The organism is Nonomuraea sp. NPDC051941 (genome assembly GCF_044593615.1).
On sequence record NZ_JBIUCF010000005.1, the window covers coordinates 168,661 to 225,378 of the forward strand.

At 72.0% G+C, this 56,718-nt stretch carries 46 protein-coding genes (2 of these 46 cut by a window edge); 24 read left to right on the forward strand and 22 right to left on the reverse strand.

Annotated features, from left to right (window positions below; genetic code table 11):
- On the reverse strand, positions 1–1,060 hold the 5' portion of the coding sequence (locus ACIHFD_RS11845) for a hypothetical protein (protein ID WP_397366787.1). 866 nt of this gene lie to the left of the window's left edge; the window shows 1,060 of its 1,926 coding nt (coding positions 1–1,060); its start codon is at positions 1,058–1,060; the stop codon falls past the left edge of the window.
- Between the two features lie 68 nt (positions 1,061–1,128).
- On the opposite strand from ACIHFD_RS11845, the gene ACIHFD_RS11850 reads away from it, so the two are divergent.
- On the forward strand, positions 1,129–1,590 hold the full coding sequence (locus tag ACIHFD_RS11850) for an RrF2 family transcriptional regulator (RefSeq protein ID WP_397366788.1): 462 nt from the start codon (positions 1,129–1,131) through the stop codon (positions 1,588–1,590).
- A 44-nt stretch (positions 1,591–1,634) separates the two neighbouring features.
- Positions 1,635–2,801 (forward strand): globin domain-containing protein, encoded by a 1,167-nt coding sequence (locus tag ACIHFD_RS11855; RefSeq protein ID WP_397366789.1) that lies wholly within the window; start codon positions 1,635–1,637, stop codon positions 2,799–2,801.
- On the opposite strand, the gene ACIHFD_RS11860 is transcribed toward ACIHFD_RS11855, so the two are convergent.
- Positions 2,759–3,463, reverse strand: coding sequence for an ATP-binding cassette domain-containing protein (locus ACIHFD_RS11860; RefSeq protein WP_397366790.1), 705 nt, complete (start codon positions 3,461–3,463; stop codon positions 2,759–2,761). The two genes, ACIHFD_RS11855 and ACIHFD_RS11860, sit on opposite strands and share 43 nt — an antisense overlap.
- Before the next feature lie 47 nt (positions 3,464–3,510).
- The gene (locus ACIHFD_RS11865; RefSeq protein ID WP_397366792.1) at positions 3,511–4,053 is read right to left on the reverse strand and encodes an LGFP repeat-containing protein; all 543 of its coding nucleotides are present in this window, start codon (positions 4,051–4,053) and stop codon (positions 3,511–3,513) included.
- A 186-nt stretch (positions 4,054–4,239) separates the two neighbouring features.
- Here ACIHFD_RS11865 and ACIHFD_RS11870 point away from each other — a divergent pair, with 186 nt between their 5' ends.
- Entirely contained in the window at positions 4,240–5,514 is a 1,275-nt protein-coding gene (locus tag ACIHFD_RS11870; RefSeq protein WP_397366793.1) for an FAD-dependent monooxygenase, read from the forward strand.
- A 78-nt stretch (positions 5,515–5,592) separates the two neighbouring features.
- Here the strand turns inward: ACIHFD_RS11870 and ACIHFD_RS11875 are convergent, their stop codons facing one another.
- From ACIHFD_RS11875 to ACIHFD_RS11885, 3 genes are read right to left on the reverse strand one after another with little or no spacing between them, the layout of a single operon-like run.
- Positions 5,593–7,062 (reverse strand): SLC13 family permease, encoded by a 1,470-nt coding sequence (locus ACIHFD_RS11875; protein WP_397366794.1) that lies wholly within the window; start codon positions 7,060–7,062, stop codon positions 5,593–5,595.
- A 25-nt stretch (positions 7,063–7,087) separates the two neighbouring features.
- Positions 7,088–9,871: an FAD-binding and (Fe-S)-binding domain-containing protein gene (locus tag ACIHFD_RS11880; protein WP_397366795.1), complete on the reverse strand. Its 2,784-nt coding sequence runs from the start codon at positions 9,869–9,871 to the stop codon at positions 7,088–7,090.
- Positions 9,868–11,010, reverse strand: a complete 1,143-nt coding sequence (locus ACIHFD_RS11885) for a pyridoxal-phosphate-dependent aminotransferase family protein (protein WP_397366796.1) — start codon at positions 11,008–11,010, stop codon at positions 9,868–9,870. The genes ACIHFD_RS11880 and ACIHFD_RS11885 overlap by 4 nt, the downstream gene beginning before the upstream one ends.
- Positions 11,011–11,099: 89 nt before the next feature.
- Between ACIHFD_RS11885 and ACIHFD_RS11890 the strand changes: the two genes are divergently transcribed.
- From ACIHFD_RS11890 to ACIHFD_RS11925, 8 genes are all read left to right on the forward strand, one after another.
- The gene (locus tag ACIHFD_RS11890; protein WP_363974526.1) at positions 11,100–11,810 is read left to right on the forward strand and encodes an IclR family transcriptional regulator; all 711 of its coding nucleotides are present in this window, start codon (positions 11,100–11,102) and stop codon (positions 11,808–11,810) included.
- A 212-nt stretch (positions 11,811–12,022) separates the two neighbouring features.
- Positions 12,023–14,365, forward strand: a complete 2,343-nt coding sequence (locus ACIHFD_RS11895) for a glycoside hydrolase family 3 N-terminal domain-containing protein (RefSeq protein ID WP_397366797.1) — start codon at positions 12,023–12,025, stop codon at positions 14,363–14,365.
- Positions 14,362–15,345 carry an ABC transporter permease gene (locus ACIHFD_RS11900; RefSeq protein WP_397366798.1) on the forward strand — a complete coding sequence of 328 codons (984 nt, stop codon included), beginning with the start codon at positions 14,362–14,364 and terminating at the stop codon, positions 15,343–15,345. Before ACIHFD_RS11895 ends, ACIHFD_RS11900 begins: the two co-directional genes overlap by 4 nt.
- The gene (locus ACIHFD_RS11905) at positions 15,342–16,217 is read left to right on the forward strand and encodes a carbohydrate ABC transporter permease (protein WP_355195813.1); all 876 of its coding nucleotides are present in this window, start codon (positions 15,342–15,344) and stop codon (positions 16,215–16,217) included. Before ACIHFD_RS11900 ends, ACIHFD_RS11905 begins: the two co-directional genes overlap by 4 nt.
- Positions 16,218–16,244: 27 nt before the next feature.
- A complete protein-coding gene (locus ACIHFD_RS11910; protein WP_397366799.1) occupies positions 16,245–17,882 on the forward strand; it encodes an extracellular solute-binding protein in 1,638 nt (545 codons plus the stop codon).
- Positions 17,882–19,393 (forward strand): hypothetical protein, encoded by a 1,512-nt coding sequence (locus ACIHFD_RS11915; RefSeq protein ID WP_397366800.1) that lies wholly within the window; start codon positions 17,882–17,884, stop codon positions 19,391–19,393. Before ACIHFD_RS11910 ends, ACIHFD_RS11915 begins: the two co-directional genes overlap by 1 nt.
- Positions 19,390–20,076, forward strand: a complete 687-nt coding sequence (locus ACIHFD_RS11920; protein ID WP_397366801.1) for a hypothetical protein — start codon at positions 19,390–19,392, stop codon at positions 20,074–20,076. The genes ACIHFD_RS11915 and ACIHFD_RS11920 overlap by 4 nt, the downstream gene beginning before the upstream one ends.
- 87 nt (positions 20,077–20,163) lie before the next feature.
- The gene (locus ACIHFD_RS11925; RefSeq protein ID WP_397366802.1) at positions 20,164–22,707 is read left to right on the forward strand and encodes a hypothetical protein; all 2,544 of its coding nucleotides are present in this window, start codon (positions 20,164–20,166) and stop codon (positions 22,705–22,707) included.
- On the opposite strand, the gene ACIHFD_RS11930 is transcribed toward ACIHFD_RS11925, so the two are convergent.
- The 7 genes from ACIHFD_RS11930 to ACIHFD_RS11960 form a co-directional block, all read right to left on the reverse strand.
- Positions 22,669–24,606 (reverse strand): alpha-glucuronidase, encoded by a 1,938-nt coding sequence (locus ACIHFD_RS11930; protein ID WP_397366803.1) that lies wholly within the window; start codon positions 24,604–24,606, stop codon positions 22,669–22,671. The two genes, ACIHFD_RS11925 and ACIHFD_RS11930, sit on opposite strands and share 39 nt — an antisense overlap.
- 77 nt (positions 24,607–24,683) lie before the next feature.
- A complete protein-coding gene (locus ACIHFD_RS11935) occupies positions 24,684–25,412 on the reverse strand; it encodes a DUF6882 domain-containing protein (RefSeq protein ID WP_397366804.1) in 729 nt (242 codons plus the stop codon).
- Positions 25,413–25,481: 69 nt separating this feature from the next.
- Positions 25,482–28,160 (reverse strand): sugar-binding protein, encoded by a 2,679-nt coding sequence (locus ACIHFD_RS11940; protein WP_397366805.1) that lies wholly within the window; start codon positions 28,158–28,160, stop codon positions 25,482–25,484.
- Positions 28,161–28,176: 16 nt separating this feature from the next.
- The gene (locus ACIHFD_RS11945; RefSeq protein ID WP_350727799.1) at positions 28,177–28,977 is read right to left on the reverse strand and encodes a carbohydrate ABC transporter permease; all 801 of its coding nucleotides are present in this window, start codon (positions 28,975–28,977) and stop codon (positions 28,177–28,179) included.
- Positions 28,974–29,858: a sugar ABC transporter permease gene (locus tag ACIHFD_RS11950; protein ID WP_364249397.1), complete on the reverse strand. Its 885-nt coding sequence runs from the start codon at positions 29,856–29,858 to the stop codon at positions 28,974–28,976. The genes ACIHFD_RS11945 and ACIHFD_RS11950 overlap by 4 nt, the downstream gene beginning before the upstream one ends.
- A gap of 8 nt (positions 29,859–29,866) precedes the next feature.
- On the reverse strand, positions 29,867–31,231 hold the full coding sequence (locus ACIHFD_RS11955) for an extracellular solute-binding protein (RefSeq protein WP_397366806.1): 1,365 nt from the start codon (positions 31,229–31,231) through the stop codon (positions 29,867–29,869).
- Between the two features lie 4 nt (positions 31,232–31,235).
- Complete coding sequence (locus tag ACIHFD_RS11960; RefSeq protein WP_350727802.1) at positions 31,236–32,432, reverse strand: carbohydrate kinase family protein; 1,197 nt, start codon at positions 32,430–32,432, stop codon at positions 31,236–31,238.
- Between the two features lie 135 nt (positions 32,433–32,567).
- Between ACIHFD_RS11960 and ACIHFD_RS11965 the strand changes: the two genes are divergently transcribed.
- Together ACIHFD_RS11965 and ACIHFD_RS11970 are read left to right on the forward strand one after the other, a co-directional pair.
- Positions 32,568–33,356, forward strand: a complete 789-nt coding sequence (locus tag ACIHFD_RS11965; protein ID WP_350727803.1) for a DeoR/GlpR family DNA-binding transcription regulator — start codon at positions 32,568–32,570, stop codon at positions 33,354–33,356.
- Positions 33,357–33,366: 10 nt separating this feature from the next.
- Entirely contained in the window at positions 33,367–34,737 is a 1,371-nt protein-coding gene (locus ACIHFD_RS11970; RefSeq protein WP_350727804.1) for a 6-phospho-beta-glucosidase, read from the forward strand.
- Between the two features lie 52 nt (positions 34,738–34,789).
- Here the strand turns inward: ACIHFD_RS11970 and ACIHFD_RS11975 are convergent, their stop codons facing one another.
- Positions 34,790–36,118, reverse strand: a complete 1,329-nt coding sequence (locus tag ACIHFD_RS11975; RefSeq protein ID WP_397366807.1) for an amidase — start codon at positions 36,116–36,118, stop codon at positions 34,790–34,792.
- Between the two features lie 102 nt (positions 36,119–36,220).
- Here ACIHFD_RS11975 and ACIHFD_RS11980 point away from each other — a divergent pair, with 102 nt between their 5' ends.
- Positions 36,221–37,486, forward strand: coding sequence for a hypothetical protein (locus ACIHFD_RS11980; protein ID WP_397366808.1), 1,266 nt, complete (start codon positions 36,221–36,223; stop codon positions 37,484–37,486).
- A 192-nt stretch (positions 37,487–37,678) separates the two neighbouring features.
- On the opposite strand, the gene ACIHFD_RS11985 is transcribed toward ACIHFD_RS11980, so the two are convergent.
- The 6 genes from ACIHFD_RS11985 to ACIHFD_RS12010 all read right to left on the reverse strand — a co-directional run bounded on the left by ACIHFD_RS11985 (position 37,679) and on the right by ACIHFD_RS12010 (position 42,372).
- A complete protein-coding gene (locus tag ACIHFD_RS11985) occupies positions 37,679–38,488 on the reverse strand; it encodes an amino acid ABC transporter permease (protein WP_350727807.1) in 810 nt (269 codons plus the stop codon).
- Complete coding sequence (locus tag ACIHFD_RS11990) at positions 38,485–39,153, reverse strand: amino acid ABC transporter permease (RefSeq protein ID WP_350727808.1); 669 nt, start codon at positions 39,151–39,153, stop codon at positions 38,485–38,487. Before ACIHFD_RS11990 ends, ACIHFD_RS11985 begins: the two co-directional genes overlap by 4 nt.
- A 3-nt stretch (positions 39,154–39,156) precedes the next feature.
- On the reverse strand, positions 39,157–39,993 hold the full coding sequence (locus tag ACIHFD_RS11995; RefSeq protein ID WP_350727809.1) for a glutamate ABC transporter substrate-binding protein: 837 nt from the start codon (positions 39,991–39,993) through the stop codon (positions 39,157–39,159).
- Positions 39,994–40,004: 11 nt separating this feature from the next.
- Positions 40,005–40,748, reverse strand: coding sequence for an amino acid ABC transporter ATP-binding protein (locus tag ACIHFD_RS12000; protein WP_350727810.1), 744 nt, complete (start codon positions 40,746–40,748; stop codon positions 40,005–40,007).
- Between the two features lie 107 nt (positions 40,749–40,855).
- Positions 40,856–41,689, reverse strand: coding sequence for a glutamate ABC transporter substrate-binding protein (locus ACIHFD_RS12005; protein WP_397366809.1), 834 nt, complete (start codon positions 41,687–41,689; stop codon positions 40,856–40,858).
- A complete protein-coding gene (locus ACIHFD_RS12010) occupies positions 41,686–42,372 on the reverse strand; it encodes a response regulator (RefSeq protein ID WP_350727812.1) in 687 nt (228 codons plus the stop codon). The genes ACIHFD_RS12005 and ACIHFD_RS12010 overlap by 4 nt, the downstream gene beginning before the upstream one ends.
- A gap of 162 nt (positions 42,373–42,534) precedes the next feature.
- On the opposite strand from ACIHFD_RS12010, the gene ACIHFD_RS12015 reads away from it, so the two are divergent.
- Positions 42,535–45,354 (forward strand): response regulator, encoded by a 2,820-nt coding sequence (locus tag ACIHFD_RS12015; protein WP_397366810.1) that lies wholly within the window; start codon positions 42,535–42,537, stop codon positions 45,352–45,354.
- A gap of 49 nt (positions 45,355–45,403) precedes the next feature.
- On the opposite strand, the gene ACIHFD_RS12020 is transcribed toward ACIHFD_RS12015, so the two are convergent.
- Positions 45,404–45,769 (reverse strand): hypothetical protein, encoded by a 366-nt coding sequence (locus ACIHFD_RS12020; RefSeq protein WP_397366811.1) that lies wholly within the window; start codon positions 45,767–45,769, stop codon positions 45,404–45,406.
- A 7-nt stretch (positions 45,770–45,776) separates the two neighbouring features.
- Between ACIHFD_RS12020 and ACIHFD_RS12025 the strand changes: the two genes are divergently transcribed.
- From ACIHFD_RS12025 to ACIHFD_RS12060, 8 genes are all read left to right on the forward strand, one after another.
- Positions 45,777–46,199 (forward strand): hypothetical protein, encoded by a 423-nt coding sequence (locus tag ACIHFD_RS12025; protein ID WP_397366812.1) that lies wholly within the window; start codon positions 45,777–45,779, stop codon positions 46,197–46,199.
- On the forward strand, positions 46,199–47,077 hold the full coding sequence (locus ACIHFD_RS12030) for a hypothetical protein (RefSeq protein ID WP_397366813.1): 879 nt from the start codon (positions 46,199–46,201) through the stop codon (positions 47,075–47,077). Before ACIHFD_RS12025 ends, ACIHFD_RS12030 begins: the two co-directional genes overlap by 1 nt.
- Positions 47,078–47,094: 17 nt before the next feature.
- Entirely contained in the window at positions 47,095–47,403 is a 309-nt protein-coding gene (locus ACIHFD_RS12035; protein ID WP_185074069.1) for a YbaB/EbfC family nucleoid-associated protein, read from the forward strand.
- A gap of 56 nt (positions 47,404–47,459) precedes the next feature.
- Positions 47,460–50,501, forward strand: a complete 3,042-nt coding sequence (locus tag ACIHFD_RS12040) for a BTAD domain-containing putative transcriptional regulator (protein WP_397366965.1) — start codon at positions 47,460–47,462, stop codon at positions 50,499–50,501.
- 373 nt (positions 50,502–50,874) lie between these two features.
- The gene (locus ACIHFD_RS12045; RefSeq protein ID WP_397366815.1) at positions 50,875–51,780 is read left to right on the forward strand and encodes an ATP-binding cassette domain-containing protein; all 906 of its coding nucleotides are present in this window, start codon (positions 50,875–50,877) and stop codon (positions 51,778–51,780) included.
- On the forward strand, positions 51,777–52,568 hold the full coding sequence (locus ACIHFD_RS12050; RefSeq protein WP_397366816.1) for an ABC transporter permease: 792 nt from the start codon (positions 51,777–51,779) through the stop codon (positions 52,566–52,568). The genes ACIHFD_RS12045 and ACIHFD_RS12050 overlap by 4 nt, the downstream gene beginning before the upstream one ends.
- Positions 52,569–52,633: 65 nt before the next feature.
- Positions 52,634–53,950: a sensor histidine kinase gene (locus ACIHFD_RS12055; RefSeq protein ID WP_397366818.1), complete on the forward strand. Its 1,317-nt coding sequence runs from the start codon at positions 52,634–52,636 to the stop codon at positions 53,948–53,950.
- Positions 53,941–54,585, forward strand: coding sequence for a response regulator (locus ACIHFD_RS12060; protein ID WP_397366820.1), 645 nt, complete (start codon positions 53,941–53,943; stop codon positions 54,583–54,585). The genes ACIHFD_RS12055 and ACIHFD_RS12060 overlap by 10 nt, the downstream gene beginning before the upstream one ends.
- A 22-nt stretch (positions 54,586–54,607) precedes the next feature.
- On the opposite strand, the gene ACIHFD_RS12065 is transcribed toward ACIHFD_RS12060, so the two are convergent.
- Positions 54,608–55,327: a sulfotransferase family protein gene (locus ACIHFD_RS12065; protein WP_397366822.1), complete on the reverse strand. Its 720-nt coding sequence runs from the start codon at positions 55,325–55,327 to the stop codon at positions 54,608–54,610.
- Between the two features lie 501 nt (positions 55,328–55,828).
- On the opposite strand from ACIHFD_RS12065, the gene ACIHFD_RS12070 reads away from it, so the two are divergent.
- A protein-coding gene (locus ACIHFD_RS12070; protein WP_397366823.1) for a hypothetical protein crosses the window boundary here: on the forward strand, positions 55,829–56,718 show its 5' portion. The gene runs 442 nt beyond the window's last position; the window shows 890 of its 1,332 coding nt (coding positions 1–890); the start codon lies at positions 55,829–55,831; its stop codon lies beyond the right edge, outside the window.

A 56,718-nucleotide genomic window follows, 5' to 3' on the forward strand; every position in this document is an offset into this window, starting at 1 on the left:
CGGCGGCCCACGTGTCGTTGTCCCCGAGCAGCCGCCCGCCGTCGCGGGACCAGCGCACCCGGCGGAAGGAGAAGTAGTCGTCCTTGAGGCGCTCCTTCGCCTCCTCCGGCAGCGGTTCGGTCAGCATGGCCGGCTCGGGGCCCGTGTTGTGGTGGCGGTAGTCGTTGTAGAAGACCTTGCCCTCGTCCAGCGCCGCGACGCAGCCCATCATCTCGTGCTCGCTGCTCATCGAGACGTAGGCCCGGCGGCCGTCGGGGGCCAGGGTGAAGATCGCCGCGGCGTCGTACCCGTCCGTGACGTCCGCGCTCCCGTACGGACTGGTACGCGCGCCGAACGGGTCCCACACTCCGACGTTGTTCGTGCAGAACGCCAGCGCGACCCGGGTGCCGTCCGCCGACCACTGCACGGTGTCGCGGCGGCCGGGCCAGCCGACGCCGTACATGATGTCGATCGTGTTGACGAGGCGCCCCGTGGCCATCTCCCACACCTGCAGGGGACCGGTGCCGTCGTAGTTGTCCTTCGTGAGGCCCCGGCCCGTGGCGAGGTAGCGGCCGCACGGGCTGAGCGCGTAGTCCTGAAAGCCGCCCCCGAACATGGTGTACGGGTGCCGCAGCCGCGCCCCCCGCTCGCGCAGGCGCTCGGTGGCCAGCAGGTGCGCGCCGGTGACGCCGTGCCGCTCTTCCACCCCGGCCAGCAGGTCACGCAGCGGGAGCAGGTCCCGCTCCGGCTCGAACGCCGACCAGTCGGCGTCCTCCAGCAGTTCGAGCAGGGCCGCGGGATCGTCCCGCGCCGCTTCCAGATCGGGGAACTCCCCGGACCCCGTACGCGGGGCCGGCGCCAGCAGTTCCGTCACCGGCAACACCGGCACGCCCAGCCGCTCCGCCGCGCGGACGCGCTCGTTCGGGTAACCGCCGTCGTACCCGTCGAACACGACGTCCACCGAACGCGACACCTCGTCCACGACGCTCGCCCCGGCCGCCTCGAGCCGCGCCTTCAGCTTCGCGACGGACTCGGTACGGAAGCTGCCCGCCACCACGACGGTTCTGCCTCGAAGATCCATAGCTGGCGAGGATAGACGAAGCCGAGCAGGCTGCCGTACCACTGCGGGACAGCGCCTACGGTGGGTGCATGCGCCTGACCGCCTTCACCGACATCTCCCTGCGCATCGTGATGCGGCTGGCCGTGGCGGATCCGGACGACCTGCTGACCACGCGGGCCGCCGCCGACCTGCTCGCCGTCCCCTACACCCACGCCGCCAAGGCCGTCGCGAGGCTGAGCGAGCTGGGTGTGGTGGAGGCCAGGCGCGGCCGGGGCGGCGGGTTGCAGCTCACCGCGGCCGGGCGCGAGGCGACGGTCGGGGGCCTGGTCCGCGCCCTCGAAGCCGCGGGTGACGTGGTGGGGTGCGAGGACGACCCGCCGTGCCCGTTGCGGGCGGCCTGCCGGCTGCGGTCCGCGCTGCGCCAGGCCCAGGAGGCCTTCTACGCCTCGCTCGACACGATCACGGTCGCGTCCCTGGTGGACGCGCCGACCGGGCCGCTTTTGCTGTCGTTGGCGCCCCCCGGAAAGGGGACCGACCCCGCCATTGCATAATATGAATCCCAGATACCAATTTATGGTCCTTTCTGGGAGGTCTCATGCTGTCCGCTGAGAGCGCGGCGATCGTCGGCGAAACCCTGCCCGTCGTGAAGGCGCGGCTCGAGACGATCACGGCCAGGTTCTACGAGTCCATGTTCGCCGACCGCCCCGAACTGCTCGACGGGCTGTTCAACCGCGGCAACCAGCGCAACGGCGAGCAGCGGCAGGCCCTGGCGGGCGCCTTCGCGGCGTTCGCGGCCGCGCTGGTCGCGAACCCGGACGAGCGCCCCGACGCGCTGCTGGCGCGCATCGCGCACAAGCACGCGGCGGTGGGGGTGACCGACGACCAGTACGTGATCGTCCAGAAGTACCTGTTCGGCGCGATCGCCGAGGTGCTCGGCGACGCCGTCACGCCCGCGGTCGCGGCGGCCTGGGACGAGGTGTACTGGCTGATGGCCGGCGCGCTCATCGCCATCGAGGCCCGCCTGTACGCCGACGCGGGTGCCCGGCACGGCGACACCTGGCGGCAGTGGCAGGTGGTCGAGCGGCGCGAGGAGACCGCGGACGCCATGTCGCTGGTGCTGCGGCCGGTCGGCGACGCGCCGGCCCCGCCCGCCCGGCCCGGCCAGTACGTCAGCGTACGGGTACGGATGCCCGACGGCGTCCGCCAGCTCCGCCAGTACACGCTCTCGGGGAACGGCGCGGACGGCCTGCGCCGCATCACGGTCAAGCGGGTCGGCGACGGCGAGGTGTCCAGCCTCCTGCACGCCACCGCCAAGGAGGGGGACGAACTGACCCTGTCCGCGCCGTTCGGCGACGTGGCGCTCGACGGCGGCGAAGCACCGCTCGTGCTCGTCTCGGCGGGCATCGGCTGCACCCCGATCACCGCGATGCTGGAGCACCTGGCGCTCACCGGCGACACCCGCCGGGTCCTGGTGCTGCACGCCGACCGCTCCCCGGCCGCCCACGCCCTGCGCTCGGACATGGAACGCCTGGCCGACGCCCTGCCCGGCGGGGAGCGGATCTTCTGGTACGAGGAAGGCCACCCCCGTACCGGGAGGATGTCCCTGGACGAGGTGGACATCCCGGCGGGCGCGGTCGTCTACATGTGCGGGCCTGTGCCGTTCATGCGGACGGCACGCGGCGAGCTCATCACGGCCGGGGTCGCCCCGCGCGACATCCACTACGAGGTGTTCGGCCCGGACCTGTGGCTCGGCGCGGCCTGAAAGCGGCTCTCGGGGCGGAGCTCAATGGCCGACGCTCTGGTAGTGGTCGAGCTGGTGTAGATCCCTTTGATCACGCTCTCCAGGTCGGGTTCCTCGATCGACAGGTCGCGGATGGTGTGTTCGGCGGAGATCGAGGCGATCATGCCCGGCAGGTCGTCGTGGATCTCGAAGACGTAGCGCCCCTCGGCGTCCCGCGGCACGCCACGCACCTCCTCCGGCCCGGACTCGAGCAGCACCACCAGCCGCCGGGGCTGGTTCACCAGCGCGTCGATGGCACCGTCGAACAGCACCCGGCCGTGGTCGATGAGGATGATCCGCTTGCACAACGCCTCGACGTCGGCCAGATCGTGCGTGGTCAGGATGACGGTGGTGCGGCCGGCGCGGTTGGTCTCCACGATGAACTCGCGTACGGCCTCCTTGGCCACCACGTCCAGCCCGACGGTCGGCTCGTCGAGATAGAGCAGCGGAGGTTCGTACAGCACGGCCGCGGCCAGGTCGCCCCGCATCCGCTGGCCCAGGCTGAGCTGGCGCACCGGGGTGTCGAGGAACTCGTCGAGCCCGAGCAGGTCGCGCACCTTCTTCAGCGACGTCTCGAAGCGCGCGGCGGGAAGGTGCGTGGCCAGCGGAATACCTTGGTTAATCCCTCGACCCGGATCATGCACGAATACTTTCTTCGGGGCGCACACGCTGCAACTTGTTTTCACGGCCCCTAGCTGGAGGTGGCCGAGACCCAGATGGTCCACCCCTGGCGGCAGGTGTCGGAGGGCAACTTGTTGTCGCAGCCCATGAGGCTGAAACTGACCCGCTTCCCCGCACCGGGGTAGACCACGAGACGGCCGCGCGTACGCGGCTGGTCCTTCAGTTTCAGCTCGCCCTTCAGCCCGCCGCTGAGCGTTACCCGGTAGTAGTCGTAGTTGAAGGGCGTGCTCGGCCCCCAGCGGAAGACCAGCCCGTTCCTGCCGTTGATCCTGGCGGAGTAGGCCGCGACGATCATTTTCGGGCCCTGGTCCGGAGACCAGGCGATCTGGCCGTCGTCGAAGTTCTGCCTGCGACCGTTGCGGTTCGGCACGCCTCGCTCCTCGTCGGTGGGGCAGCCGATGATGGCGTTCTCCCCGCCGAGCGAGCTCCAGTAGTCGCCGATCAGCCCGTACGGCTGGATCTGGCACGAGCGCGCGGAGGCCGGCTGGGCCACGAAGGCCGACCCGGCCACGACCATCACAGCGGTCGCCGCGATGCGAAGTGTCTTGTTCATGTCTTCCTGCCCTTCGGGAACGATCTCTGCCTCGAAAGTAGGCAGGACCGGGCAAGACGGCATGAGTAGGGCCTACTCATTTGCCGAGGGGAGCTCGCACCGGTGGGTACGACTGTGTACTTCACCGATTCGACCGGACCGCCCGCGGCGGCATCGTGAGGGCATCGAATCCGATGGGAGAACCCCATGAACGAGACCGACGTCATCGTGGTCGGCGCCGGGCCGACCGGGCTCATGCTGGCCTGCGAGCTGGCCCTCGCCGGAGTCCGCTGCCGCCTCCTCGAACGGCGTACCGAACAGCCCAACATCACCAGGGCGTTCGCCGTCCACGCGCGCACCCTCGAACTCCTCGACGCCCGCGACCTCGCCGGCGACCTCCTGGCGCGCGGGTTGCGGGTGCACGAGGTCCAGCCCGCGCCCGGCGCCACGCTCGACCTGCGCTCGCTGGAGACCAGGTTCCCGATGATCCTCATCGTGCCGCAGAGCGGCACCGAGCACGTGCTGGAGGCCCGCGCCCGCGAGCTCGGCGTCGAGATCGTGCGCGGGGCCGAGGTGACCGGGATCCGGCAGGACGCCCGGCGGGTGGAGCTGGACCTCGCCGACGGCCGCACGGAGTCGGCGGCGTACGTCGTCGGCTGCGACGGCGCCCACAGCGCCGTACGCCGCCTGATCGGGGTCGACTTCGCCGGTCGGCAGTACGAGACCCACATCCTGCTCGCCGACGTACGGCTCACCGCCCCGCCCGGGCAGGCCCTGTTCGCCACGGGGAACGACGCGGGCGTGGTGATCATGGTCCCGTTCGGCGACGGCTGGTTCCGGGCCATCGCCTGGGACCGGTTGCGCGAGCAGATCGCGCTGACCGTGCCGCTGCCGATGGAGGAGATGCGCGACGCCTTCCATCGCATCGCCGGCACCGACTTCGGGATGAGCGAGCAGCGGTGGAGCTCCCGCTTCAGGAGCGAGCGCAGGCAGGCCCGGCACTACCGCGTCGGCCGGGTGTTCCTCGCGGGCGACGCCGCCCACGTGCACTCTCGCTTCGGGCCGACCCGCCGCATCCTGGCCGGGCGGCTGACCGGCCTCGGCATCGCCTATCCCGCCGCGACCCGGGGCGCCCACCCGTGGACCGGGCGGCGGATGCCGGACCTCGCGTGCGAGGGCGGCAGGCTGTACGAGCTGCTTCGCGACGGCTGTTTCCGGCTGGTGGACATGACCGCGTCCGGCGCCGTCGCCGAGGCGGTCGCGAGCGCGGCGCCCGAGGTCCAGGTCACGCGGTACGCGGGCCCCGCGCGGCCGGGCCGGCCGGCGGTGATCCTGGTCCGCCCGGACGGGTACGTCGCCTGGGCGAGTAGCGGGCACCCCGACCTGCCCGCCCGCGCGGCGGCCGAGGCGGCCCGCTGGAGCGGCCCTCACCCGGCCGACGAGCTGAACGCCGCCTGGATCGAGCGCTACCGACAGGAGTGAGCGCTACCGACAGGAGTGAGTGGCCCGCAACCCGAAGAGGCCCGCGCTCCCCGGGTTGCGGGGCTTGTCCCGACGGCGTCAGCCGAGCCAGCCCGGCGCCACCAGGACGGCCCAGGCCGCCAGGGGGCCCACCACGACGATCGCCGCGCCGTACGCCAGGAGCTTGCGGTAGAAGGCGTCCCGCTCCATGCCCCTGACGTTGGCCACCAGCAGCGCCCCCGTCGTCGAGAACGGGCTGACGTCCACGATGGCCGACGACACCGACAGCGCCGCGATCATCGCGACCGGGCCCAGCGTGCCCTGGTTGAGCAGCGGCACGGCCAGCGGGACCAGCGCGCCCAGGATGCCCACCGTCGAGGCGAACGCCGACACCACGCCTCCGACGTAGCAGATGAGCAGCGCGACCAGCAGCGGGATGCCGATCGCCGCCACCGCCGAGCCCACGTAGTCGACGGTGCCGATCTCCTGGAGCACGCCCACGTACGTGACGACGCCGCAGATCAGCAGCACGGTCGGCCAGGCCACCCGCTCGACGGCGCCCTTGTTCGTCCTGGGGGAGGTGAGGGACAGGACGACGGCGACGGTGACGGCGGTCAGGCCGACGTCCAGCTTGAACACCAGCACCGCCAGGCAGAGGGCGACGATGCCGGTCAGGGTCAGCGCCTGGTGCGGGGTGAGGCGCAGGCCACCGGACCCCGCGTCAGAGGCGTCGGGGACCGGTTCCGGAGCCGCGGCATCGTCGGCGGTCTCCACGGAGACGGACGTGGCCGCGGCTCCGGGGGCGGACCCGCCGGACGACGAACCGGCGGCGGACGCGCCGGACGACGGGCCGGTAGCGGCCCCACCCGAAGAGGCGGCGGCCGAAGAGGCGGCGGGCGAGGAGGTGGCGGACGTAGAGGCGGTGGGCGAAGGGGCGGGCGCATCGGGGGAGACGGCGCCGCGGTTGACGAGGTGACGGCCGCCGAAGATGAAGAACACGACCGCCGCCGCGCCCGCGTTGAACGCGAAGCTCGACAGGAACAGCACCAGGTCGTCGACGGGCAGCTTCGCGTCCCTGGCCACCCCGTTCACGATCCCGCCCAGCACGCTGATCGGCGAGAACGCGCCCGCCTGCGTGCCGTGCGCCACCATGAGCCCGATCAGCATCGGATGGATCCGGTAGTCGGCCGCGAACCCGAAAGCGATGGGCGCCAGGATCGCCGCCACCGCCGGGGCCGGCGCGCCCACGGCCGTCAGCAGCGCCGAGATGGCGAACACCACGATCGGGATGGCGGCCAGCCGGCCGCGTACCAGGTGCACGGCGGCCCGTACGAGCCAGTCGACCGTGCCGTTGTTGGTGGCGATCGCGAACAGCAGCGTCACCCCGACCAGGATCACGAACAGGCTGCCGGGGAAGGCCCCCAGGATGTCGTCCGTGCTCATCCCGGCGGCCAGCGTGCCGACGAGGAAGGCGCCGACCAGGGCCAGCGCGCCCAGGTTCACGGGGAAGACGGTCGCGATGACGAACATGACGATGAGGGCGAGAATGGACAGGAGCTCTGCGGACACTGCGTACTCCGATCTCCCCCGAGCGTTAAGGCAGGTCGACCACCTGGTGAAGGAGCTCGACCGGATGGCGGGCAGCGCGTCCCGCGCCGTGGGCGATCTGCTGGCGGCACGAGACCCCCGTGGCCGCCAGCAGGGTGTCGGGCGAGGATGCGGCGATCGCCGGGAAGAGCCGGAGGCCGCCGATCTTCATGGACAGGTCGTAGTGCTCGCTCTCGAATCCGAACGATCCGGCCATGCCGCAGCAGCCGGCGTCGATCTCTTCCACCTCCGCTCCCGGGATCCTGGACAGCAGCTCGCGCGTGGCCGCGGTGCCGACGACGGCCTTCTCGTGGCAGTGGCCGTGCAGGAGGATCCGGCGCCCGCTCAGCCCGCCGTTCAGCGGCAGCGAGCCGTCGTCGACGGCCTCCGCCAGCAACTCGGGGATGAGCCTGGCCCGCGCCGCCACCGCCGCCACCCGGGGGTCGCCGGGGAGCAGTGCGGCGTACTCGTCCTTGAGCGTGAGCAGGCAGGACGGCTCCAGCCCGACGATCGGCGCGTCCGAGCCGGAGAGCCGGCCGACCATGGCCTCGGCCATCGCGCGGGCCCGGTCCAGCAGCCCCTTGGAGATGCTGGATCGGCCGCAGCAGCCCTCCGACTCCAGGCGTACCCGATAGCCGGCGCGCTCCAGCAGCTCGACGGCGGCCCGCCCGATGCCGGGCTCGCTGAAGGAGGTGAAGGAGTCCGCGAGCAGGATCACCTCCCGCCGCCCGGAACGCCGTCCGGAAGAGGGCGGCCGGCGGGCGAACCAGCGGAGCAGGTTGTCGCGGCGGAAGCGGGGCAGCGGCCGCCGCGTGCTCAGCCCGAGCGGCCCGCGCAGGGGGGCGGCCAGCCAGTTCGACAGGGGCGCGGTGGCCGAGCCGAGCCGGTTGAGCGTCCGGATCGCCCCGAACAGCCGTGACCGCGGCGGCACGCCGTGGGTCTCCTGGTACTGGTGCAGGAACTCGCTCTTCATCGCCGCCAGGTCCACGCCCAGCGGGCACTCCGACTGGCAGGCCTTGCACTCCAGGCAGAGGTCGAGGATCCCGTGCAGCCTCTCGTCGCCGAGGGCCTGCCGGGGGTCGTCCGAGGACAGGGCCTTGACCAGGGCGTTGGCGCGGCCGCGGGTGGAGTGCTCCTCCTCGCGGGTGGCCATGTACGACGGGCACATGACGCCCGTGTCGTCCTTGCGGCAGACCCCGACGTTCATGCACCGGTCGGCGGCGGCGTGCATGCCGTCCGCGAACGACAGGGTGGTGCGCAGCGGGCGCGGCGCGGGCATCGCGGGATCGCGAAGGTGCTCCGTCATCGGGGGCGCGTCCACGATCTTGCCGGGGTTCAGCAGCCCGCGCGGGTCGAAGGCGTGCTTGATGCGCCGCATCGCCTCGTAGACCGCGTCGCCGAACAGCCGCCGGTTGAACTCGGAGCGCGCCAGCCCGTCGCCGTGCTCGCTGGAGTTGACGCCGCCGTGCCGGGCGGCCAGCTCGGCGATCTCCTCGGCGACCGCGCGCATGGTGCCGATCTCGTCGGGCACGCGCAGGTCGACGAAGGGGCGGATGTGCAGGCAGCCGACCGAGCAGTGGCCGTAGAACCCCGCGGAGAGCCCGTGCCGGGAGAGGATCTCCGCGAACTCCTCGACGTACGGCAGCAGCCGCTCCGGCGGCACGGCCGTGTCCTCCACGAACGCCAGCGGCCTGCGGCTGCCCACGCTGGAGGCCATCAGCAGCCCGAGCCCCGCCTTGCGGACCTTGAGCACGGCCGCCTGCTGCCCGGCCGCGACGGCCCGCAGGGTGTGGTAGCCGTGGCCGTTCGCCTTCCAGGTGGCGGCGAGCTTGTCCACGCGGTCGGCCACCTCGGCCGGGCTGTCGCCGAAGAACTCGACGAACAGCAGCGCCTCGGGGTCGCCGGACAGGATGTCGCCGAGCCCGGCGTAGTCCACGCGCCGCCTGGACAGGTCGAGGATGGCCTTGTCGATGAGCTCGACCGAGGCGGCCTCGAAGGAGAGCGCGTCCGCGGTGGCGGCGATGGCGGACGGCGTGGAGGCGAAGTGGCCGACGGCGATGGCCTTGGCCCGGGGCCGGTCCACCAGCCCGACCGTGGCCTCGGTTACCACGGCCAACGTGCCCTCGGAGCCGACGACCAGCTTGGTGAGGTCGGGCAGATCACGGGCGGCCAGGTCCAGGCGGTAGCCGCCCGAGTGCCGCCAGAAGCGCGGGAACCCGGACAGGTCCACCCCCTGCAGCGCCTCGGCGACGGCCGCGCCCAGGCGGGCGTCGGAGCGCAGGTCGGGCGTGCTGGCGTCGGCGAGCACCACCCGCAGCGACTCGACGTGGTCCACGGTGGACCCGTAGAGCACGGAGTGGCTGCCCGCCGAGTTGTTGCCGATCATGCCGCCGATCGTGGCCCGGTTGCTGGTCGAGGTGTCGGGCCCGAACATCAGCCCGTGTTTGCGGGCCGCCCGGTTGAGCTGGTCCTGCACGACGCCCGGCTGCACGCGGGCGCTCCTGCCGTCGATCTCCAGGATGCGGTTCATGTGGCGGGAGAAGTCGACGATCACCGCCGCGCCGACCGTCTGCCCGGCCAGGCTGGTGCCCGCCCCGCGCGGCAGCACCGGCACCCCCAGCTCGCCGCACGCCGCGACCAGCGCCTGGACGTCGCCGGCGTGCCGGGGGAAGGCGACGGCGAGCGGCTCGATGGCGTACATGCTGGCGTCGGAGGCGTACAGATGCCTGGTGTACGGATCGTCCCTGACGTCTCCTTCGAGCAGCCGGGACAGGGTCCGGGCCAGGGTCATTCGGCCCCCTCCAGGTACGCCAGCGCGGCGCGCGTCCCGCCTTCCTTGATCGGCACTCCGGCCGCGCTCAGCCCCATCTCGACGCCGCTCAGCGTGCCGGCCAGCGTCAGGTCGTTGAAGTGGCCGAGGTGGCCGATCCGGAAGACGCGCCCCGCGAGCCGCCCGAGCCCGGTGCCGAGCGACATGTCGTACCGATCGAGGATGAGCTTCCTGACCGCGTCGGCGTCGTGCCCGTCCGGCATCAGCACCGCGGTGAGCGAGCTCGAGTGCTCCCGCTCGTCGGCGCAGAGCACCTCGAGCCCCCACGCCCGTACGGCGCGTCGCGTCGCCTCGGCGTGCCGGTCGTGGCGGCGGAAGACCTCCGCCAGCCCTTCCTCCTCCAGCAGCATGACGAGCGCCTCGCGCAGCCCGTAGAGCAGGTTGGTCGGCGGCGTGTACGGGTAGAAGCCGCCGCGGTTGGCCGCGATGATCGGCTCCCAGTCCCAGTACGAGCGGGGCAGCCGCCCCCGGTGGGCCAGCGCCTTCGGGCTGACCGCGTTGAGCCCGATGCCGGGCGGCAGCATGAGCCCCTTCTGCGAGCAGCCGACGGTCACGTCCACGCCCCATTCGTCGTGGCGGTAGTCCATCGAGCCCAGCGACGAGATCGTGTCCACCAGCAGCAGCGGCGAATGCCCGGTCCGGTCGACGGCCGCGCGGATCTCCGGGATCCGGCTGCGCACGCCGGTCGAGGTCTCGTTGTGCACGACCATGACGGCGGCGTGCTCGGCGGTGAGGCGGCCGGCGATCGCGTCGGGGTCGGCGCCGTGCCGCCAGTCGCCGGGCACGAGGTCCACGACCAGCCCCAGCCGGGCGGCCATCTCGCACCAGAGCGCGGAGAAGTGCCCGGTCTCGTACGCCAGCACCCTGTCCCCGGGCGAGAGCGTGTTGACCAGCGCCGCCTCCCACGCGCCCGTCCCCGACGACGGGTAGACGATCACGTGGTGGCGGGTCCGGAAGACCGCCTTCAGCCGCTCCAGGACCTCGCCGGCCAGGCGGGCGAAGGCGGGGCCGCGGTGATCGACGGTGGGCTGGGCGATGGCGCGCAGCACCCGGTCGGGAACGTTGGTCGGTCCTGGGATCTGCAGGAAATGACGCCCCACGTCTTGATCTCCTTGCGTGCCGTGTCACGGCACGGTGTGCCGTGTTGCGGTTCACTAACATTAAAATCGGTCCGCAGAGGAGTCAATGGATGCAGAACGTGATCAACGCCCTCCGGGTGCTCGAAGAGGTCGCCGCCCGCCAGCCCGCCGGAGTCGGGGAGCTGGCCCGGGTGCTCGGGCTGCCCAAGAGCACGGTGCAGCGCTCGCTGAGGACGCTGCACGAGGCCGGGTGGATCAGGCCCGCCGCGGGCGAGATCACGCGCTGGCAGGTGACGAGCAAGGCGTTCCAGGTCGGCCGCAGGACGGAGCTGGGTCTGCGGGACGCGGCGATGCCGGTCATGGAGCAGTTGCGGCAGCGCACCGGGGAGACGATCCACCTGATGGTGCCGGAGGGCGACGCGGTCGTCCTGATCGAGCGGCTGGAGACCGACAAGCCGCTGCGCATCGTGCTGCCGCTCGGCATCAGGCTCCCGCTGCACGCCTCGGCCAACGGCAAGGCCGTGCTCGCGCACAGGTCCGCCCCGCTGCCGGAGCTCGCGTCGTACACGGACACGACGATCGTCGACCCCGAGGCGCTGGGCGCAGAGCTGGCGGCGGTCCGGGCGCGGGGTTACGCGGACAATCGCGGTGAGTGGCGCTCCGACATCGCGGCCGTCGCCGCCGCCGTGCTGGGCCCGGACGGCCCGGTCGCCAGCCTCAGCATCTCCACCCCCGCCAGCCGCATGCCGGAGGAACTGCGCGGGGAGTACGGCAAGTTGGTCACCCAGGCGGCCCGCACTCTGACGGAGTCCCTGACCTGAGCGTGGCTGAACGGCAACTTGTCATCTGAGCATCCGGAAACTTTCTGGAAATGCGGGCGTCGAATGCTGGCCTGACGCTGCGGTGATCAGCACGAATATAACAGTTTGCACCCTCTTGACACGCCGAAACCTGGACCCATAAGTTGCCGCAATATTAACGGGAATTCCTCGAAAGTTTCGGCAGCAGGCCGGCTAAGAGCCGAAAGGGTGGCATGAGGGGCCAGGTACCAATCGACAAGTGGCGGGACACGCGGCTGACTGCCGCCGAGCGGGCCGAGGTGCTCATCCCGCTCATGACGCTGGAGGAGAAGATCGCCCAGCTCGTGGGCGTCTGGGTCGGCGCCGACGCGTCGGGGGGAGGCGTCGCCCCGCACCAGGCCGACATGGCGGGCGTGGAGTGGAGCGACGTCATCGCCCACGGGCTGGGCCAGCTGACCCGCCCGTTCGGCACGGCGCCGGTCGATCCCGTCGCCGGCGCGCGCTCGCTGGCCGCCTCGCAGGCCCAGATCGTGGCCGCCAGCAGGTTCGGGATCCCGGCCCAGGTCCACGAGGAGTGCCTGACCGGCTTCGCCGCCTGGCGGGCGACGGTGTACCCGGCGCCCCTGAGCTGGGGCGCCTCCTTCGACCCCGAGCTGATCGAGGAGGTGGCCGGGCGGATCGGCCGGTCCATGCGGGCCGCCGGCGTCCACCAGGGCCTGGCCCCGGTCCTCGACGTCACCCGCGACTACCGCTGGGGTCGCACCGAGGAGACGATCGGCGAGGACCCCTATCTGGTCGGGACGGTCGGCGCGGCCTACGTGCGCGGGCTTGAGGGTGCGGGCCTCGTCGCCACCCTGAAGCACTTCGCCGGCTACTCCGCCTCCCGGGGCGGCCGCAACCTCGCCCCCGCCCACATGGGAGGCAGGGAACTGGCGGACGTGATCCTGCCGCCGTTCGAGATGGCCCTGCGCCTGGGCGGCGCCCGGTCGGTGATGAACTCCTACGCCGAGATCGACGGCGTCCCCGTCGCGGCCGACGAGGAGCTGCTGACCGGGCTGCTGCGCGAGGAGTGGGGGTTCGCGGGCACGGTGGTCGCCGACTACTTCTCCATCCGGTTCCTGCACAAGCTGCACGGCGTCGCGGCGGAGGCCGCGGACGCGGCCGGGCTCGCGCTGCGGGCCGGGATCGACGTCGAACTGCCCACGGTGGACACCTTCGGCCCCCCGCTGATCGAGGCCGTGAAGTCGGGACAGGTGGACGAGGCGCTCATCGACCGCGCGCTGGCCCGGGTGCTGGCGCAGAAGGCCGAGCTGGGGCTGCTCGACGAGGACTGGCGGCCGCTGCCCGGCGACGCCGCCGACGTGCGGCTCGACGACGAGGAGAGCCAGGAGCTCGCCCTGCGCCTGGCGCGCGAGTCGATCGTGCTGGTGCGCAACACCGGCGGCGTCCTGCCGCTCACGCCGGGCCGGCGGGTGGCGCTCGTGGGGCCGGTGGCCGACGACCCGATGGCGATGCTCGGCTGCTACGCCTTCCCCGCGCACGTGGGCCCGCACCCCGAGCACGGGCTCGGGCTCGACCTCCCGTCGCTGCGCGAGGCGCTCGGCGCGCTGGTCCCCGATCTCGCGTACGAGCCGGGCTGCGAGATCACCGGCGACGACACCTCCGGGATCGCGGCGGCCGTCGCCGCGGCGGCGGAGAGCGACGTGTGCGTGCTCGCCGTCGGCGACCGGGCGGGGCTCTTCGGGCGCGGCACCTCCGGCGAGGGCTGTGACGCCGCCGACCTGCGACTGCCGGGCGTGCAGTCCGAGCTGGTCCGGGCGGTGCTGGCGACCGGCACTCCGGTGGTCCTGGTGCTGCTGGCCGGGCGGCCGTACGCGCTGGGCCCCGAGTTCGACGCGGCCGCGGCCGTCGTCTACGGCTTCTTCCCCGGCCAGCGGGGCGGCCAGGCGCTGGCGGAGGTGCTCACCGGCGCCGTCAACCCGACCGGTCGCCTGCCGGTCAGCGTGCCGCGCGACGCCGGCGGCCTGCCCGCCACCTACCTGTCGCCGTGGCTCGGGCGCCGTACGCAGGTGTCGTCGGTGGACCCGACGCCCGCGTACTCGTTCGGGCACGGGCTGAGCTACACCACGTTCGAGTGGGAGCTCCTCGACACGGGCGCGGCCGAGTGGCCGGTGGACGGCGAGGTCACCGTCGGGGTGAGCGTTCGCAACACCGGATCGCGGGCCGGCGCCGAGGTCGTCCAGCTCTACCTGCACGACCCGGTCGCGCAGACCACCAGGCCGGTGGTGCGGCTGGTCGGCTACGCCCGCGTCCCGCTGGAGGCCGGGCAGGCCGCCCGCGTGGAGTTCACCGTCCCGGCAGACGCCGCGTCGTTCACCGGCGTGCGCGGCCGGCGCATCGTCGAGCCCGGCGACGTCGAGCTGCGCTTCGGGCGCTCCAGCGGGGACGCCGCGACGGACCCGGCGACGGCCACGGTGGCGGCCGTGCCTCTACGGCTGACCGGCGCCGAGCGCGAGCTCGGGCACGACAGGAACCTGCTGGTCACGGCTCGTATCACACGGGAAGGAGCGGGATGAGCACAACGTCGTTGGACAATCCGCCGCGAGACGCGCGGGCGGCGGGGCCGGCGCCCAGCCGGCGCAGACGGGCCAAACCCGGCACCTGGCGGCACGCGATCCGCCGCGACTGGCAGCTGTACTCGCTGGCGATCCTGCCGCTGCTGTTCTTCGCGATCTTCCGGTACCTCCCGATGCTCGGCAACGTGATCGCCTTCCGCAAGTTCGAGCCCGGCGGCAGCATCTTCGGCGAGACCTGGGTGGGCCTGCGGTACGTGAAGATGTTCCTGAACGACCCGTCGTTCTGGACCGTGTTCGCCAACACGCTCATCCTCGGCGCGCTGACCCTGCTGTTCTGCTTCCCGCTGCCGATCGTGCTGGCGCTGCTGCTCAACGAGGTGCGCAACCGGCGCGTGAAGCGGTTCCTGCAGTCGGTGTCCTACCTGCCGCACTTCCTGTCGATGGTCATCGTGGCCGGCATCGTCATGCAGATGCTGGCCATCGACGGGCCGGTGAACCAGATCGTCAAGGTGTTCGGCGGGGAGCCCACCGCGTTCCTGCAGAAACCCGAGTGGTTCCGCACGATCTTCGTCTCGTCGGAGGTCTGGCAGACCGTCGGCTGGGGCACCATCCTCTACCTGGCCGCGCTGACCACCATCGACGAGCAGCTCTACGAGGCGGCCCGGATGGACGGCGCCGGACGGTTGCGGCAGATCTGGCACGTCACCCTGCCGGGCATCCGGCCGACGGCGATCACGCTGCTGATCCTCAACATCGGCACGTTCATGGCCGTGGGCTTCGAGAAGGTCCTGCTCCTGTACAACCCGCTGACCTACCCGACGGCGGACGTGATCTCCACGTACCTGTACCGGATGGGCGTGGAGTCCAGCAACCTCAGCTACGCCGCCGCGATCGGCCTGTTCGAGGCCCTGGTCGGCGTGGTGCTGATCCTCTCGGCGAACCTGATCTCCCGCCGCACAGTAGGGACGAGCCTGTGGTGACCCTCGAGAAGACCCGTGGCTACCGCGCCTTCCAGGTGGTCAACGCCGTCATCCTGAGCGGCGTCGTGATCGTGACGCTCTACCCCTTCCTCAACATCCTCGCCCGCTCGTTCAGCGAGGAGCGCTACATCGTCGGCGGGCAGGTCAACCTCATCCCGCGCGGGTTCAACATCACGACCTACAAGCTCGTGGTGTCGGACCCGACATTCTGGACGAACTACGGCAACACGATTGTCTACACCGTCGTGGCCACGGCGATCGCCATGCTGCTGACGACGTGCTACGCGTACGTGCTGTCCAAGAAGCACCTCAGGGGCCGCACGTTCCTGATCTGGGTCGCCGTCTTCACCATGATCTTCTCCGGCGGCCTGATCCCCAACTACGTGCTGGTCAACGGCCTCGGGCTGACCAACTCCATCTGGGCCATCGTCCTGCCCAACGCCATCAGCGTCTTCAACCTCCTGGTCATGAAGGCGTTCTTCGAGGGCCTGCCGCAGGAGCTGGAGGAGGCCGCCGCCATCGACGGCCTGAACACCTACGGCGTCCTCTGGCGAGTGGTGCTGCCGCTGTCGAAGGCGGTCATCGCCACGATGGTGCTGTTCTACGCGGTCTCCTTCTGGAACTCGTGGTTCACGGCGTTCCTCTACCTGAACAAGACCGAGTTGTTCCCCGTGACCATCTACCTGCGCAACCTCATCGCGGGCGCCACCGGCGCCGAGTCCGCGGGCGCGTCGCTCAGCGAGGCGTCGGCGGCGGCGGCCAACATCCAGTCGGTGACGATCATGCTCACCGTCGTCCCCATCCTGGCGGTCTACCCCTTCGTGCAGAGGTACTTCGTCTCGGGCGTCATGCTCGGCGCGGTCAAGGGTTAACCACTGTCCTCCCGAAAGGATCCCCCCATGCAGCACATCTCCCGCCGTCAGGCACTCCTCGGGCTGGGTGCGCTCACTCTTGCCGTCGCCGGCTGCGGCGCGGACGAGGCTCCGAAGAAGGCCGCCGACGTGTCCGCGAACAAGGCGGGCGCGATGGCCGGCTACGGCGTCAACCAGCAGTTCAAGGCCACCGAGCCGATCTCGTTCGACGTGCTCTACAACAACCACCCGTTCTACCCGGACAAGAGCGACTGGCTGTTCTGGCAGGAGCTGACCAAGCGGACCAACGTGACGCTCAAGCCGGTGGAGGTGCCGCTCAGCGACTACGAGAAGAAGCGCGGCCTGCTGGTGGGCTCCGGGCAGGCCCCGCTCATCATCCCGAAGACCTACCACCCGGCCGAGGAGGCGTTCGTCTCCTCCGGCGCCATCCTGCCGGTCAGCGACTACTTCGACCTGATGCCCAACTTCAAGGACAAGGTCGCCAAGTGGAAGATGGAGCCGGAGCTGGACACCCTGCGCCAGGCCGACGGCCGCATCTACCTGCTGCCGGGGCTCCACGAGGAGATCTGGGCCGACTACTCCCTGGCCGTGCGGACCGACATCCTGGAGAAGCACAAGCTGGAGGTCCCGAAGACCTGGGATGATCTCTACACCCTGCTCAAGGCGCTGAAGAAGGAGTACCCGGACCTCTACCCGATGACCGACCGGTTCGGTGTCCCCACGCCCGGCGGCAACATCTTCAAGCTCGTCGCCCAGGCCTACGGCGCCAAGGGCGGCTGGCAGTACCAGCACGCGACCTTCGACGCCACGGCCGGCAAGTTCGTCTACACCGGCGCGATGCCGCAGTACAAGCAGATGCTGGAGTACCTGAACAAGCTGGTGAAGGAGAAGCTGCTCGACCCGGAGAGCTTCACCCAGCAGGACGAGCAGGCCAAGCAGAAGTTCAACTCCGGCAAGTCGTTCGTGATCAGCGCGAACGCGCAGTCGATCGTCAACGACTACCGTCCCACGCTGACCAAGCTCGTCCCGGGCGCCAAGGTCGCCAAGATCCCGGTGCCCCTGGGCCCGGTCGGCGAGTACAAGATCGACACCCGGCTCGAGAACGGCGTCATGATCTCCAAGAAGGCGCTGGAGAACAAGAACTTCGTCGCCATGATGCAGTTCATCGACTGGCTCTGGTACTCCGACCAGGGCGAGGAGTTCGCCAAGTGGGGCGTCGAGGGCACGACGTACACCAAGGACGCCTCGGGCGCGTTCAAGCTCGCCAAGGACATCGACTTCGTCGGCCTCAACCCCGGCGCGCCCAAGCACCTGCAGAAGGACTTCGGCTTCTCCAACGGCGTGTTCGCCTACGGCGGCACCACCAAGCTGCTGAACTCCACCTTCTCCGAGGAGGAGGTGGCCTTCCAGGACGTGATGAACGCCAGGAAGGGCTGGCCGGTCGAGCCGCCGCACCCGTTCAACGACGAGGAGCGCGAGCAGGCCACGCTGTGGGAGACGCCGCTGAAGGACTACGTCACCCAGCAGACGCTCAAGTTCGTCCTCGGCGAGCGTGACCTGAGCGAGTGGGACGCCTACGTCAAGGAGCTGGAGGCCAAGAACATGACCTCCTACATGAACCTCGTCAACTCCGCCTACGAGCGCTTCAAGAAGGACCACGGCTGATGCGAGTGCCCTCGGAGGCCTCGGGGCGGCTGTCCGACGCCTGGCGGTTCTGTGTCGGCACCGGCCGCTTCGAGCTGGCGCTGCGCCGCGACTACCAGGACTCGCTGGCACTGATCCAGCGGGAGATCGGCTTCCGGCACATCCGGGGGCACGGGCTGCTGAGCGACGGGGTGGGCGTCCACCAGCCGTACGAGTACGCGGGCGCGCGGCACGTGCGCCACTCGTTCACGTACGTGGACCAGGTGATCGACGCCTACCTCGAACTCGGCATCCGCCCTTTCGTGGAGCTGGGGTTCATGCCCTCCGGGCTGGCCTCCGGCGACCAGACCGTGTTCTGGTGGCAGGGCAACGTCACCCCGCCCCGCTCCTGGCGGGAGTGGGCGGAGCTGGTGCGGGCCACGCTGGCGCACCTCGTCGACCGGTACGGGCTCGACGAGGTGCGCACCTGGCCCATCGAGGTGTGGAACGAGCCCAACCTCAAGGACTTCTGGCAGGACGCCGACCAGGACGCCTACCACCGCCTCTATGAGGTGAGCGCGCACGCGGTCAAGGAGGTGGACGCCTCCCTCCAGGTCGGCGGCCCGGCCATCTCGCCCGGCTCCGACGAGTTCCTCGTGCGCTTCGCCGACTTCGTGGCCGAGCGCTCGCTGCCCATCGACTTCGTCAGCCGGCACGCGTACACCTCCGGCCCGGCCCAGCACGTGCCGTTCGGCGTGCACCAGACGCTCGCGCCGGCGTCGAAGCTGCTGGAGCAGTTCGCCACGCCGCGGCGGCAGCTCGCGGGCGGCCCGCTGGAGGGGCTGCCGGTGCACATCACGGAGTTCAACTCCTCCTACCGGCCCGACAACCCCGTCCACGACACGGCCTTCCACGCCGCCTACCTCGCCCCGGTGCTGGCGGCCGGGGGAGACCTGGTCGACTCCTTCTCCTACTGGACCTTCAGCGACATGTTCGAGGAGCAGGGGATCCCGACCTCGCTCTTCCACGGCGGCTTCGGCCTGCTGACCCACCGGCAGATCAAGAAGCCCACCTACCACCTGTACGCGTTCATGGCCCGGATGGGTGACCAGGTCCTGGCGCGCGGGGAGGACCACCTGGTCACCCGGGACGGCGACGGCCGGGTCACCGTGCTGGCCTGGGCCCCGGCGGACGCGACCGGCGCAACCCCAGTGGACGGGCACGCCTTGCGGCTGTCGATCCCCATCGGGGAGGCCGCCTCGGCGTTCGAGCTGCGCTCGTCGGTGAGCGAGGAGAAGGGCAACGCGTGGGCGGCGTGGCGCGAGCTGGGCCGCCCGCGCTCGCCCCGGCCCAGGGAGCTCGACGCGCTGCGGGAGGCGGCCGAGCCCGTGCGCTCCCACCGGAGCCTGCCCGTCACGGACGGTCGCGTGGACCTGGATCTCCGGCTCGACCGCCACGAGGTTACGCTGGTCGAGCTCACACCGGTGGTGGACCGGACGCCGCCGTGGTGGGACGACAGGCGGCTGCTCGGCCTGGGAGAGGAGAGCCCATGAGCGAGGTGTCGGCGGGGCGGCGGTTCGGCGAGGGCCCGCTCTCGCGCGCCGCCACGCTGATCTACAGCCTGCTGGTGGTCGAGGGCCTGTTCCTCGTCGCGACCGCGCCCGGCCTGATCGCGCTGACCCTGCTCGGCGGCGACGCCGCCAACGTGCCGCTGGTGGCGGCCTGCGCGCTGCCGCTCGGCCCCGCGCTGTCCGCCGCCCTCTACGCGCTGCGCCATCGCAGCCGGGACATGACGGACCTGCATCCGGCGGCGGCGTTCTGGCGCGGTTACCAGGCCAACGTGCGCGGCGTGCTGAAGATCTGGGTGCCGTGGCTCGTCGCGCTGGCCGTCGTCGGGACGAACCTGGCGAACTTCGCCGTCGCCGGCGTCCCGGGGTGGTGGGCGGTGCTGCTCGTGCTCGTCGCGCTGGCGGCGCTGCTGTGGGCCGCCAACGCGCTGGTGATCACGTCGCTGTTCGCGTTCCGGGCGGTGGACGTGGCGCGGCTGGCGTCGTACTTCCTCATGCGCCACCCGAAGGCCGCCCTCGGCAACGCGTCGCTGCTGATCGTGGCGGGCGGCATCACGATGGTCGCCACCGAGCTGGCGCCCGCCCTGCTGGCCTCGGCGTTCGCCGCGGCCCTGCTGTGGAACAGCCGCCCGGTGATCGCCGAGGTCCGCGAGCGCTTCACCGCCTGAGGAGTCGCGGGCGCGGATCGAGCCACTATCCTCAGCATGATCTCCCGGTGATCACCGGGAGATGAGAGCTGCGGAAGGTGGCGGGGCATGCCGTCAGTGCTGAGGCTGGGCGTGGTGAGCCTGCTGGTCGCCACCGTGTTCGCCGGGCTCGCCATGTGTGCCGCGGCTCTGGGCGATGCGGAAGTGCGGCATGCCGTGGAGACGGCTCCGCCTCAGGCCGTCGGCGTCACGGTCGCCGGCGTGATCAACGCCGGGAACTTCGCCGGGTTCGACCGGGCCGTACGGGAACAGACGGCCCTGGCCTTCGGCGGTGCGCGCACCGAAGTGACCACCTTGCTCCGCTCGGACGGCTACACGATGCCGGGCCAGGAGAAGCTGAGGTACCGGCGGCCGGAGCGGCTCAGGTTCGGCAGTCTCGACGGATTCCAGCAGCACGCGAGACTGGTCAGCGGCTCCTGGCCCCGGTCGCGCACCGAGCCGGTCGAGGCGGCGATCTCCCAGGCCGCCGCCTCGTTCACCGGCTTCACGGCCGGCCAGGTGTTCACCACGATCGGCCGTATCGACGCCGAGCCGGTAAAGGTCAAGATCACCGGGGTGTTCGTGCCCGACGACCCGTACGGGCCGCGCTGGGCCGGCGACCTGATGCTCGGCCGTGGCGTCGAGAGGGAGGGATACACCACCTACGGTCCGCTCATGGTGGATCAGGCCACCTTCCTCGACCGCTTCGCCGAAACGGTCGACGCCACCTGGACCGTCGTGCCCGACCTGCGCGGCCTGCCGGTCGAGCGGCTGCGTACGGCCGCCGCCCGGCTGCCGGACCTGCGCGAAAAGCTCAAGGCGAACGGCTGCCCCGACTGCACGCCCGCCAGCGCTCTCCCCGGCACACTGGCCCGGATCGAGGCCGCCGCGCAGGCGGCCCGCTGGACCGTCCTGGGTCTGGCGGCGCTCCTGGCCCTGGCGCTGCTCCTCGCGCCCGGGCCCAGGCGGACCGGCCGGGCCCTGGGCACGGCGGCGGTGGTCATGGGCTGCGCGTTCCTGGCCCCCTTCGTGGCCCGCCTGCTGCTGTCCCTGGCGGAGGCCACGCCGTGGTGGCGGGCCGCGGGATTACGGCTGCCGGACCTGTCGGGAACACTCCTGGTGGCGATCCCGATGGCGCTGGTCGCGGTCGTGTGCCTGGTCGCCGAGGCACCGAGGCCGGGGATACGGGCGCTCTCCTCGGGGATCGCCGCCGCGGTCGCCGTCCTCGCGATCGGTGGCGCCACGACCTGGCGTTCCTCGCAGGCGGACCAGGCCCGTCACCAGGCCGGTGCCGACGTGCGGCTGACCGGCCCGCCGGCGGGAGGCGAGCCGGGCGTCCTCGGCCGTGGCACCGCCTTCACCGCGCTGCCCGGTGTCACCGCCGCGGTGCCCGGACACCGCGATCGCGTCGATGTCGACCTCCGCTACAGCACCCTCCTCGGCGTCGACGCGAACCGCCTCGGCGAGGTGTTCCGGCTGCGGCCCGATCTGTCGGACCGGACGGTTGCGCAGCTGGCGGCCGCTATGGTCGCCGGCCGTCCCCAGCTCGGCGCCCTGCCGCTGCCCGGTCAGCCGCGCACGCTCACCGTCGAGGTCGAGCGGTCCGACGGCTCCGTGCGGCTGCGCGCGGTGGTCTCCGACGCCCTCGGAGTCTGGCACGACCTCCCGGTCGCACCGCCGCGCGAAGGCTCCGCGAAGGTGGACGTGGACCTCGCCGGCCTGGCCGGCCCGGACGGGAGGATCGCCTACCCGCTAGCCGTCCGGGGTTTCCTGGGCGACGCCACCGACGACTCCGCGCACGTGATCACCGTGACCGCGCTGCGCGCCGACGGCGGGGAACTGGCCCTGCCCGCGGGCCAGCGATGGTCGGAAGGGACGGGAAGCGGCATCTTCTCGCTGAAGGTGAAGGACGGTGCCTCCGTCGTGCGGCCCGTACCGCTGAACGCCGCCCCCGCCCGGCCGGTGCCGATCGTGCTCACCCCCGAGCTGGCCGCCTCGGCGAAGCTCGCCACGGGCCGGACCGGCTCCATCTCGCTCGGACGGCGACCGCTCCAGGTCGAGCTCGCCGGTGTCGTCGAGCGCATGCCCGGCGTCGCTCTCGACTCCGCCGCCGTCCTCATGGACTGGCAGACCTTGCAGGCCTGGAACCTGGCCGCGGCACGGCCGCCGTTGCCCGCCACCGACTGGTGGCTCGCCGTGGACGGCGACGGGAACGCGGCCCGCGCGGCGGTGGCCGGATCCGGGTGGGACGTCACGGTGATCGGCTCGCCGGATTCGGCGGTCCCATCGCCCGTTCTGCTGGGCGGAGCGATCGCGCTGGGGCTGGTGGCCGCGTCCGGCCTCCTGCTCCGCGCCGCCGCCGCGGGCCGTTGGGCGGCCCTGTGGCACGCCGCCGCGGGCGCCTTGCTGGGGCTGGGGCTCTGCTATGTCCTGATGCCCCGGCTCGTGCGCGCCTGGCAGGGCGGGCCCGTCACGCCCGACGTCGTGCCGGACGTGCCGTGGCCTGCGATCGTCGCCCTGCCCGTGCTGGTGGCGGCTGTGATCGCCGTCGCGCGGTCGTTCGCCGGGCGCTCCCTAGGGGATGCTCCTACCGCGCGCGTCGGGGACGCCTGACTTGCGGAAGAAATAGGCGTTGATCTGGTCGCGCCACTCCTCGGCGCAGCGGACCTGCTCGTCGAGCCGCTCCTTGACCCGGGCGTACAGGTCCGGGTCGACCGCGTCGGTGTCGGCCAGCTTCTCCCAGTGCAGCCGCATCTCGGCCGCCTCCTCCGCCCCCGCGAAGTGCGTGTCGTAGATGTGCTGGATGACCGTCGAGCCGCTGTGCAGCACGTGCCCGTACGGGACGTGGTGGAAGAACAGCAGCAGCTCGTCGGGGCAGCGCTCCAGCGACTCGTAGACGTCCGACCACGGCTGCGGGTACTGGCCGGTGAAGCCGGTGCCGGTGGCGCGCGTGCGGTCCACGCCCACGCCGTCGCGGTCGGCGAAGTGGTACGTGCCCCACGGCGTGTACTCGTAGCCGTCCACGTCCGGGCCGTAGTGGTGGCCGGGGCGCACCATGAAGCCGACGCCGAGCGGCGCGGTGTAGCGCTCGTACGTGCGCCACGACCCGTCCATCATGGCGTGCAGGGTGCGCCGCAGCGGCTCGCCGGGCCACGCGAAGGTGAGGTCGATCCACTCGTCGAGGACGGCGGCCGGGTCGAGGCCCGGGTCCCAGGCGAGGCGGCCGAACGCGTACAGGTTGGCCTGCGCGAGCGGGTGGCCGGTCCAGTAGCGGTCATCGCCCGCGTTGGAGACCGCGACCAGGTCGCCCGCCTCGGCGACGTTCTCGAACGCGAGGATCTCGCTCCACATGGGGGCCAGGTAGCAGACGTGCCGCTGCTGGCCGGTGTACTCCTGCGTCACCTGCAGCTCCACCGCCAGGCGGGTTCCCTGCATCTCCAGGATCACCGGGGAGACCGGCTCGCGCGTCTGGAAGTCCATGGGGCCGTGCTTGACCTGCAGGATCGCGTTGTCCAGGAACCGGCCGTCGAGCGGGGCGAAGTGGTCGTAGGCGGCGCGGGCGCGGTCGGTCGAGCGGTCGCGCCAGTCCTGGCGGTGGTTGTAGACGAAGGCCCGCCAGTGCACGACCCCGCCGAAGGGGGCCAGGGCCTCGGCGAGCATGTTGGCGCCGTCGGCGTGGGTGCGCCCGTACGCGAACGGGCCCGGCTGGCCCTCCGAGTCGGCCTTCACCACGTACCCGCCGAAATCGGGGATCGTCGCGTACACCTGCTCGGTGGTCCGCGCCCACCACGCCCGCACCCCCTCGTCGAGCGGGTCGGCGGTGGGCAGGCCGCCGAGCGCGATCGGGGAGGCGAAGTTGACCGACAGGTGCACGCGGATCCCGTACGGGCGCAGCTCGGCCGCGATCGCGGCCACCTCGCCGAGCCGGTCGGTCAGCAGGTGGGCCTCGGTGGCGTGCACGTTCACGTTGTTGATCGCGACCGCGTTGACGCCGGAGGCGGCCAGCAGCCGCCCGTAGGCGCGCACCCGCGTCAGGTCCGCGCGCGGCGCGCCCTTGTCCCAGAAGATCGAGCCGCCCGCGTAGCCGCGCTCGACCTGGCCCATCACCGGGTGCACGTCGATGTTGTCCCAGTGGTCGAGCATGCGCCGGCGCATCGCGGGCCGGTGGTGCTCCGTCTCCCTGTCGGCCCCGAACGCGGCCTCGCCGAGCCGTACGACGTGGAAGAACCCGTACAGCAGCCCGGCCTCATCGCCGCCGGTCACGGTCGTGACGCCGTCCCGCCGCGCGATCGCGTACCCGTCCGCGCCCTCGGCCGCGTCCAGGCCCAGCACCAGGTCGTACGGGCCCTCGGCGCCGTCGCCGTACCGGGCGCGGGCCCGCGTGACCTCCGCCCGCACGGTCTCGGCGAGCGGCCCGTCGGCCCGCACGAGGGTACGGCGGGAACCGATCGCCCGGAACGCCTCGGGCGGCAGCCACGCCGCGTGGACGTCGGTCAGTTCGGGAATGGTCACGAGGCTCCTTCGGTCGGGCACCGAGGGATGAATCTATCGAAACCGCACCCGCCGCGAGCGATCAGGGGTGGCGCTGCTCAGGCGCCGCGGGGGGCCGACAGGGTCGCGCTGATGTTGCCGACGCGGCCGTGCCCGTCGAAGTCGACGGCCGCCTCGAAACCGGGGCCCGTGAGCATGAGCCGGTCGCCGCCCGCGTCGCTGTAGGACGCTCCGAGCCCGCGGCGGGCGGCGTAACCGTGCATCGCGCGCCGGTGGTCCGTCAGCAGCGGCAGGGAGAGCGCCTGCTGCAGGACGCGCATGACGCGGACCGGCTCGGGCGGCGGCAGCTGGAAGTCCGGGTGCTCGACGAGGAACGCGGCCCGGGTGCCGCCGCCCGCGTCGCCGCTGTAGGACGTCCAGTGGCCGGTCACCGCCTTGGCGGCCTCGGTGAGGATCGCGGCGGCGAAGTGCGGCTCGGCGGGGGAGGTGGGCAGCGCGGCGAACGGCACCTCCGCGGAGGCCAGCTCCGCGATGCCGAACCGCTGCCCGAAGTCCCGCAGCGTCCCCGACAGGGCGGTCACCGGCTCCGGGAAGCCGGACGGGTTGGCCCAGGCCCACAGCCACGACTCCGGCCCTGGAGCGGCGCTGCCGAGCAGGTGGAAGCGGGTGCAGGTGATCGTGCGGCTCCCGGTGAACTGGAAGCGCTGCTCCCGCAGGTCGACGCTCCAGCTGTGCTCGCCGAGGACCTCTTCGAGGTGGATCTGGTGCTCGAGGGAGAGGATGGCCGCGTCGTCGAGCAGGTTCGTGAGTGTGAGGGATTCCGGCATCCCGGCAGACTACGGGATGCGTCCGACAGGGCTGCCCGCCCTCCGGGGAGGAGGGCGGGCAGCCCGGCTTCAGCGCACCTTCACCTGCGAGGCCGCCGTGCCGCCGCCGGGCGCCTCCCAGCCCGCCACCACCGCCGGGTGGGCGGCCAGGGCGCGGGTCAGAGGCACGGTGACGGTCGTGACGCCCTTGCGGGACACCGTGACGACGCGGCTGCCCGCCGTCCCCTGGTCGTCGCGGACGAACAGGTGGGCCTTACCGGGCGCCTCCGCCCGCAGCGTCACCTTCACCTCCTTCTGGCCGGTGGCGGCGGAGACGGCCTGGCCGCTCTCCGACTCCTTGGCCGCCGGGCCGCCCGCGAGCGGGACGTGCACCCGGACCGCCTGCTCCAGCGACTGCGGCGAGTCCAGGCTGGACAGGGCCGTGTCGGGGATCACCGGGTCGGGCACCGGCCGGTCCGCGGGCGGCCGGTAGCCGGTCAGCGTGGCCACGCCCCACCGGTACGGGTCGCCCTGTACACCGCCCCACGTCGACCAGCCGATCCGGGTCTGGCCGGTCTTGTCCTGGGTGTCGGAGTCGTACACGAGGATGTTCAGCCCGAGGTGGGCGGGATCGACGGAGCCGGGGAGAAGCTCCAAGGGGATCGACATCTCCACGCTGTATCCGCCCGAGGCGACCTTGGAGGCCACCCGCATGCCGGGAGCGGTCTGCTCGCCCGGGCCCTGGCGGTTGTCGGCGTCGCGCAGGAAGCACGGCGGTCCCTCGGCCGTCACGGGCAGCACCGCGGTCTTGAAGGTGGTCGAGGTGTTCTCGGACGTGCCACGCGGGTCGAGCGTGACCTCGACCGAGTCGGTACGCCAGTGCCGCTTGCAGTCGGCGGCGGCCAGCCGGGTGCCGAGCACGTCGTCCTGCACCTGGACCAGCAGGTAGAGGGTGTCGTCGTGCCACGCGAGCTTGGCGGTGCCGGAGCAGTCGGCCGCGGACGAGCAGGCCGTGCCCTCCCACAGCCGCGAGATGTCGAGGGCGGGCCCGGGATACTCGCCGTCGCCCGCCACGCCGTCCACGGTGGGCGACGCCTGCGGCACGGAGGCCGCCGGGACCAGTTCGAGCGCCGGCTTGCTCGCGACCGCGCCGTCCACGCTGATGGTGTACGCGTAGTCGCCGCCCTGGTTGGACGTCTTCAACGAGGGGTCGGAGTTCGTGACGGTGAACGGCACCGTCGTCGAGGCCCCGGCGGCCAGGTCGCTGTAGGGCGCCTCCACGCGGTCCGCGGTGAACCCGGCGGGCAGGTCCACGCGCACGGTCCCCGACTTGGCGGCGTCGCTGACGTTGGTCACCACGACGCCGACCTGCCGGGAGCCGCCGGAGGGCAGGGTGAGCACGGGGGTGACGATGCCGCGCAGCTGCGGCACGCCGACCTCGGAGGTCCACTTCTCGTACTGGGCGACCTGGGGGAGGAGCTGCTGCCCGGCCCGTACGGGCGGGCTGATCTCGACCTGCCGGTCGGTGTAGCCGCGGCCCCGCTCGGTGGTCAGCGCGGCCGACACGCGCGCCCGCCCGGTGCCCGCGGCGGGGGTTACGGTGAACGTCGCCGTCCCGGTACGCCCGGCGGAGAGCCTGCCCAGCTCGCCCGAGCCGCTGACCTGCCAGCCCGCGGGCACGCCCAGCGTCACCGACGAGCGGCCCAGCGGCTCGCGGGCCGGCGCGGTCGCGCTGACCTTGACGGTGAACGGCGTGCCGGGCCGCACGTCGAACGTGCCGGCGCGCAGCTCGAACAGGGTGCCCAGCGGGACCGCCCCGCTCGCCCTGGTCAGCGCGCCGTCGAGGATCGCCGTGGGCGCGGCCGCCGCCGCGCTGCCCGGCTCGGGGAACGGCACCCGCGAGTCCACCTGCGTGAAGAAGTCGCAGCCGAGCTGGTTCGGGTCCGACGGCACGTCGGGGAAGACGGCCCAGCCCTGGGAGGCGTACGCGCGCTGGGCGTCGCGCTCGATCGCGGCCCACGTCTTGCCCTGGGCCCGGGAGGGGCGTCCGCTCCACACGCCGTACACGTTCTGCGCGGGGTTGTTCGGGCGGAAGGTCGAGGCGCAGGACGGGCCGGTCTGCGAGGTGCCGCGCCCGCCGCCGAGCAGCAGCCGGGCCGGCGCGAACGGGCGCAGCCCCTCACGGGTGATCTGCTCGGGGAACGCCTTGGGGTCGGCCGCCGCGTAGAACGCCTGCACGGCCAGCCGCGCCGCCTGCTGGTGGTTGCCGTGGTTGCCGGGGGAGGGCGCCGGGTCCATGGTCAGGATGACCTCGGGCCTGGTCTGGCGGACCACCCGCACGACCTTCTCCAGGGTGTCCGCGCCCCAGATCTGGTCGGTCAGCGGGGCGCTCACCGTGTAGTAGAAGTCGACGTCGTCGAGGTTGAAGACCTCGCGCACGCCCGCCTTGCCGACCGCCGCCCGCTCCTCGGACTCGCGCAGCAGCCCGAGCGCCGGGCCCTCCTCGGGTCCGACGGCGTTGCCGCCGCCCTCGCCGCGGCTGACGGTGACGACGCCGGTGCGTACGCGGTGGTCCTCGTTCCACTGGCCGAGCGTGGACAGGCTGAACGCCTCGTCGTCGGGGTGGGCCCCGACGAACAGCGCGTCGAGGTCCACGGGAGCGCCGGCGGTGGAGGCAGCGGTGGATGCTGCGGAGGCTTCGGAGGGAACGGCGGGTGAGAGGGCGAGCGCGACCGTGGCGGCCAGCACCAATGACAGGCGTTTACGCATGGAACCTCCGGAACAGTTACTCGCGGACCGCCCCTTGGAGCAGGCCGCGGACGAAGTGACGCTGGAGGAACAAGTAGAAGATCACGACCGGGGTCGCGACGATGACAGAGCCGGCGGCCAGCAGGGTGAAGCCGGAGGTGTACTGGCCCTGGAAGAAGGCCAGCCCCAGCGGCGCGGTCCGTAGCGACTCGCTGGTGACCATGATCAGCGGGATGAGGAACTCGTTCCACGTCCACATGAAGACCAGCACGGTCAGCGTGACGACGGCGGGCCGGGCCGGCGGCACCAGCACCTGCCACAGGATGCGCCACGTCGAGGCGCCGTCGATGCGGGCGGCCTCGACGATGGCCCGGTTGGAGGCCCGGAAGTAGGCCCGCATCCAGAACGTGCCGAACGCCACCGACAGCGCCACCTGCGGCAGCGCCACCGACCAGAACGTGTCGATCAGGCCGAGCGAGCGCAGGTCGAAGTAGAGCGGCACCGCGATGGCCTCGCTCGGCATCATGATCCCGAGCATGAACAGGTAGAACAGCACCGACTGGCCGCGGAAGCGCATGGTGCCGAACGCGTAGCCGCTCAGGATCGACAGCACCACGCTCACGACCACGACGAACGACGACACCGCCAGGCTGGTGCGCAGGTACGTGCCGAACCGCCCGATCTCCCACGCCGCCGCGAAGTTGCCCAGCCCGGAGGTCCCCCCGCTGTCGGCGGGGCCGAGCGCGGCGGCCAGGATCGTCACGATGGGGAAGAGCGCGAAGGCGGCGAACGCCGACAGGATCACGTAGTTGCCCACCCGCTCGCCCCGCGAGATCACGACACCCTCCTGTCGGCGAACCGGTTGATCCCGAACGAGATCACGAAGATGACCACGGTGAGCGTGACGCCGATGGCCGCGGCCGAGCCGATCTGGCTGAGCCCGAAGGCCCGGTGGTAGACCTCGTACGACGGCACCGACGTCGAGTCGCCCGGCCCGCCGCGCGTCGTGACGTACACCAGGTCGAACGTGCGCAGCGCGGCGATCACGGTCAGCGTCAGCGCGACGGCGATCTCCCCGCGCACCGACGGCAGCGTGACCGCGAAGAACTCCCTGACCGCGCCCGCCCCGTCCAGCCGCGCCGCCTCGTACAGCTCGCCGGGGATGCGGCTCATCCCGGCCAGCAGCAGCACGGTCACCAGCCCGGTCTCGAACCACGTGCCCACCACCCCGACCGCGGGCAGCGCGAACGTGTAGTCGCCCAGCCAGCCCCGCGTCAGCGAGTCGAGCCCGAGCGCGCCGAGCAGGGTGTTGAGCGTGCCGTCGGGCGCGTAGACCCGCCGCCAGGCCACGGCCACCACGACCATGGCCACCACCTGCGGCAGGAACACGACCGTGCGGAAGAAGCCGAGGCCGCGCACCTTGGCGTGGTTGAGGATCGCGGCCAGCCCCAGCCCGATGGCCAGCGGCGCGGCCGCGTAGAACACGACCAGCACCAGCGCGTGGCCGAAGGCCGCCCGCAGCCCCTCGTCGGAGACGATCGCGAGGTAGTTGTCCAGGCCGACCCAGCGGCCGAGCGACAGCCCGTCCCAGTCGTACAGCGACAGTTGCACCGCGCGCCCGATCGGATAGAGCAGGAACACCGCGTAGACGGCGAAGGCCGGCAGCAGGTAGAGGTAGGCGACGCGGCGAGGCTCTCCCGGGGGCCGGCCCCCGGTCATCGGTCGGCTCACCCGTTGCTCTCGACGAAGGTCTTGTAGTCCTTCTCCAACGTGGCCAGGAACTCCTGCGGGGTCTGCTTCTTGGCCAGCAGGTCCTGCAGCGCCGCGCCCAGCGTGTCGGCGAACGTCGGGGTGGCGTAGTCGAGGTACGGCACCAGCCCGTCCTTCGCCGTGACCGTGCCGAACGCGGTGAAGACGTCCTGCTGCGGCCCCGCCGGGACGCTCTGCTGCGCGGTGTCGGCGACCGGCAGGTTGCCGGTGGTGGTGAGCACCTTCATCGCGTCGGCGTTGGTGATGAAGTCGATGTACGCCGCCGCGGCGTCGGGGTTGGGGCTCTTGGCCGTGATCGCGAACGGCAGCCCGGTCCCGCCGGTCGCGACGGGCGGCGCGCCGGCCGCGGTGCCCGGCGGCAGCATGAAGCCCAGGTCCTTGCCCAGCGCCTTCTGCACGTCGGCCAGCAGCCAGGTGCCCCCGATCAGGAAGACGCCCTCACCCTTGCCGAACGCCTGCCACGCCGGGTCGTAGCCCTGGCCGTTGAAGCCCTTGTTGAAGTAGCCCTTGTCCACCCAGCCGACGAGCTCCTCGGCGGCCTTGGTGTTCTCCGGCGTGTTCCACGAGGCGCCCTTGCGGCCGAAGGCCAGCGTGCTGATCTGGTCGGCGGGCACGCCGCGGCTCTGCACCGTGCCGAACACGTGGATGGCCGGCCACTTGTCGAGGTTGCCCAGCTGCATCGGCACCTCGCCGGCGGCCTTGGCCTTGGCCAGCGCGGCGTCGAAGTCGGCCCACGTCGCGGGCGGCTGCAGGCCGAGCTTGGTCAGCTTGGCCTTGTTGAAGAAGATGCCGACGACCTCGCCGACCTGCGGCAGGCCGTACAGGTTGCCCTCGCCGAAGGTCTTGCCGTCGGCGCTGTAGCTGGAATAGCGCAGCACCGACTGCGGGTAGCGCTTCTTCCACCCGTACGCCTCGGCGTAGGCGTCCAGCGGGCGCAGCTGCCCGGCCTTGACGAACGCGCCCATCGACGAGCGGCCGTTGTTGGCCTCCACGATGTCGGGCGGCTCGTTGCCGCTCAGGGCCAGGCGCAGGGTCGTGTTGAGGTCGTCGAAGGAGCGGCTCACCCGGTTGATCTTGATGTTCGGGTACTTCGCCTGGAAGGCGTCGTTGAGCTGCTTCATCTGGGCGGCCTGCCCGCCGCGTACCTCCTGGTCCCAGATCGTCAGGGTGACGTTGCCGAGCGTGGCGGCGTCGGTGCGTACCGCGGAGGCGGAGGGCTGCGCGGAGGTGGCCGCGGGCGGGGCGGAGGATCCGGGGGCGCACGCCGTGATGGCAAGGGCGCTGGCGGCGAGCACGGCGAGCGCTCGGAGCGGGGGGTTCATGGTGTTACTCCTTTTGCGCGGGCACGCGAGGCGTGTCGGGGCCCTCGTCCTCGGGTGGGTTCGGCCGCGTGGTGGGAACCTTGGGGCCGACGTCGGCGTACCGGGCGATGGTCGCGGCCGCGCGGCGCACGGCGCCCACCGGCACGGCGGGCACCAGCTTGTCGAGGAAGGCGTAGCGGCGGGCCAGCGAGTTGCCGTAGGCGCCGCTGTGGTCGGCCGAGTCGCGGACCTCGTGCCACCAGTCGGCGATGTCTCCCCAGCCGGGCGCCGCGAGCGAGCCGCCGAACTGCTGCACCGCCAGCGCCGCGCACAGCTGCGCGAACGCCAGGCGGTCGGCCAGCGGCCAGCGCGACAGCGTGCCGAGCACGAACCCCGCGCCGAAGACGTCGCCCGCGCCGGTCGGGTCGAGCGCCGTCACCCGCGGCGCGGGCACGAACGCCTCCTCGCCGTTGGTGGAGTCGATGGCCATGGCGCCGTTGGCCCCGTCGGTCACCACGGCCACGGGGACCTTGTCGGCGATCGCGTAGAGCGCGTCGCGCGGGGTGTCGGCGCCGGTGTAGGCCATCGCCTCGACCGCGTTGGGCATGAACGCGTGGCAGAGCGCGAGCTGGTCCAGCAAGGACGCCGACCAGGAGCCCGACGGGTCCCAGCCCACGTCGGCGAAGATGAGCGCGCCGTCGCGGCGCGCCAGCTCGGCCCAGTTGCACGGGCTGTCCGGCGAGTCGAGCGGATCGTCGGTGGACAGCGACACGATCACCGCCTTGGACCGCGGCGGGTTGCCGATCATCTCCGAGGCCGGCATGGGCGAGGGGTGGCCGTGCGTCACCATGCTGCGGTCGCGGTCGACCGCCATGGAGACCGTCACCGGCGAGTGCCAGTGCTCGAACCGCCGCGACCTGGACAGGTCCACCGACTCCTGCTCCTCGAGCGTGCGCCAGCAGAAGTCGCCGTAGTCGTCGTCGCCGAACGCGGCGGCCAGCGAGGTGCGCAGGCCCAGCCGGCTGGTCGCGATGGCGAGGTTGGCGATGCCGCCGGGGCACGATCCCATGCCCTCGGCCCAGATCTCGGTTCCGGCCGCGGGCATCGCGGGCAGACCGGTGAAGATGATGTCCAGAAAGACCGTGCCCGCCAGGAAGACATCGAACTGCGGCCCGTCCGGGGTGCGCTCGGCGGCGAGAGGGTCGTACACCTGATTAGACACGGGAATGAGTCCTCCCCGACACGTATACAGCTCTGCGCAATCTTGCACGTTTGCTCACGCACTTCAAGTCTTCTTCTGGGAGTTTTTGGCTGAAGCTGCCTACTCCTGCGCGATTTTGACTGATACACTCGCGCCGTGCTTCAGCGCCTCAGGCATGCCGAGATCATGCGCCGGGTCCGACTCTCAGGCGCCACCAGTGTCAGCGATCTCGCCAGCCAGCTCGGCGTGAGCCCGTCCACCATCCGCAGGGACCTCGAGGTGCTCGACCGCGACGGCACGCTGCGGCGTGTCCGCGGCGGGGCCCTGCTCCTCGACGGCGGGCTCCTCGACAGCGGGGTCAGCGTCGACGCCGACGCCGACCGGCCGTTCGCCGAGGTCGCTGCGGTGGACGAGCAGGACAAGGAGGCGGTCGCGGTCCGCGCCGCCGAGCTGGTCCGCGACGGCGACGTGGTCCTGCTCGACATCGGCACGACGACGATGCGGCTGGCCCGGCGGCTGCGCGGGCGCCGCGTCACCGTGGTCACCTCCAGCCTCGCCGTGCTCGACGTGCTGCGCTCCGACCCGGAGGTCGAGCTGCTGCTGCTCGGCGGCGCGCTGCGGCGGCCGTACCACTCGCTGGTCGGGGTGCTGACCGAGGCGGCCCTGAGCCAGGTGGTCGCCGACCGCGTCTTCCTGGGCGCCAGCGGCCTGCGGCCGGACGGGCAGCTCGTGGACACCACGCTCGCCGAGGTGCCGCTGAAGCGCGCCATGATCGCGGCGGCGGGCCAGGTGGTGCTGCTCGTCGACCGGCACAAGTTCCCGGGCACCGGTGCGCTGCGGGTGTGCGGGCCCGACGACATCGACGTGATCGTCACCAACCAGGGCGCCGACGAGGCGACGCTGCGCAACTGCGCCGCCGCCGGCGCCGAGATCCTGCTCACGTGAAAGGGTATCGATGAGACTGGCCGTTCTCGGGGGCGGCGGCTTCCGGGTCCCGCTCGTGTACGGCGCGCTGCTGCGCGAGACCGCGAAGCCGCGTGTGGAGCAAGTGGTCCTGTACGACGTGTCGCAGGACCGGCTGGAGGCCATCCGGCACGTGCTCGGCCAGCTCGCCGCCGGGCACGACGACCCGCCGGAGGTCCTGACCACCACCGATCTGGACACCGCGCTGCGCGACAGCTCGTTCGTCTTCTCCGCCATCCGGGTCGGCGGCCTGGCCGGGCGCACCGCCGACGAGCGGGTCGCGCTCGACCTGGGCCTGCTCGGCCAGGAGACGACCGGTCCCGGCGGCATCTCCTACGGCCTGCGCACCATCCCGGTCGCGCTCCACGTCGCCGAGCGGGTGGCCGCGCTCGCGCCCCAGGCGTGGGTCATCAACTTCACCAACCCCGCCGGCATGATCACCGAGGCCATGCGGCACGTGCTCGGCGACCGCGTGATCGGCATCTGCGACTCCCCGATCGGCCTGATCCGCCGGGCCGCCGTCGCGCTCGGGCTCGACCCGGCGCGCGTGTCGCCCGACTACGTGGGCCTCAACCACCTCGGCTGGCTGCGTGGCCTCACCTATCAGGGGCGCGACGTGCTGCCCGACCTGCTGGCCGACGACGCGGCGCTGCGGCAGGTCGAGGAGGCGCGCATCTTCGGCGGCGACTGGGTGCGCACGCTGGGCGCGCTGCCCAACGAGTACCTGTACTACTACTACTTCACCCGGGAGTCCGTGGCCGCGATCTCCGGGCAGACCCGCGGGGAGTCGCTGGTCCGGCAGCAGGACGACTTCTACGCCGCCGTGCGGGCGCGTCCCGAGGAGGCGCTGGCGGAGTGGGTCAGGGCGCGCAGGCTGCGCGACGAGTCGTACATGGCCGAGGCCCGCGAACCCACCGCCGCGGGCGCGCGCGACGCCGCCGATCTGGAGGCCGGCGGGTACGAGGGCATCGCCCTGGCCCTCATGGCCGCCATCGCCCGCGGCGAGCCCACCTCCATGATCCTCAACGTGCGCAACGGCGCCGCGGTGCCCGGCCTGCCTGCGGACGCGGTCGTCGAGATCCCGTGCGCGGTGGACGGGGCCGGCGTCCGGCCGCTGGCCACCCGCCCCTTGCCGGGCCGCTTCCTCGGTCTCGTGCAGCAGGTGAAGGCCGTGGAGCAGGCCGCCATCGAGGCCGCCAGGTCCGGCTCGGCCCGGCTGGCGGTCGAGGCGTTCGCGCTGCACCCGCTGGTCGACTCGGTCGCGACGGCCCGCAAGCTGCTCGACGGCTACCGGGCGCGCATCCCCGAGCTGGCCGCCGCCATCCCGGGCTCCTCCGACGCGGGCGGGCGCACGACGATCTAGCGTGCTCTCCTCGGGGGCGCTTCCACGCCGCGCCCCCGCCTTGAGGTCGCTTTCACGCCATGCCGGCCGCCTCGAAGAGCCGAAGCTCGCGCCCGGGGCGGCACACCAGCTGCAGCCCCACCGGCAGCCCGTCCACCGTGCCCGCGGGCACGGTCAGCGCGGGCAGGCCCAGCACGTTCCACAGGCTCGTCATGGACAGCAGCGCCGGCCGCACGGCGACGGTCCGGCCGTCCACCTCCATCTCGCGCTCCAGGAGCAGCGGGGCGGTGATCGGCACGGTGGGCAGCGCCAGCACGTCGTGCCGTTCGAACAGCGTCGCCGCGGCCTCGGCGAGCCGGGAGCGCGCGGCCACGGCCGCGACGTACTGCCAGCCGGGTATCTCGGCGGCCGTGCGGAGGCGTTCGAGCAGCTCGGGGTCGAAGAGCTCGGGCGCCTGCGCGATCCGGGCCGCGTGCACGGCCACCGCCTCGCAGCTCTGGATCACCGTGTACGTCTCGCGGAATTCCTCGCCCAGCCCCGCCCGCAGCCGCACCTCCTCCAGCCCCGAGCGGGCCAGGCGGGACTCCGCGGTCGCGCGTACCGCGTCCACCACGCGCGGATCCCCGTCGAACAGCTCGGACGGATCGAGCCAGGCCACCCGCGCGGGACCGGGGTCCTCGCGCAACTGGGCGGAGGCCAGGCAGCGGTAGGCGAGCAGGCAGTCCTGCTCGTCACCGGCCAGGACGCCGACGTGGTCGAAGCTGCGTGCCAGGGGGAACACGCCTTCGGCCGAGATCGCCCCATAGCTCGGCTTGAACCCGGCGATCCCGCACAGAGCCGCCGGGATGCGGACGGATCCGCCCGTGTCGGTGCCGAGCGCGAGCGGCACCAGGCCCGCCGCCACGGCCGCCGCGCTGCCGCCGCTGGAGCCGCCCGACATGCGCTCCGGGTCCCACGGGTTGCGCGAGGGGCCGTTGGCCGAGCGGTCGCCCGTGGGGCCGTACGCGAACTCGTGGGTGGTCGTCTTGCCCACGACGACGGCGCCCGCGCGGCGCAGCCGGGTCACGGACTCGGCGTCGGAGTCCGCGACGTACCCCGCGAAATGCCGCGAACCCATGGTCGCGGGCAGCCCCGCGACCATGAAGAGGTCCTTCACGCCCACCGGCACGCCGTGCAGCGGACCCCGGTAGGTGCCCGTGTCCAGCTCGGCGTCCGCCCGCCGCGCCGCCGCCAGCGCCCCGTCGGCGTCCACGGTGACGAACGCGCCGAGCGCGGGGTCGTGCTCGGCGATGGCCTCGAGCGCCTGCTCGACGAGCTCGACGGCGGTGGTCCGGCCTTCGCGCAGGTCCTGGGCGAGGCTCGTGATGGTACGGCCGGTGAAGGGGCCGGAGGAGAGCGGCATGGGGTCCTTTCGAGCGGTCGTCGGCTGACGGATCCCACTGAACACCACGCACATCGGACCTTCCACCGCAGGGCTCCCCCCTCACGGGGCTAAGATCGTCGGATGTCCCAGCCGTCAGCCGCCCGCCGGGCATGGAAATGGGCGCGGCTGGTCCTCGCCGTCGTGGTGAGCGCGTGCGCGCTGGCCGGCGTCGTACGGCTGACCGTGCCCGCCACCGCGGGCACGTCGGGGGAGCCGCCCGGGGTGCGGCGGCAGCTGGCGTTCCTGCGCGCGGCCCTGGACGCGGGCGCAGGTGACGAGGCGCAGGCGCTCTTCCCCGAGGGGTACTTCTTCCTGCACGCCCTGTACGGGCTGAGCTGGGTCGAGCTCGGGATGCGCGCGCCGGCCGGCGAACGGTCGCGGGCGCTGCGCGAGGCGCGCTGGGCGCTGAGCCGGCTGGACTCGCCCGCCGGGCGGGCCCCGTTCAGCCCCGGCCTCACCCCGTCCTACGGCGTCTTCTACCGGGGATGGTCCAACTGGCTGCGTGGCGGGGCGCTGAGCCTGGAGCCGGCCGGGCAGCGTGATCCGGCCGAGGTGCGCCGGTTCGCGGAGGACTCCGCCGCGCTCGGGGCCGCGTTCGACGCGTCGGCCTCGCCGTACCTGGCGGCGTACCCGGGGCAGGCCTGGCCGGTGGACTCTACCGTGGCGGTGGCGTCGCTGCGGCTGCACGACGCGATCCTCCCGCCCCGGTTCGGCGGGACCGTCGAACGCTGGCTGCGGGAGATCAGGCGGCGGCTCGACCCGCGTACCGGGCTGCTCCCGCACCGCGCCGACCCCGGCGACGGCGCGCCGGCCGAGGTGGCGCGGGGCAGCTCGCAGAGCATGATCCAGCGGTTCCTGGTGGACGTGGATCCGGCCTTCGCCGCCGAGCAGTACGCGCGCTTCCGCGAGCTGTACGTCGCCACCCCGCTCGGGCTCGGGCCCGCCGTGCGCGAGTACCCGGAGGGCGTGGACGGACCGGCCGACGTGGACTCCGGGCCGCTGCCGCTCGGGGTGAGCCTGTCGGCGACCGTGGTCACCCTCGGTGCGGCGCAGGCGCACTCCGACGCCCCGCTGGCCTCGGCGCTGGCCGGCTACGGGGAGCTGGCGGGGCTGCCCGTGGACACCCCCTGGACCAAGCGGTACGCCTTCGGGCTGCTGCCCATCGGTGACGCGTTCCTGGCCTGGGCGAAGACGGCCCGGCCGTGGGTGGCCCGGCCGCCGTCGGCGCCGCCGGCGACCGTCTCGTGGTGGTGGCGGACGCCGCTGCTGATCCTCCTCACCGCCCTCGCCGCGGCCCCCTGGCTCCCGGCCCTTCGCCGCCGTCTCCGTCCCTCCGACCGTGGCTGAGGCCCCCCTTTGGGGGCGCCCGAGGACCTGTAGCCCGTGATGGGAGCGCGGCCCGGACGGTGGTTCACCGTCCGGGCCGCGGGTGGGCGCCCCGCGCTTCGCCGGTGGGCGAGGCGCGCGATGGGCGCGACGGCCGGGCACGGCGAGGGGGTGGGCCGTGCGGGGGCCGGGCTGAAGGGGAGGGGCGGCGGGTCAGCGGGTGGTGCCGAGGCGGGTGGAGAGCCGGGTGGCGAGGCGGTCGAGGGAGAGGTTGATCAGGATGAAGATGGCCGCGATGAGGATCGCCGCCGGGATGGTGTTCTTGAAGTTGGCGGCGATCCCGTTCAACCCCCGGTTCACCAGCTCGTCGAAGCCCACGATGAGCCCCAGCGCCGAGTCCTTCAGCAGCACCACGAACTGGCTGACGATGGCGGGCATCATGGTCCGGAACGCCTGCGGCAGCAGGACGAGGCGCATCACCTGCCCCTTGCGCATGCCTATGGCGTAGGCCGCCTCGGACTGGCCGCGCGGCAGGCTCTGCACCCCGGCCCGGATGATCTCCGCGATCACCGAGCCGTTGTAGAGCGTGAGCCCGAAGACGACGGCGGCGAAGGCCGAGATGTTCACGCCGATCAGCATGTACGAGCCGAAGAAGGCGAAGAAGATCAGCAGCAGCAGCGGCACGGACCTGAAGAACTCCACCACCGCGGCCGCGGGCACCCGGATCCACCGGTGGTCCGACATCCGGGCGGTGGCGAAGACGAGGCCGAACAGGCCCGCCAGCACCACCCCCACCACGGCCGCGCCGATGGTCCCGGCCAGCCCCGGCAGGATGAACGTGGCCCAGACGTCCCCGCGCAGCAGCGGCGTCCACTTGTCGGCCGCCCACTGGTCCTTGGCGTCGAAGCGCACGTAGACCACGTACGCCAGCCCCAGCAGCACGAGCGCGACGACCGCCGCCAGCACCCGGTTGCGCCGGATCCCGCGCGGCCCGGGCCGCTCGTAAAGGTTCGCGTAGCTCATCGGGCCACCGCCATCCGCCGCGACAGCCAGCCGAACAGTAGCCCCATCGGCAGGCACAGCAGCACGAACCCGGCGGCGAAGCCGAGGAAGATCTCGAGGACCTGGTCTCCGTACGTCTCGATCATCTCCCGCATCCGCACGGACGCCTCACCCACGCCGACCACGAGCGCGATCGTGGTGTTCTTGGTCAGCGCGATCATGATGCTGCCCAGCGGCGCCACCACGGCGCGGAACGCCTGCGGCAGCGTGATCAGCCCGAGCGTCTTCGTGAAGCCCAGCCCGAGCGACCGGGCCGCCTCCGCCTGGCCGACCGGCACCGTGTTGAGCCCCGACCGCAGGGCCTCGCAGACGAACGCCGAGGTGTAGGCGGTCAGCCCGATGACGGCGAGCCAGAAGTTGTTGGTCGCGATGTCGTCCGACAGCTCCACGCCGAGCTGCGCTCCGACGCCGAGGCCGGTGAACATCAGAACCAGCGTGAGCGGCGTGTTGCGCATCATGGTCACGTAAAAGTTGGCCGCGCCGCGCAGGGAGGTCAGCGGGGCCACCCGCATGGCGGTCAGCAGCGTCCCCAGCACGAGAGAGCCGAGCGCGCTGACCGCCGTCAGCCGTATCGTCATCCAGAACGCGGCGAGGATCGTGTCGCGTTCGAACAGCAGCGCTTCCATGGATCAGTAGCGCTCCAGCTGCGGGGCCTGCGGGAGGGTGAAGCCGGAGGCGCCGACGCTGGCCTGCAGCGCCTTCGTCCAGCTGCCGTCGGAGAACATCTTCTCCAGCGCGTCGTTGATCGCCTTGCGCCCGGCCGTGTCGTCCTTCTTCAGCCCGATGCCGTACTTCTCGGTGCTGAACGGCTGGCCGACCACCTTGAGCTTGCCGCCGTACTGGGCGGCGTAGCCGGCGAGGATGACGTTGTCGGTGGTGAGCGCGTCGAGCTGGCCGCCGAGGACGCGGTCCACGCACGCCGAGTACGTCCGCTCCTCCTGCAGCTGCACCTCCTTGGAGTACTCCGCCTTGACCTTCTGCGCCGGGGTGGAGCCGGCGACCGAGCAGAGCTTCTTGCCGTTCAGCGTCTCGGGCCCGGTCAGCGCCGTGTCGTCGGCCCTGACGAGCAGGGCCTGCCCGGCCACGAAGTACGGCCCGGCGAAGGACACCTTCTGCTTCCTGGCGTCGGTGATCGAGTACGTCGCCACCACCATGTCCACCTGGCCCTGCTCGATGAACGCCTCGCGGTTGGCCGACACGGTCTCCTTGAACGTGACGTCCTTGGCCTCCACACCGAGCTGCTTGGCCACGTACTTGGCGACCTCGATGTCGAACCCGGCGAAGCTGCCGTCGGGCGTGCGCAACCCCAGCCCCGGCTGGTCGGCCTTCACGCCGACGACCAGCTTCTTGTCGTTCTTGGCCTTGTCGACGATCGAGGCGTTGCTGGCCTCGGCGCTGCCACAGGCGGTGGCGGTGGCGGCGAGCGCGACCACCGCGAAGGTCGCGTAAAGGGACCTGCCGAACATATGACGGCTCCTTAGTGAGTGAGGATCTTGGCGAGGAAGGACTGGGCGCGCTCGCTGTTCGGGGCTCCGAAGAACGCGTCGGGGGTGTTCTGCTCGACGATCTCGCCCTCGGCCATGAAGACGACCCGGTCGGCCGCGCGCCGGGCGAAGCCCATCTCGTGGGTGACGACCACCATGGTCATGCCCTCGCGGGCCAGCGAGGTCATGACGTCGAGCACCTCGTTGACCATCTCCGGGTCGAGGGCCGAGGTGGGCTCGTCGAAGAGGATCGCCTTGGGGTCCATGGCCAGCGCGCGGGCGATGGCCACCCGCTGCTGCTGCCCGCCGGAGAGCTGGGCGGGGAACTTGGCGGCCTGGCCGCCGATGCCGACCCGGTCGAGCAGTTCCTGGGCCCTGCGCACGGCCTCCGCCTTCGGCCGCTTCAGCACGTGGACCTGGCCGAGGACGACGTTGTCCAGGACGGTCTTGTGCGCGAAGAGGTTGAAGGACTGGAACACCATGCCCACCTCGGCGCGGAGTCTGGCCAGCGCTTTGCCCTCAGCGGGCAGCGGCGTACCGTCCAGGGTGATCGTGCCGGAGTCGATCGTCTCCAGGCGGTTGATCGCCCGGCACAGAGTCGACTTCCCGGCGCCGGACGGGCCGATGATCACGACGACCTCGCCCTGCCTGACGTTCAGGTTGACGTCCCTGAGCACATGGTGGTCGCCGTAGCGCTTGTTGACCTGGTCCAGGACGATCAGGTCGGCCTCGGTCATGCGTCACGCTCCTTGTCTCGGTCAGCGATGGCGTAACCGTAGGAGCCGTATGTGTCACCGAAAGGCTTGTGCGCGTTCTGCTCAATGATTGATCGATCTGAGTTCGATCAGGGCCGGTGGTCGCCGGGCCTGGAGGAGTCGGACGTCGCGCCGGAGACCCCGATGGTGTCCTTGTAGGCGCGGTCCCACTGCCCGTCGCGCAGCCAGCCGGCGATCAGCCCGTTGAGGTAGTCGCGGAAGGCGACGTCCTGTTTGGGCACGCCCATCCCGTACGGCTCGCGCCCGAACGGCTTGAGCACCAGCCGGAACTGGTCCGGATGCTGGTCGAGCAGGCCGAGCAGGATCGTGTCGTCGGTGCTGATCGCGTCGACCCGCCCGTTCGTGAGCGCGGGCACGCAGATGCTGTAGGCGTCGACGATCTCCAGGGTGGCAGTAGGCACCAGGGAGCGCAGCCGCTCGACGGACGTCGAGCCCGTGGCGGTGCACACGGTCTTGCCGTCCAGGTCCGACACGTCGTTGATGGTGGTGTCGGACGTCCTGACGAGGAGGTCCTGCCCGGCGTAGTAGTACGGGTCGGTGAAGGCGACGAGCTGCGCGCGGGCCGGGGTGATCGAGTACGTGGCGATGACGAGGTCCACCACGTTCTGCGAGATGAAGTTCTCCCGCTCGCGCGAGACGGTCTCGACGAAGCGGATGTTGCGCTCGCTGCCGGTCAGGTCCTTCGCGATGAGCCTGGCGATCTCGGCGTCGAAGCCGATGATCCGCCCGCTGGCGGGATCCTTGTAGCCGAACATCGGCTGGTCGAACTTGGTGCCCACGACGAGGACGCCCCGCTCCCTGATCCGGGCCATCGTGGAGCCCTCGGGGAAGGGGTTGTCGCTCCCGCATCCGGCGGCGGTGAGGCAGAGCAGGACGGCGATCAGCGCCCTGAGCCCTCTCATCGCACTCGATAACGGTGCTGGGGGCGCCCGGTCGGCCCGTACTTCGGCCGGCCTTCGAGCAGCCCGCGATCGGCCAGATGCTCCAGGTAGCGGCGGGCGGTGGCGCGGCTGACGCCGATCATCCCGGCCAGCTCGTTCGCCGACACGTCCTCAGGGACGGCGGCCAGCGCGTCCAGCACGGCCTGCTCGGTCGCCGCCGAGATGCTCTTCGGCCGGGCGCCCTGGTCGAGGTGGAGCGTGCGGAAGATGCGGTCGATCTCCTGCTGCTCGGCGAACCGGTCGCCCGACTCCAGCTGCTCGGCCGTGGCCGCATAGCGCAGCAGCGTCTGCTCGAGCGTGCCCGCCCTGGTCGGCTTGACCAGGTAGTAGAGCGCGCCGCGCTGCATGGCGGCGCGTACCGTGGCCGACTCCTTGCGCCCGGAGATCACGATGATGTCGATGGGCGGCTGCTCGGGCCGGCGCAGCCGGTGCGCCACCTCCAGCCCCGGCAGGTCGGGCAGGTGCAGGTCCAGCAGCACCAGCCGGGGCGCGAAACGGCCGGCGGCGGCGAGCGCCGCCTGGCCGGTGTGCGCGATCCCGACCACCCTGAACCCGAGTACTCTGTTCACCTGCGCGTGCAGGGCCGCCGTGACGACCGGATCGTCGTCCACGATGAGAACGGTGATGTCCCGTGGCTCAGGCACCGCCACTCCTCGTCCAGGTGCAGTTTTTACAAATCAGAGTGAGCTTAGGCAGGTTTTGTTACAAACGCTCAAGTTTTGCGCGTTCTGCTCACCATGATCCGCCGCTCATGCCCTCTTCCTCTTAATCTGTAGCCGAACCGACAGGGGGGAGGACGGACGCCGGTGAGATGGGTGCTCGCGGTGACTGCCCTGTGGACGCTGCTCGGCCTGCTGCCCCTGGCGCTGCTGACCTCCTCCAGTATCTCCCTGTCGGAGAACGCCGTGCGCGACGAGGTCGACGACCGGGTCAGGATCACCGCCTCGGTGAGCCGGGTCGTGGTCGAGCAGCAGATGGGCTCCCTGGCGCAGCTCGTCACCACGTTCGCGCAGCGGCCCGGCGTGCGCGACACGGTGGAGCACGCGACCCCCGAGGCCATGCGCACGTACCTCGGAGAGCTCAAGGAGCTGCGCGACGGCGTCAGCGGGCTGATCCTGGTCTCGTCGGAGGGCCGCATGCTCGGCGCGGAGCCGAAGACCGTGCTGCCACAGGACCTCACCGCCACCGACTGGTACCGCGCCGTGCGCGACCGGCGGGCGGCCCACATCTCCCAGGCGTACACGCCCACGATGATCGACGTGTCCAGGGCGGTCGCGGTGGCCGCGCCGATCCCGAGCGCCGACGGCAAGCGCATGCTCGGCATCCTCGCCGTCGTCTACAGCCTGGACGCCATCCAGGAGTTCGCCAAGGAGGCCGCCGAGGCGCAGGACATCAGGCTGCTGATCACCGACCGGGCGGGCGTGCTCGTCGCCGACCCCGGCAGGAAGCTCCTCGCGCTCACCTCCCTGCGCGAGGACCCCCGGGTGGACGCCGCGCTCGCCGGGCGCACCTGGAACGGCCTGTTCAGCGGCGTCGACGGCACGGTGCTGTCGGCGTCCGAGCCGATCCCGGGCATCGGCTGGACGGTCACCGCCGAGGTGTCCGCCACCAAGGCGCTGGCCTCGGCCGAGCGGCTCAGGACGAACGTCATGACCGTCGCGGCCCTGCTGGCCCTGCTCATCCTCATCGGCCTGGGCCTGCAGATCCACACCACGCGCGGCCGCCGCCGCGCGCAGGCCACGCTGGCCAGGTACGCGGCCGAGCTGGCCGCCGCCAGGGACGAGGCGGTCAGCGCCTCCAGCGCCAAGTCCGAGTTCCTGGCCAAGATCAGCCACGAGATCCGCACCCCGATCAACGGCGTGCTCGGCATGAACTCCCTGCTCATGAGCACCCGGCTGGACGACGAGCAGCGCCACTACTCGACCACGGCCCAGGAGTCGGCCCAGAACGTGCTGCGCCTGCTCGACGACTTCCTCGACCTGTCCAGGATCGAGGCGGGCCACCTCCAGGTCGACGCGGTGCCGTTCGACCTGCCGCGGTTGTGCGACGAGGTGGTCGCGCCGTTCGCGCCGCACGCGTACGAGCAGGGGCTCTGGCTCACGCTGCGGCTCGACGACGGCGTGCCCCGGCAGGTGACCGGCGATCCGGCGCGGCTGCGCCAGATCCTCACGAACCTGGTGGGCAACGCGCTGAAGTTCACCGTCCAGGGCGGGGTGGACCTGCACGTCACCCTCGAGGAGGGCGAGCCCGGCGACGCGCGGGCGGTGCTCAGGTTCGCGGTCGCCGACACCGGGATCGGGGTGGGGCCCGACGACCGGGAGCGGGTGTTCGGCGTCTTCCGGCAGGTCGACTCGCCGATCACGCGCAGGACCGGCGGCAGCGGCCTGGGGCTGGCCATCGGCCGGCAGCTCACCGAGCTCATGGGCGGGGAGATCGGGCTCGACAGCGTGGAGGGCGTGGGCAGCCGGTTCTGGGTGCGCCTGCCCGTTGACGTGCTCACCTGGTCGGAGCCGTCGGTCGAGGCCCTGCAGGGCAGGCGCGCGCTCGTCGCCGACCCGCGGCCCGAGGACCGCGCGCTGGCCGTGCGGTTCCTGGCGGGCGCCGGGCTCGACGTGGAGGAGACCGCGGACTCCGCTTTGGAGCTGCTGCGCGCCGCCGCGTTGGCCGGGCGGCCGTACGAGCTCGCGGTCGTCGCCCTCGACCTCGGCACCGACGCCGAGTCGACCGCGCACGTGATCCTCACGGACCCGCTGCTCCAGGCGACCAGCGTGGTCGTGGTCGTCACCCCCGGGCGGTCGGGCTTCGCCTGGCCCGGCACCATGGGGGAGCGGGCCGTCCAGTCGATCACCCGGCCGCTGAGCCGCCGCCGCCTGCTGGCCGCCGTGGAGAATGCCCTGGTCACCGCCGAGTGCCCCGGCGAGCCGCGCGAAGGCGTGGAGCTCGCGGGCAGGGACGGCGGCGCGCGGATCCTGGTGGCGGAGGACGATGAGGTCAGCCGCCAGGTCGCGATGCTCGTGCTGCGCCAGGCCGGGCACGAGGTCGAGGTGGTGGACGACGGCGAGCAGGCCGTACGCGCCGTGCTGGCCGGGGGCTACGACCTGGTGTTCATGGACTGCCAGCTGCCCGTGCTCGACGGGCTGGCCGCGACCGAGGAGATCAGGCGGCGCGAGGACGCGCACACCCCGATCATCGCGATGACCGCGGCGGCGATGCCGGACGACCGGATCCGCTGCCTGGCGGCCGGGATGGACGACCACCTGGCCAAGCCGGTGGACTGGCCGCGCGTGCTCGCCAGCATCCCGGAGTGGGCCGCCTACTCCGGGCTCCCGCCCGAGCTGGTGGGGCTGTCGCCGGAGGCGCTCGCCGACGTGGCGGAGGCGTACCTGGCCACCGCGACGCGGACGTACGAGGAGCTGCGGCTGGCGGCGCGGACCGGCGACGTGGCGGAGGTGGCCGCGCTCGCCCACCGGCTCAAGGGCAGCTGCGCGACCGTCGGGGCGGCCCGCGAGGCCGAGCTGTGCCGGCGTGTCGAGGATCGGGCGCGTACGGGCGCCGTCGACAGCGAGCCGCTCGACGAGCTGGGCGAGCTGCTCAAGGTGACGCCGGCATGGATGAACAATCCGTAGCCGCTTGTTAACACCTGAGAAATTTGTCAACGTTAGTGTCTCACTGTTACTAGTCGTGTTTGTTTGTAGTGATTGGAGGGTTGATGGCTGATTCGTCTGGTGAGCCGAGTCCAACGACCACCCCCAGCCCGACGTCCTCCCCGACGCCGACCGCGTCCCCGACGGGTACTCCGTCCCCGACCAGCACCCCGTCCCCAACCGGCACCCCATCTCCGACGGGCACCCCGTCCCCGTCCGGCACGCCGTCCCCGTCCGGCACCCCGACTCCCACGCCCACGGGGTCGCCGAGCCCGACCCCGTCCCCGACGGACACCCCGAAGCCGACCCCGACTCCGTCGGGCACGCCCACCCCCAGGCCGACCCCCACCCCCACGCCCACCTGGTCGCCCGTTCCGACGCCCACCTGGTCGGTCATCCCGCCGGTGCAGGAGCCCTCCCCGCGCCCGACCCCGACCCAGGAGCCGGTCCAGCCCCCGAACGCCCCCAGCGGCGGCCTGGAGATCCACTGGACCTCGATCCGCCGCCTGGCCAAGCTCTTCGACAAGACCGGCGACGACGTCGTGGCGCTGCACCGCGGCTCCACCTCGCTGGCCACCACCTCCGACCTGGTCGGCGGCGACGACGACGGCCGCGCGTTCGCCGAGTGGTACAGCGACGGCTACGACTCGCTCACCGAGGCCATGCAGGGCATCGCCGACAAGAACTTCAGCTCGGCGGGGAACTTCCGCGACTTCGAGAAGTTCTGGGACTTCCTGGAGCAGCAGATCATCAGCACGCTGCCCAAGATCCCCGACCTTCCCGCGCCGCCGATCCCGCAGGCCCCGCCGCGCAAGGAGGGCGCCTGATGTTCGACCCCTTCCAGGCGCTGGCCTGGTTCGCCGACGTGCACGTGCCGGTGGCCGACGTGAGCAACCTGCGGGACCGTGCCAAGGCGCTGCGCGCGCTGGCCGAGTCCATCGGGAAGGTCGCGCACAAGACCGACACCGGCGTCGCCGAGGCGCGCAGGGCGAACGACAGCCGCATCGTGGACCGCTTCGCCGACGTGTGGCCGAAGGAGCTCGCCCCCCGCTACGCCGCGCTCCAGGAGGAACTGCTGGACCTGGCGGCGGGCTGCGAGGAGTACGCCGACGCCGTCGAGGAGCACCGAGAACAGCTCCGGATCATCGGCACGTACCTCGCCGCCATGGCCTTCACGATGATGTTCGGCTTCGTCTACCCCGCGGCCAGGGTCGCGGCCGAGAAGGCGTTCAGGTGGCTGGTGTCCAGGGCCAAGCTGGAGCGCACGATCTTCCAGAAGATCACCAGGATGATCCTGCAGGCGCGGATGGGCAAGCGCCGCGTCGGCAACTACTTCGTCCGCGAAGGGCTCGACGCGCTGGCCGACTCCGTGCTGTGGACCGTGCTCAAGACCGGCGTGCACGCGGGCAGCTCGGCCGCCACGGGGCAGCCGATGGGCAACCTCTGGGAGTACGCGGGCAAGCACTTCGCCGCCGAGATGGCCTACAACGGCGGCATCAAGGCGCTGAGCGACGTGCGCAGGTTCTTCCCCGCCACGAAGGTCACCGAGACGCTGCTGGGCTCGGACCCCGCGGGCAAGTTCTTCCGCCGCACGCTCTCGGCCGCCACCATCTACCCCCTGGTCGCCGGTGGGGCGATGTCGGAGCAGGGCGCGCTCCGCTCGGCGCTGGCGCACGCGCCCAGGGCCTTCATCTTCAAGCGTTGAGTGAGTGAGGAACACCGATGACGACACCCCGTACCGGAGACCCGGAGCTCGACCGCGCGCTGGCCGAGATGGCGGCGCGGACGGCCGAACTCGAAGAGGTGAGCCGCCTGCTGGAGGAGACCCGGGGGCGCGGCGAGAGCGCCGGCGGTCAGGTCGTCGTGGAGCTCAAGCCCACCGGCTCGCTGGCCGGGCTGCGCATCGACCCGCGGGCGATGCGGCTGGGCTCGCAGGCACTGGCGGACGCCATCGTGGAGGCGTTCCGGCGCGCCGAGGATGACGTGGCCGGACAGTCGTACGACCTGGCGAAGACCGTCTTCGGCACCTGACCGCCGCGCGGTTGGCGCGATATGGGGTGAATGGCAAGCTTGGTGCCGTGCGTGTGATGTTGCTCGGCCCGTTCGAGGTGCGTGACGGGGAGGGGCGCCGGGTCGAGATCTCCGGTGCCAGGTTGTGCGCTCTGGTGGCCCGGCTCGCGCTGGAACCGGGCCGGGTCGTGCCGTTCGACGTGCTCACCGCCGCCATCTGGGGCGAGCGCCCGCCGGCCGGCAGCGCCAACGCCCTCCAGTCGCTGGTCTCCCGCACCCGGCGGCTGGTCGGCCACGCCGCGATCGAGTCGCACCCGGCCGGCTACCGGCTCGCCGTCGACGCCGACGACGTGGACGTCTCCCGGTTCGAGCGGCTGGCCGGCACGGGGGGCCTCGCCGCGCTGCGCCAGGCCGAGGGGCTGTGGCGGGGGCCGGCGCTGGCGGACCTGGCCGGGCTGCCGTTCGCGGACAACGCCGCCGTACGGCTGGACGAGCTGCGCCTGTCCGCCGCCGAGGACCGGCTGGAGCTGGAGCTGGGCGCGGGCAACGACGTGCTGGCGGAGCTGGGCCCGCTGGCGGCCGCGCACCCGCTGCGCGAGCGCCTGCAGGGCCTGCTCATGAGGGCCCTGTACGCGGCCGGCCGGCAGGCCGACGCGCTCGACGCCTACGAGCGGACCCGGCGGACGCTGTCGGAGGAGCTGGGCGTCGACCCGTCCGCCGAGCTGGCCGAGCTGCACCTGTCGATCCTCCGGCACGACCCGCAGCGCCAGGACCGCCGCCGCACCCGCCGGACGAACCTGCGCGCCCAGGTGACCAGCTTCGTCGGCCGCGAGCAGGAGCTGGCCCAGCTCGCCAAGGCGCTGGAGACCGGCCGGCTCGTCACCGTCGTCGGCCCAGGGGGCGCGGGCAAGACCCGGCTCGCCGCCGAGGTCGCCGAGCGCTCGGCCGACCTGGCTCCAGACGGCGTCTGGCTGGCCGAGCTGGCGCCCGTCACCGACCCCCACGACGTCGCCAACGCGGTGCTCACGGCGATCGGCGGCCGGGACGGAGCCCGGTTCGAGGCCGGGGAGGGCGGCGCCGCCGAGCGGCTCGCGGAGGTCTTCGCCCAGCAGGGCGCGCTGCTCGTGCTCGACAACTGCGAGCACGTCGTGTCGGCCGTCGCCGAGCTGGTGGACCGGCTGCTGGGCGCCTGCCCCGACCTGCGCGTCCTGGCCACCAGCCGGGAGTCGCTGGCCGTCGCGGGCGAGAGCCTCTATCCCATCCCGCCCCTGGAGTGGCCCGCCGGCACGACCGAGGACGCCCGCGGCTACTCCGCGGTCCGCCTCTTCGCCGAACGGGCCGTGGCGGTCCGCCCCGGCTTCACCCTCGACGAGACCACCACCCGGGCGGTCGTCGAGATCTGCCGGCGGCTCGACGGCATGCCGCTGGCCATCGAGCTGGCCGCCGCCAGGACGCGCGCGCTGAGCGTGGAGCAGATCGCGGCCAAGCTCGACGACCGCTTCCGCCTGCTCAGCAGCGGCAGCCGGACGGCCCTGCCCCGGCACCGCACCCTGCAGGCGGTGGTCGACTGGAGCTGGGACCCGCTGTCCGGCGAGGAGCGAGAGCTGGCCATGGTGCTGGCGGCCTTCCCCGGCGGGGCCACGCTGGAGGCGCTGGAGGCGGTCAGCGGGCTCGACCCGCTCGACGCGCTTACGGCGCTGGTGGACAAGTCGCTGGTCGAGCTGTCCGGCGAGCGCTACCGCATGCAGGAGACGGTCAGGTCGTACGGGATGGCCCGGCTGGCGGAGTCCGGGCAGGACCGGGCCGTGCGGGACGGGCACGCGCGCCACTTCCTGCGGCTCGCCGAGGCGGCCGACCCCGGGCTGCGCGGCGCCGGCCAGCTCCAGTGGCTGGACAGGCTGCGGGCCGAGCACGACAACATCGTGGCCGCGCTGCGGTTCGCGGCCGACGCGGGGGACGCCGAGCTGGGCGTGCGGCTGCCGGCGGCCATGTGGTGGTTCTGGTTCCTTCAGGGCATGCGGATCGAGAGCGTGCACTGGATGCGTGGCGTGCTCGACCTGCCGGGCGAGGTGCCGGAGGAGCTGCGGCCCGTACGGCTGGCGCTCCAGGGGCTCGTCCACCAGCAGCTCGGCGACCCGGCGGCGGCACAGGAGACGGTCCAGGAGGCGCTGGACCCCGGCGACCGGCTGGGCGGGCCCGTCGGCGTGCTGCTGCTCTGCGCGCCGATGGTGCTGGGAGACCTGGTGGCGGCCGCCCGGGCCGCAGAACGGTCGATGCCGGGCCTGACCGGATGGGAGCGGGCGTTCGCGCGGATGACGCTGTCCATGGCGGCCGAGAGCAAGGGGGACGTCAGCGGGGCGTTCACCCTCGTCGACGAGACGCGGCGGGAGATGGAGGCCCTCGGCGAGCGGTGGGGGCTGTCCTCCGCGCTGCGCGTGCTGGCCGACCACCACGACCGCGCGGGCGATCTCGCCGCCGGGATCGAGGCCAGGTCGCGGGCGCTGCGCCTGGCCGGTGAGCTGGGTGTCGTGGAGGACCAGGCCGCCATCCTGGCCAAGATCGCGCTCTCGTACGCGCGGTCGGGCGAGCATGACCGCGCCCGGTCGTACATGGACGCGTGCTGGGACTGCGTCGAGCAGTTGCGGCGGAGGGAGGGCGTCGAGTACGTCCGGCTGTCGCAGATCGAGGTGCTGCTCCGGAGCGGTGCCCTGGAGGAGGCGCGGCGGGGGCTGACGGCGGTCGAGGATCCGTCCCGCCCTCCCGACGTGCGGGCCTGGGCCGCCTGCTATCGCGCGATGGCCGCGCTGCTCGACGGCGACCGGCCGAGTGCCGGGCCGTCGCTCGACATCGCGATGGAGCTGGGGGACCTGCCGATCCTGGCCGTCGCGGCGCAGGTGCGGGCGGCCGCGCTGGCCGACGACGAGCCGGCGCGGGCGGCGTACCTGCTGGGGGCCGCGACCGCGCTGCTCGGGACGGAGGACCGCAGCGGGTTCGGCGACCTGCTGCGGCCCGCGGAGCGGGCGCGGGCGGCGCTGGGGGACGAGGCGTTCGCCGCGGCGTACTCGAGCGGGGCCGCGCTCACCCGCGACGCCGCGATCAGCGCCGTCCGCCCGGTGTGAGCGGCTTCAGCGTGTCGTAGTTGATGGCCAGCCGCGCCGCCTGGCCCTGTCCGTCCCGCAACGTCAGGCACAGCCCGCAAAGGTGCGCCCGCCAGGCCGCACGCAGCGACGGGCACCCGTGTGCGCCACAGGGACGGATGATGCCGAACATACGACCTCGCAGGATTCGGATTCTGAAGGCGCGATGCCCGGAGGCACAGCCGAACCCGGTATTTCCCCGTGGTCCGCACCCGAGGCGAGGCAGTACATTGTGCCGACCGGGCCGGAGACGTCCCCGTTCGCCTCCGGCCTGGTCTTTTACGGCTTTCCGCCATCGAAGTCGGCGGCTCGCCCCCATACCCGCCGGACCCGAGGCCGCCTAGCGTGAGGCGGCGTGATCAGTCTGAAGAGTTTGAGCAAGAGGTACGGCGACCGCCCGGCGGTCGACGACCTGACACTGGAGCTGAGACCGGGCACGGTGACCGGGTTCCTCGGCCCGAACGGGGCCGGGAAATCCACCACGATGCGCCTGATCCTCGGCCTCGACCGCCCCACCGCCGGCACCGCGCTCATCGGCGGCGTGCCGTACCACCGGATCGGCAACCCGCTGCGCACCGTCGGCGCGCTCCTCGACGCCCGCGCGCTGCACCCGGGCCGCAGCGGCCACGCGCACCTGGTGGCGCTGGCCCGCGCCAACGGCATCCCCCGGCGGCGCGTGGATGAGGTGCTGGAGACGGTCGGCATGGCCGCGGCGGCACGCAAACGGGCCGGGGCGCTGTCGCTGGGCATGAGCCAGCGGCTCGGCATCGCGGCGGCGCTGCTGGGGGATCCTGAGGTGCTGATGTTCGACGAACCCGTCAATGGGCTCGACCCAGACGGAGTGCGCTGGGTGCGCGGGCTCATACGCTCGCTGGCCGCCGAAGGCCGGACGGTGTTCGTCTCCAGCCACCTCATGACCGAGATGCAGCTCACCGCCGACCACCTCGTCGTGATCGGCAAGGGCCGGCTCATCGCGGACGCGCCGCTGTCCGACGTCATCGCGGGCAGCTCCCTGACGGCCGTGCTCGTCCGCACCCCGCACGCCGGCGATCTCGCGGTACGGCTGCGCGCCGCCGGCATCGCGGTGGACCGGTACGGCGAGAACGAGCTGGAGGCCACCGGCGCCACCCTCGAAACGGTCGGCGACCTGGCCTACGAGGCCGGGATCCGGCTGCACGAGTTGCGCACCCGGGAGGCCTCGCTCGAACAGGCCTACCAGGAGCTGACCGCGGGAAGCGTCGAGTACGGGGCGGGATCATGAGGACGTTGCGGCAGGCGATCGGGTCCGAGTGGGCGAAGCTGTGGTCGGTCAGGTCCACGTGGTGGTGCCTGGCCTGCGCGGCGGCGCTCATGGTGGTGACCGCGCTCACGCTGGGCGGCGCGAGCGCCACTGACGCCCTGCGCGAGGGCCGGACCGGCGCGCGGGTGACGGCCAGCGAGCCGGTGGTGTCGGCGACGTCGTTCGTCCAGTTCGCGCTGGTGGCGCTGGCGATGCTGGCGATCACCTCGGAGTACTCGTCCGGAAGCATCCGGGCCACGTTGCAGGCCACGCCCGTCCGAGGGGTGGTGCTGGCGGCCAAGGCGCTGGTGGTGGCGCCGGTGATGGCCGTGGCGGGCGTGCTGTCGGGGGCCGTCGCGACGGTGGTCGTCCAGGTCGTGCTGTCCGGCGCTCTGTTCGGCGGGCTCGTCGTGTCGCCGATCGGCGAGGTCGTGCCGGACCTGCTCGGGGTCGGGGCGTTCTTCGCGCTGGTGTCGGTGATGACGCTCGGCGTCGGCGCCGCGATGCGCAGCGCGGCGGGCACGCTGACCGTGGTGTTCATGCTGCTCATGGGGCTGCCGCTGATGTTGCTGACGACGGGGAGCCAGGCGGCGCTGGACGTCTCTTTGCGGATGCCGACGTTTGCCGGGCTGGCGTTCATGGGGAGCGCGGACAACCTGGCCGGCGGGCCGATGCCGTACTCGGCGGGGGAGGGGCTGGCCTGGCTCCTCGCCTGGACGGCGGCGGCCCTGGCGGCGGGCCACGCGGTGCTGCGCCGCCGCGACGCCTAGCGCGGCGGCCCGCGATGCTCAGAGCGGTGCGCGGCATCAGGGGGTTGCGCCTAGAATTCACGCCCGTGTCAGGCAGCAGGGCAGCCCAGGTGCTGGCCGGGGTCGTCCTCGGGATGGCCCTCGGCCTCGTCGAGCTGGTTTTCCTCTGCGTGGCGTGGCCCGCGTGCCTGGTCCCCGCCGCCCGGCCCGCCGTCGTCCGAGGCCTGGACAGGCTGATGGCGCTGGAACGGGCCAGGCTGTCCGGCTGGCTCGGGCACGAGGTGGCACGGCGGGACGGCGGCTACGGCTTCCTCGCGGCCCGCGCCGCCCTGGGGGTCCTGGGCGGGTACCTGTGCGCGGCGGGCCTCTTCCTCGGCGGGCTCCTGCTGGTCGGCGGCCTGTGGGATCTCACATGGGGGCGGGCCGAGCCGGTGCCGGTGAACCTGCCCGGCGTCAGGATCGTCACCAGCAGCGGCATGCTCGGCCTGACCGGCGGCGCCGTGCTTCTCGCCCTGGTCGCCCTCATGACCCTGGCCGTCGGATCGCTCGAACGACGGCTGGCCGACCACTTCCTCGGCCCCGGCAGCCACGAGCTGATGCGCCGCCGGATCGCCGAGCTGACCGCCACCCGCTCCGGCATCGTCCGGGCCGTGGACGACGAGCGGCGCAGGATCGAACGCGACCTCCACGACGGCGTCCAGCAGCGCGGCGTCGCGCTCGCCATGCTGCTGGGCCGCGCCCGGCACAGTGCCGATCCCGGGGCGACCACCGAGCTGGTCGCCCAGGCGTACACCGAGTCGCGCCAGCTCCTCGACGAGCTGCGCAGCGTGGCCTGGCGCATCTACCCGACCGCGCTCGACGAGCTGGGGCTGCGCGCCGCGCTGGCGGGCGTCGCCGACCGGTCGAGCGTGCCGGTGACCGTGCACGACGGGCTGGCCGGACGGCCCGTGTCGGAGGTGGAGACCGCGCTCTACTTCGTGGCCCGCGAGGCGATCACCAACGCGATCAAGCACGCCGGGGCACGTGACATCCTGGTCGTGCTGACGGAGGACGAGCGGGCGGTGAGCGTGGTGATCTCGGACGACGGCTCGGGCGGGGCCGATCCGACGGGCGGCGGGCTGTCGGGGCTGGCCCGGCGCGTGCTGGCGCTGGACGGGGAGTTCACGGTCGAGAGCCCGCCGGGCGGGCCCACCAAGATCGCCGCCACCCTCCCGAAGACACCGCCCGGCGGCTCCCCCGAGGCGCCGGAGGCCGTCCCCGGGCCATCCGGGGGCGTTTCCGGAGCGGCGCCCAGCGGGCCCAGGGCGGGGTCGAGCGGGTCCGGGGCAGGGTCGAGCGGGCCTGGGATGGCGTCGTCCAGCGGGTCTGGGTCCGGGGCGGAGGCGGGCTCGTCGTGCGGGTGATCCTGGCCGACGACTCCGTGCTGCTGCGCGAGGGGCTCACCCGGCTGCTCGACGACGCCGGTCACGAGGTGGTCGCCGCCGTCGGCGACGCCCCCGCCCTGCTCGCCGCCGTCGAGCGCCACCGCCCCGACGTGGCCGTGATCGACGTCCGCATGCCGCCCGGCCACAAGGACGACGGCCTCCGGGCGGCCCTGGAGATCCGCGACCGCCACCCCGGCGTCGGCGTGCTGGTCCTGTCGCAGTACGTCGAGCAGCACTACGCCGCCAGGCTGATGGCCGGCTCCACACGGGGCCTCGGCTACCTCCTCAAGGACCGGGTCTCGGAGGTGGCCGACTTCCTCGACTCGCTCGAACGCGTACGCGCGGGCGGAGCCGCGTTCGACCCCGAGGTGGTGCGGCAGCTCCTGGCCCGCACCACCCACGCAGACCCGCTGAGCGGCCTGAGCCCGCGCGAGGGCGAGGTGCTGCGGCACCTCGCCCAGGGCTTCGTGAACGCGGCCATCGCCGAGCGCCTGCACGTCTCGCTCAGCACGGTCGAGAAGCACGTCAACGCCATCGTGGAGAAGCTCGACCTGCCCCGCGACCCCGACTACAGCCGCCGCGTCCTGGCCATCCTCCGCTACCTGGACACGTGAGACACAGGCGGCGAAGGCACCCTCATTCCCGCTGGGTGAACGGCGAGCCCAGCCGACCCTCGGTGATCAGCCGGTCCAGGGTCTCACGCATGGTCTTCGCGTCGTTCAGGTGCGGGAACGGCTCCCCGGCCGGGACGTCCACGCCCAGGAACCGGCAGAGCGGCTCCCACCCTTCGCGCACGTCGAACACCAGCAGCCGCTCGGCGGGCAGGCTCTCCTTGACCGTGGCCAGGTGACGCTCGAACACCGCCACCGCCTCGTCCTCCTCCGGCAGCCCCTCTCTGAGGCTCCTCCTGCCCTCGAACACCGACGAGGTGATCAGATCCATCACCGGGCTGAGCCGCATCATCCCGCCGAACACGGCCGCCGCCGTCTCGGGCAGGTCCTCCGGGAGCTCCCGCCCCGGGCCGATGGAGACGAGCGTCTGCATGCTGCGGTACCAGGCGTGCGGGTCGCGTACGGTCAGGATGACCTTCGCGTCCGGGTACGCCTCCGCCTGCTCCTTCCAGAAGAAGGACGCCGGCCAGTCCTGCGTGGAGCGGAAGCCGTCGAAGACGTGCTCCCAGTCCACCTGCGCGCCGTCGGCCAGGGGCAGCCACCTGTCGACGCGGGACGGGTCGCTGATGATCGTGAACATGTGGTGGCACGGTCCAAAACCGAGCCGTTCGAGTGCCGCCTTCATCGAGCTGGTTCCTGTCCGCGGGAATCCCGCGCCGATCACCGTGAGCACATTTGCCTCCATGGGGTGTTGGCCGGCTACTCCCGATGTTGACCCGTGGTCATGGGACCGGCAATCATCCAAGGCCAACTCGGCGGCCATGGATGAGCGGTAGCGGACCGTATCGACATCGGTGCGGAGCAGTGCCGGCGCGAGGGACGATCACCACCCCGGCCACGAGCGGGGCGTGACGAGTACTGGCGCTGGTACGACACGTGCGCCCGGCCTCTCGGACGGTCGGCCGCGCCTGGGGGTCATAGCGGCTCGGTGGCGTGCGCGGGCGGAACGGATGCACCCGAGCGGTTCGACCGACCGGTCGCGCAGGTTCACCACTCGGCAGACCACGGGAAGATCTTGATGGATCGAGGTTTAGCCATCATTTGTCCAGCTATCAATCTCGTCGTTTTTCGGAAATTGAGGAGTTGTCTTTCTTGTTTTCTGCCGGGTCCTCATGCATATGATCAGTACGTGACGTTTTCGCCTGGTGGCGCTGCCCTTTGGTTGCCGTACAGGGAGTCATCGATCATGTCTAGAACCGCACCCTTCTCCGTCGCGTTCAACGGCCCTGTGGACAGGTTCGTGGTCACGAGCAACCTGGGAAGCGGCCAGATTATCGTGATTACGCAAAGCGGCGACGTCTGGGGACATAATCTCGCAGGCAACGTCAACGCCGTCGGGCAAGGCTTCAAGTTCGAAGGTGCGCGGGTCGCGTTCAACGGTCCCGTGGACAGGTTCGTGGTCACGAAGGACGACCGTATCTTCGTCATTACGCAAAGCGGCGACGTCTGGGGCCACAAGTTCAACGGCAGCAAAATCGACCCGAGCTTCAAGTACGGTGGAGCGAAGGTCGCGATCAACGGCCCCGTCGACAGGTTCGTGGTCGCCAGCGGCCTGAAGAATGACGACCGGATGTTCGTCATCACGCAAAGCGGCGACGTCTGGAGTCATGCGATCACCAGCAACTCCATCGGGCCCGGCATCAAGTGCGGCGGGGCGAAGGTCGCGATCAACGGCCCGGTGGACAGATTCGTGGTCACGATGGGCAGTCGCATGATCGTCATCAGGGAAGACGGCGATGTCTGGGGCCATGAGGTCGATCCGGGCGGGGTCATCAACAACACCATCGGACCGGCCTTCAAGTTCGACGGAGCGAAGGTCGCGGTCAATGGTGCCATGGACAGATTCGTGGTCACCAGCGACAACCGTCTCATCGTCATCAGGGGAGACGGCGACGTCTGGGGCCATAATGTCATCGGCAAGACCATCGGACCGCCTTTCCCGATGAATTTCCGCCTCATGCACTTCACTTTTGCGAACGACATCACCGCAGCACTCCGGGACCGGCTGATCGAGCGGCACAAGTTCGCGCTGCGGCGCGTCATGCTATGTAACAGCCTGTCGGCTGAGGAGAAGCG

Excerpts from the sequence above, each read along its gene's own strand:
- ACIHFD_RS11850 (WP_397366788.1), top strand. The coding sequence starts at position 1,129 with ATGCGCCTGACCGCCTTCACCGACATCTCCCTGCGCATCGTGATGCGG.
- ACIHFD_RS11855 (WP_397366789.1), top strand. The coding sequence starts at position 1,635 with ATGCTGTCCGCTGAGAGCGCGGCGATCGTCGGCGAAACCCTGCCCGTC.
- ACIHFD_RS11865 (WP_397366792.1), bottom strand. The coding sequence starts at position 4,053 with ATGAACAAGACACTTCGCATCGCGGCGACCGCTGTGATGGTCGTGGCC.
- ACIHFD_RS11870 (WP_397366793.1), top strand. The coding sequence starts at position 4,240 with ATGAACGAGACCGACGTCATCGTGGTCGGCGCCGGGCCGACCGGGCTC.
- ACIHFD_RS11880 (WP_397366795.1), bottom strand. The coding sequence starts at position 9,871 with ATGACCCTGGCCCGGACCCTGTCCCGGCTGCTCGAAGGAGACGTCAGG.
- ACIHFD_RS11890 (WP_363974526.1), top strand. The coding sequence starts at position 11,100 with ATGCAGAACGTGATCAACGCCCTCCGGGTGCTCGAAGAGGTCGCCGCC.
- ACIHFD_RS11895 (WP_397366797.1), top strand. The coding sequence starts at position 12,023 with ATGAGGGGCCAGGTACCAATCGACAAGTGGCGGGACACGCGGCTGACT.
- ACIHFD_RS11900 (WP_397366798.1), top strand. The coding sequence starts at position 14,362 with ATGAGCACAACGTCGTTGGACAATCCGCCGCGAGACGCGCGGGCGGCG.
- ACIHFD_RS11910 (WP_397366799.1), top strand. The coding sequence starts at position 16,245 with ATGCAGCACATCTCCCGCCGTCAGGCACTCCTCGGGCTGGGTGCGCTC.
- ACIHFD_RS11915 (WP_397366800.1), top strand. The coding sequence starts at position 17,882 with ATGCGAGTGCCCTCGGAGGCCTCGGGGCGGCTGTCCGACGCCTGGCGG.
- ACIHFD_RS11920 (WP_397366801.1), top strand. The coding sequence starts at position 19,390 with ATGAGCGAGGTGTCGGCGGGGCGGCGGTTCGGCGAGGGCCCGCTCTCG.
- ACIHFD_RS11925 (WP_397366802.1), top strand. The coding sequence starts at position 20,164 with ATGCCGTCAGTGCTGAGGCTGGGCGTGGTGAGCCTGCTGGTCGCCACC.
- ACIHFD_RS11935 (WP_397366804.1), bottom strand. The coding sequence starts at position 25,412 with ATGCCGGAATCCCTCACACTCACGAACCTGCTCGACGACGCGGCCATC.
- ACIHFD_RS11940 (WP_397366805.1), bottom strand. The coding sequence starts at position 28,160 with ATGCGTAAACGCCTGTCATTGGTGCTGGCCGCCACGGTCGCGCTCGCC.
- ACIHFD_RS11950 (WP_364249397.1), bottom strand. The coding sequence starts at position 29,858 with ATGACCGGGGGCCGGCCCCCGGGAGAGCCTCGCCGCGTCGCCTACCTC.
- ACIHFD_RS11955 (WP_397366806.1), bottom strand. The coding sequence starts at position 31,231 with ATGAACCCCCCGCTCCGAGCGCTCGCCGTGCTCGCCGCCAGCGCCCTT.
- ACIHFD_RS11970 (WP_350727804.1), top strand. The coding sequence starts at position 33,367 with ATGAGACTGGCCGTTCTCGGGGGCGGCGGCTTCCGGGTCCCGCTCGTG.
- ACIHFD_RS11975 (WP_397366807.1), bottom strand. The coding sequence starts at position 36,118 with ATGCCGCTCTCCTCCGGCCCCTTCACCGGCCGTACCATCACGAGCCTC.
- ACIHFD_RS11980 (WP_397366808.1), top strand. The coding sequence starts at position 36,221 with ATGTCCCAGCCGTCAGCCGCCCGCCGGGCATGGAAATGGGCGCGGCTG.
- ACIHFD_RS11985 (WP_350727807.1), bottom strand. The coding sequence starts at position 38,488 with ATGAGCTACGCGAACCTTTACGAGCGGCCCGGGCCGCGCGGGATCCGG.
- ACIHFD_RS11990 (WP_350727808.1), bottom strand. The coding sequence starts at position 39,153 with ATGGAAGCGCTGCTGTTCGAACGCGACACGATCCTCGCCGCGTTCTGG.
- ACIHFD_RS11995 (WP_350727809.1), bottom strand. The coding sequence starts at position 39,993 with ATGTTCGGCAGGTCCCTTTACGCGACCTTCGCGGTGGTCGCGCTCGCC.
- ACIHFD_RS12000 (WP_350727810.1), bottom strand. The coding sequence starts at position 40,748 with ATGACCGAGGCCGACCTGATCGTCCTGGACCAGGTCAACAAGCGCTAC.
- ACIHFD_RS12005 (WP_397366809.1), bottom strand. The coding sequence starts at position 41,689 with ATGAGAGGGCTCAGGGCGCTGATCGCCGTCCTGCTCTGCCTCACCGCC.
- ACIHFD_RS12020 (WP_397366811.1), bottom strand. The coding sequence starts at position 45,769 with ATGACCGACCAGGTGGGCGTCGGAACGGGCGACCAGGTGGGCGTGGGG.
- ACIHFD_RS12030 (WP_397366813.1), top strand. The coding sequence starts at position 46,199 with ATGTTCGACCCCTTCCAGGCGCTGGCCTGGTTCGCCGACGTGCACGTG.
- ACIHFD_RS12035 (WP_185074069.1), top strand. The coding sequence starts at position 47,095 with ATGACGACACCCCGTACCGGAGACCCGGAGCTCGACCGCGCGCTGGCC.
- ACIHFD_RS12040 (WP_397366965.1), top strand. The coding sequence starts at position 47,460 with ATGTTGCTCGGCCCGTTCGAGGTGCGTGACGGGGAGGGGCGCCGGGTC.
- ACIHFD_RS12050 (WP_397366816.1), top strand. The coding sequence starts at position 51,777 with ATGAGGACGTTGCGGCAGGCGATCGGGTCCGAGTGGGCGAAGCTGTGG.
- ACIHFD_RS12065 (WP_397366822.1), bottom strand. The coding sequence starts at position 55,327 with ATGGAGGCAAATGTGCTCACGGTGATCGGCGCGGGATTCCCGCGGACA.